At 72.4% G+C, this 57,472-nt stretch carries 47 protein-coding genes, 1 pseudogene and 1 riboswitch (2 of these 49 cut by a window edge); of the genes and pseudogenes, 29 read left to right on the top strand and 19 right to left on the bottom strand.

Annotated features, from left to right (window positions below; all coding sequences use genetic code 11):
• Together OG373_RS11590 and OG373_RS11585 are read left to right on the top strand one after the other, a co-directional pair.
• Positions 1–864: the 3' portion of an ADP-ribosylglycohydrolase family protein gene (locus OG373_RS11590; protein ID WP_397732295.1), read on the top strand. 54 nt of this gene lie to the left of the window's left edge; only the last 864 of its 918 coding nucleotides appear in the window; its start codon lies off the left edge, out of view; it ends in the stop codon at positions 862–864.
• A gap of 209 nt (positions 865–1,073) precedes the next feature.
• A complete protein-coding gene (locus OG373_RS11585) occupies positions 1,074–2,747 on the top strand; it encodes a DUF4153 domain-containing protein (RefSeq protein ID WP_405437983.1) in 1,674 nt (557 codons plus the stop codon).
• A gap of 87 nt (positions 2,748–2,834) precedes the next feature.
• On the opposite strand, the gene OG373_RS11580 is transcribed toward OG373_RS11585, so the two are convergent.
• Positions 2,835–4,388, bottom strand: coding sequence for an MFS transporter (locus tag OG373_RS11580; protein ID WP_405437981.1), 1,554 nt, complete (start codon positions 4,386–4,388; stop codon positions 2,835–2,837).
• A gap of 142 nt (positions 4,389–4,530) precedes the next feature.
• Between OG373_RS11580 and OG373_RS11575 the strand changes: the two genes are divergently transcribed.
• From OG373_RS11575 to OG373_RS11565, 3 genes are all read left to right on the top strand, one after another.
• Positions 4,531–5,133 (top strand): TetR/AcrR family transcriptional regulator, encoded by a 603-nt coding sequence (locus OG373_RS11575; protein ID WP_405437979.1) that lies wholly within the window; start codon positions 4,531–4,533, stop codon positions 5,131–5,133.
• 115 nt (positions 5,134–5,248) lie between these two features.
• A complete protein-coding gene (locus tag OG373_RS11570; RefSeq protein ID WP_405437977.1) occupies positions 5,249–5,959 on the top strand; it encodes a ribonuclease HII in 711 nt (236 codons plus the stop codon).
• Between the two features lie 59 nt (positions 5,960–6,018).
• Positions 6,019–6,663: a hypothetical protein gene (locus tag OG373_RS11565; RefSeq protein WP_405437976.1), complete on the top strand. Its 645-nt coding sequence runs from the start codon at positions 6,019–6,021 to the stop codon at positions 6,661–6,663.
• Positions 6,664–6,907: 244 nt separating this feature from the next.
• On the opposite strand, the gene OG373_RS11560 is transcribed toward OG373_RS11565, so the two are convergent.
• The gene (locus OG373_RS11560) at positions 6,908–7,537 is read right to left on the bottom strand and encodes a hypothetical protein (protein WP_405437974.1); all 630 of its coding nucleotides are present in this window, start codon (positions 7,535–7,537) and stop codon (positions 6,908–6,910) included.
• Positions 7,538–7,751: 214 nt separating this feature from the next.
• Positions 7,752–9,911: a RecQ family ATP-dependent DNA helicase gene (locus tag OG373_RS11555; RefSeq protein WP_405437972.1), complete on the bottom strand. Its 2,160-nt coding sequence runs from the start codon at positions 9,909–9,911 to the stop codon at positions 7,752–7,754.
• A gap of 120 nt (positions 9,912–10,031) precedes the next feature.
• Between OG373_RS11555 and OG373_RS11550 the strand changes: the two genes are divergently transcribed.
• The 7 genes from OG373_RS11550 to OG373_RS11520 all read left to right on the top strand — a co-directional run bounded on the left by OG373_RS11550 (position 10,032) and on the right by OG373_RS11520 (position 20,344).
• Positions 10,032–11,297 carry a DUF4192 domain-containing protein gene (locus tag OG373_RS11550; protein WP_405437970.1) on the top strand — a complete coding sequence of 422 codons (1,266 nt, stop codon included), beginning with the start codon at positions 10,032–10,034 and terminating at the stop codon, positions 11,295–11,297.
• Between the two features lie 209 nt (positions 11,298–11,506).
• Positions 11,507–13,495 (top strand): glycogen debranching N-terminal domain-containing protein, encoded by a 1,989-nt coding sequence (locus OG373_RS11545; RefSeq protein ID WP_405437968.1) that lies wholly within the window; start codon positions 11,507–11,509, stop codon positions 13,493–13,495.
• A gap of 116 nt (positions 13,496–13,611) precedes the next feature.
• Entirely contained in the window at positions 13,612–14,358 is a 747-nt protein-coding gene (locus OG373_RS11540) for an NUDIX domain-containing protein (protein WP_398673788.1), read from the top strand.
• A 137-nt stretch (positions 14,359–14,495) separates the two neighbouring features.
• Positions 14,496–16,277, top strand: coding sequence for an ATP-binding cassette domain-containing protein (locus OG373_RS11535; protein WP_405437966.1), 1,782 nt, complete (start codon positions 14,496–14,498; stop codon positions 16,275–16,277).
• Positions 16,278–16,467: 190 nt separating this feature from the next.
• Positions 16,468–17,358 carry a FadR/GntR family transcriptional regulator gene (locus OG373_RS11530; protein WP_405437964.1) on the top strand — a complete coding sequence of 297 codons (891 nt, stop codon included), beginning with the start codon at positions 16,468–16,470 and terminating at the stop codon, positions 17,356–17,358.
• Positions 17,359–17,731: 373 nt separating this feature from the next.
• Positions 17,732–19,315 carry an RNA polymerase sigma factor gene (locus tag OG373_RS11525; protein WP_405437963.1) on the top strand — a complete coding sequence of 528 codons (1,584 nt, stop codon included), beginning with the start codon at positions 17,732–17,734 and terminating at the stop codon, positions 19,313–19,315.
• 102 nt (positions 19,316–19,417) lie between these two features.
• Complete coding sequence (locus tag OG373_RS11520) at positions 19,418–20,344, top strand: serine protease (RefSeq protein ID WP_405437961.1); 927 nt, start codon at positions 19,418–19,420, stop codon at positions 20,342–20,344.
• Positions 20,345–20,453: 109 nt separating this feature from the next.
• Here OG373_RS11520 and OG373_RS11515 read toward each other — a convergent pair whose 3' ends face one another.
• Complete coding sequence (locus OG373_RS11515; protein ID WP_030016583.1) at positions 20,454–20,687, bottom strand: hypothetical protein; 234 nt, start codon at positions 20,685–20,687, stop codon at positions 20,454–20,456.
• Between the two features lie 448 nt (positions 20,688–21,135).
• Between OG373_RS11515 and OG373_RS11510 the strand changes: the two genes are divergently transcribed.
• From OG373_RS11510 to OG373_RS11500, 3 genes are all read left to right on the top strand, one after another.
• The gene (locus OG373_RS11510) at positions 21,136–23,256 is read left to right on the top strand and encodes a type IIA DNA topoisomerase subunit B (RefSeq protein ID WP_405437959.1); all 2,121 of its coding nucleotides are present in this window, start codon (positions 21,136–21,138) and stop codon (positions 23,254–23,256) included.
• Between the two features lie 175 nt (positions 23,257–23,431).
• Positions 23,432–23,920, top strand: a complete 489-nt coding sequence (locus OG373_RS11505) for a DUF485 domain-containing protein (protein WP_189972820.1) — start codon at positions 23,432–23,434, stop codon at positions 23,918–23,920.
• Entirely contained in the window at positions 23,917–25,509 is a 1,593-nt protein-coding gene (locus OG373_RS11500) for a cation acetate symporter (RefSeq protein ID WP_405437957.1), read from the top strand. The genes OG373_RS11505 and OG373_RS11500 overlap by 4 nt, the downstream gene beginning before the upstream one ends.
• Positions 25,510–25,515: 6 nt before the next feature.
• Here OG373_RS11500 and OG373_RS11495 read toward each other — a convergent pair whose 3' ends face one another.
• The 4 genes and pseudogenes from OG373_RS11495 to OG373_RS11480 form a co-directional block, all read right to left on the bottom strand.
• Positions 25,516–26,226 carry a response regulator gene (locus tag OG373_RS11495; RefSeq protein ID WP_405437955.1) on the bottom strand — a complete coding sequence of 237 codons (711 nt, stop codon included), beginning with the start codon at positions 26,224–26,226 and terminating at the stop codon, positions 25,516–25,518.
• Positions 26,223–27,824 carry an ATP-binding protein gene (locus OG373_RS11490; protein WP_405437954.1) on the bottom strand — a complete coding sequence of 534 codons (1,602 nt, stop codon included), beginning with the start codon at positions 27,822–27,824 and terminating at the stop codon, positions 26,223–26,225. Before OG373_RS11490 ends, OG373_RS11495 begins: the two co-directional genes overlap by 4 nt.
• Positions 27,825–27,911: 87 nt before the next feature.
• Positions 27,912–28,199 (bottom strand): annotated as a pseudogene (locus OG373_RS11485) (cupin domain-containing protein); the annotation flags it as partial.
• Positions 28,200–28,382: 183 nt separating this feature from the next.
• Positions 28,383–29,636: a citrate/2-methylcitrate synthase gene (locus OG373_RS11480; RefSeq protein ID WP_405437952.1), complete on the bottom strand. Its 1,254-nt coding sequence runs from the start codon at positions 29,634–29,636 to the stop codon at positions 28,383–28,385.
• Positions 29,637–29,701: 65 nt separating this feature from the next.
• On the opposite strand from OG373_RS11480, the gene OG373_RS11475 reads away from it, so the two are divergent.
• Together OG373_RS11475 and OG373_RS11470 are read left to right on the top strand one after the other, a co-directional pair.
• Complete coding sequence (locus OG373_RS11475) at positions 29,702–30,868, top strand: citrate synthase (RefSeq protein WP_405437950.1); 1,167 nt, start codon at positions 29,702–29,704, stop codon at positions 30,866–30,868.
• Between the two features lie 24 nt (positions 30,869–30,892).
• Complete coding sequence (locus OG373_RS11470) at positions 30,893–32,014, top strand: CobW family GTP-binding protein (RefSeq protein ID WP_405437948.1); 1,122 nt, start codon at positions 30,893–30,895, stop codon at positions 32,012–32,014.
• 58 nt (positions 32,015–32,072) lie between these two features.
• Here the strand turns inward: OG373_RS11470 and OG373_RS11465 are convergent, their stop codons facing one another.
• Positions 32,073–34,151 (bottom strand): restriction endonuclease, encoded by a 2,079-nt coding sequence (locus tag OG373_RS11465; RefSeq protein WP_405437946.1) that lies wholly within the window; start codon positions 34,149–34,151, stop codon positions 32,073–32,075.
• A 100-nt stretch (positions 34,152–34,251) separates the two neighbouring features.
• Positions 34,252–36,708 carry a DNA topoisomerase (ATP-hydrolyzing) subunit A gene (locus tag OG373_RS11460; RefSeq protein ID WP_405437944.1) on the bottom strand — a complete coding sequence of 819 codons (2,457 nt, stop codon included), beginning with the start codon at positions 36,706–36,708 and terminating at the stop codon, positions 34,252–34,254.
• A gap of 265 nt (positions 36,709–36,973) precedes the next feature.
• Here OG373_RS11460 and OG373_RS11455 point away from each other — a divergent pair, with 265 nt between their 5' ends.
• The 4 genes from OG373_RS11455 (at position 36,974) to OG373_RS11440 (ending at position 41,786) form a co-directional block, all read left to right on the top strand.
• Positions 36,974–38,326 (top strand): M16 family metallopeptidase, encoded by a 1,353-nt coding sequence (locus OG373_RS11455; protein ID WP_405437943.1) that lies wholly within the window; start codon positions 36,974–36,976, stop codon positions 38,324–38,326.
• A gap of 20 nt (positions 38,327–38,346) precedes the next feature.
• Positions 38,347–39,714: a M16 family metallopeptidase gene (locus tag OG373_RS11450; RefSeq protein ID WP_405444026.1), complete on the top strand. Its 1,368-nt coding sequence runs from the start codon at positions 38,347–38,349 to the stop codon at positions 39,712–39,714.
• A 217-nt stretch (positions 39,715–39,931) separates the two neighbouring features.
• A riboswitch (cyclic di-AMP (ydaO/yuaA leader) is annotated at positions 39,932–40,090 on the top strand.
• Positions 40,091–40,102: 12 nt separating this feature from the next.
• Positions 40,103–40,906 carry a M23 family metallopeptidase gene (locus tag OG373_RS11445; RefSeq protein ID WP_052871836.1) on the top strand — a complete coding sequence of 268 codons (804 nt, stop codon included), beginning with the start codon at positions 40,103–40,105 and terminating at the stop codon, positions 40,904–40,906.
• Between the two features lie 202 nt (positions 40,907–41,108).
• Positions 41,109–41,786: a GntR family transcriptional regulator gene (locus OG373_RS11440; protein ID WP_405437942.1), complete on the top strand. Its 678-nt coding sequence runs from the start codon at positions 41,109–41,111 to the stop codon at positions 41,784–41,786.
• A gap of 320 nt (positions 41,787–42,106) precedes the next feature.
• Here the strand turns inward: OG373_RS11440 and OG373_RS11435 are convergent, their stop codons facing one another.
• Positions 42,107–42,388 (bottom strand): HPr family phosphocarrier protein, encoded by a 282-nt coding sequence (locus OG373_RS11435; protein WP_397732243.1) that lies wholly within the window; start codon positions 42,386–42,388, stop codon positions 42,107–42,109.
• 184 nt (positions 42,389–42,572) lie between these two features.
• On the opposite strand from OG373_RS11435, the gene OG373_RS11430 reads away from it, so the two are divergent.
• The 6 genes from OG373_RS11430 (at position 42,573) to OG373_RS11405 (ending at position 49,451) form a co-directional block, all read left to right on the top strand.
• Positions 42,573–45,356, top strand: a complete 2,784-nt coding sequence (locus OG373_RS11430) for a GNAT family N-acetyltransferase (RefSeq protein ID WP_405437940.1) — start codon at positions 42,573–42,575, stop codon at positions 45,354–45,356.
• A 50-nt stretch (positions 45,357–45,406) separates the two neighbouring features.
• Entirely contained in the window at positions 45,407–46,003 is a 597-nt protein-coding gene (locus OG373_RS11425) for a DUF5998 family protein (protein ID WP_073909804.1), read from the top strand.
• The gene (locus tag OG373_RS11420) at positions 46,003–47,205 is read left to right on the top strand and encodes an alkaline phosphatase family protein (RefSeq protein WP_405437938.1); all 1,203 of its coding nucleotides are present in this window, start codon (positions 46,003–46,005) and stop codon (positions 47,203–47,205) included. Before OG373_RS11425 ends, OG373_RS11420 begins: the two co-directional genes overlap by 1 nt.
• A gap of 74 nt (positions 47,206–47,279) precedes the next feature.
• Positions 47,280–47,930 carry a thymidine kinase gene (locus OG373_RS11415; protein WP_397732238.1) on the top strand — a complete coding sequence of 217 codons (651 nt, stop codon included), beginning with the start codon at positions 47,280–47,282 and terminating at the stop codon, positions 47,928–47,930.
• Positions 47,931–48,099: 169 nt separating this feature from the next.
• Complete coding sequence (locus OG373_RS11410; RefSeq protein WP_405437937.1) at positions 48,100–48,930, top strand: hypothetical protein; 831 nt, start codon at positions 48,100–48,102, stop codon at positions 48,928–48,930.
• Complete coding sequence (locus tag OG373_RS11405) at positions 48,927–49,451, top strand: SixA phosphatase family protein (RefSeq protein WP_405437935.1); 525 nt, start codon at positions 48,927–48,929, stop codon at positions 49,449–49,451. The genes OG373_RS11410 and OG373_RS11405 overlap by 4 nt, the downstream gene beginning before the upstream one ends.
• A gap of 48 nt (positions 49,452–49,499) precedes the next feature.
• Here OG373_RS11405 and OG373_RS11400 read toward each other — a convergent pair whose 3' ends face one another.
• From OG373_RS11400 to OG373_RS11390, 3 genes are all read right to left on the bottom strand, one after another.
• Complete coding sequence (locus tag OG373_RS11400) at positions 49,500–49,772, bottom strand: hypothetical protein (protein WP_397732235.1); 273 nt, start codon at positions 49,770–49,772, stop codon at positions 49,500–49,502.
• A gap of 50 nt (positions 49,773–49,822) precedes the next feature.
• Positions 49,823–50,089, bottom strand: a complete 267-nt coding sequence (locus OG373_RS11395; RefSeq protein WP_397732234.1) for a hypothetical protein — start codon at positions 50,087–50,089, stop codon at positions 49,823–49,825.
• Positions 50,090–50,279: 190 nt separating this feature from the next.
• Positions 50,280–50,855, bottom strand: coding sequence for a DUF5994 family protein (locus OG373_RS11390; RefSeq protein WP_405437933.1), 576 nt, complete (start codon positions 50,853–50,855; stop codon positions 50,280–50,282).
• Between the two features lie 293 nt (positions 50,856–51,148).
• Between OG373_RS11390 and OG373_RS11385 the strand changes: the two genes are divergently transcribed.
• Positions 51,149–51,658, top strand: a complete 510-nt coding sequence (locus OG373_RS11385; RefSeq protein ID WP_405437932.1) for a DUF5994 family protein — start codon at positions 51,149–51,151, stop codon at positions 51,656–51,658.
• A 144-nt stretch (positions 51,659–51,802) separates the two neighbouring features.
• Here OG373_RS11385 and OG373_RS11380 read toward each other — a convergent pair whose 3' ends face one another.
• Entirely contained in the window at positions 51,803–52,399 is a 597-nt protein-coding gene (locus tag OG373_RS11380) for a TetR/AcrR family transcriptional regulator (RefSeq protein ID WP_405437931.1), read from the bottom strand.
• 169 nt (positions 52,400–52,568) lie between these two features.
• On the opposite strand from OG373_RS11380, the gene OG373_RS11375 reads away from it, so the two are divergent.
• Entirely contained in the window at positions 52,569–53,528 is a 960-nt protein-coding gene (locus OG373_RS11375) for an alpha/beta hydrolase family protein (protein WP_405437929.1), read from the top strand.
• Between the two features lie 147 nt (positions 53,529–53,675).
• On the opposite strand, the gene OG373_RS11370 is transcribed toward OG373_RS11375, so the two are convergent.
• The 4 genes from OG373_RS11370 to OG373_RS11355 all read right to left on the bottom strand — a co-directional run.
• Positions 53,676–55,085 (bottom strand): oxygenase MpaB family protein, encoded by a 1,410-nt coding sequence (locus OG373_RS11370; protein ID WP_405437927.1) that lies wholly within the window; start codon positions 55,083–55,085, stop codon positions 53,676–53,678.
• A gap of 50 nt (positions 55,086–55,135) precedes the next feature.
• Positions 55,136–55,825 (bottom strand): polyprenyl diphosphate synthase, encoded by a 690-nt coding sequence (gene uppS, locus OG373_RS11365; RefSeq protein WP_405444025.1) that lies wholly within the window; start codon positions 55,823–55,825, stop codon positions 55,136–55,138.
• Positions 55,826–56,159: 334 nt separating this feature from the next.
• A complete protein-coding gene (locus tag OG373_RS11360) occupies positions 56,160–57,167 on the bottom strand; it encodes a pyridoxal-phosphate dependent enzyme (protein WP_397732222.1) in 1,008 nt (335 codons plus the stop codon).
• Positions 57,088–57,472, bottom strand: partial view of a GHMP kinase gene (locus tag OG373_RS11355; protein WP_405437925.1) — the 3' end only. 644 nt of this gene lie beyond the right edge of the window; the window shows 385 of its 1,029 coding nt (coding positions 645–1,029); its start codon lies off the right edge, out of view — the gene reads right to left on this strand; the stop codon is at positions 57,088–57,090. Before OG373_RS11355 ends, OG373_RS11360 begins: the two co-directional genes overlap by 80 nt.

Raw genomic sequence — 57,472 nt, 5'->3', positions numbered from 1 at the left:
CGAGGGTTGGCGCTGGGTGACGCCCTGGGCTCCCAGTACTTCGTCCCCGTGAACTACCCGCTGCTCAAGCGGCGCGAACTGCCCGTCGGCGCCGGCACGTGGCAGTGGACCGACGACACCGAGATGGCCTGCTCGGTGGTGGCCGTGCTCGCCGACCACGGTCGTATCGACCAGGACGCGCTCGCGCTTTCCTTCGCCCACCACCACGACTTCGACCGCGGTTACGGGCCCGCGGTGAACCGGATGCTGCGTCTGGTGCGGGAGGGGCAGGACTGGCGCACGCTGGCCGCCGAGCTCTTCAACGGGCAGGGCTCGTGGGGCAATGGCGCCGCCATGCGCATCGCGCCGCTGGGTGCCTGGTACGCGGACGACCCGGAGCAGGCCACGCACCAGGCGGAGATCTCCGCCTACACCACGCACCAGCACCGCGAGGCCGTGTGCGGGGCGATGGCCGTCGCCGCGGCGGCCGCGCTCGCGGCGAGTACGGACGGCCCGCCGAAGGCCGCGGACCTGCTGGACGGGGTGATCGCGCTGGTGCCGCGCAGCGCCGTGGGCGCCGGGCTGCGGCGCGCGCGGGACATGCTGGACTACGGCGACGCCACCACGGTCGCGGCGGTTCTGGGCTGCGGACGGCGTACGAGCGCGCACGACACCGTGCCGTTCGCCCTGTGGTCGGCGGCCCGGGCGCTGGACGACTACGAGGGGGCGTTCTGGACCACCGCGCAGGTGGGCGGGGACGTCGACACGACCTGCGCGATCGTCGGCGGGGTGCTGGGCGCTCGCGGGGACGACGTGCTGCCGGCCGCGTGGCTGGCGCGTACGGAGGCCCTGCCGGCCTGGCTGCCGGAGATCGCGGCGGGCTGATGCCCGTGGATGCGGTGTCCCCCGAGGAGTTGGTGGTGCCCGCCGAGAGGTGACGCGAGGTGACGCGAGGTGAGATGCCGCGTTCCGATTGTCACGGTCCTGCCACAGCACTCTTTTGATCCTGTTCAAAAGCACTGGGTCCCGGCCTACTCTGTCCGCATCGCCGCCCCACCCTGAACCGCGGGGCGGCCGACAGGGGAGGGAACCCGATGTCAGAGAACACCGGCGGAGCCGGCGAAGCCAGGTCCGCGGCCGGTCCAGGGGCCACGGCAGGGGGTCCGCCCGCGCAGCCGGCCGCGGTCGTCGGCGGACCCGCCGCGGCGGCCGGTCCGCCGCCGGGGATACCCGCCGGCGCAGCGCCAGCGAACCCCTGGCAGGTGCAGCAGCGCTCCGCGTCGCCCTCCTGGAGCACGCTGGTGCGCCCCGCGGCGGCCGCCCCCATCCGGACCGCGACCCTCGTCGCCGTCCTCGCCTCCGGCCTGGCCACCGCGCTGCTGCTCGCCGACGGAATGGGCCCCGGCCTGCTGGTCGCGGTGGTGCCCGCCGTCGTCGCCGCGTACGTCGCCGCCCGCACGGCCCGCCGCAGCGCCCGGCCCTGGAGCCTGGCCTGGGTGATCGGCTGCCTCGCCCTCCTCGTCATACCCGCCCTGCGCGACTCCGCCTGGCCGGCCACGCTGGCGATCCTGTCCGCCGTCCTGCTGGGCGCACTGGCCCTCCACGGCAGCCGCACCTGGCCCGGGGTCCTGCTCAGCCCGCTCGGCTTCGTCAACTCCGCGGTGTCCGGGGTCGGCTGGCTGCTCACCGGGCTGCGCTCACGCAGCGGGGTCAGCAAGGACCGCTGGCTGCCCGTCGCCAAGGCGACCGGGGTGGCCGTCGTTCTGTTGGTGCTCTTCGGCGCGCTGTTCGCCTCCGCCGATGCGGCCTTCGCCGACCTCCTGGGCGACCTGATGCCCGATGCGTCGTTCGAGGACGGGCCCGTCCGGGTCGTGCTCTTCGCCCTCGGTGCGGTCCTCGCGCTCGCGGCGGCCCGCACCGCGGCGGCCCCGCAGCGCTGGGACCGGATCAAGGTGGCCCCGGGCAAGCCCCGTTCCCGCGTCGAATGGGCCCTTCCGCTCATCGTCATGAACGTGCTGTTCGCCGGCTTCAACGCCGTCCAGCTGGCCGTCCTGTTCGGTGGCTACGACAAGGTCCTGGAGAGCACCGGCCTCACCTACGCCGAGTACGCCCGCCAGGGCTTCTGGCAGCTGCTCTGGGCCACCCTGCTCACCCTCGCCGTGATCGCGCTCGCCCTACGCTGGGCCCCGCGCTCCGGACCGGGCGACCGCCGCCTCGTCCGCGTCGTCCTCGGGCTGCTGTGCGCGCTGACCCTGGTCGTCGTCGCCGCCGCGCTGCGCCGGATGGACCTCTACGTGGACGCGTACGGGCTGACCAGGCTGCGCGTGTCGGTGGCCGCGATGGAGCTGTGGCTCGGGCTGGTGATCGTACTGATCATGGCGGCCGGGCTGTTCGGCGGACGCTGGCTGGCCCGCGCGGTCGCGGGCAGTGTCGGCGCAGCCGTCCTCGCCTTCGGCCTGCTGTCCCCGGACGGGATGGTCGCCGAGCGGAACGTGACCCGCTTCGAGGCGGACGCGAAGATCGACCTGGCCTACTTCCAGTCCCTGTCGGCGGACGCCGTCCCGGCCCTGGACCGGCTGCCCGAGCCCCAGCGCTCCTGCGCCCTGCGCGGGATCAACGACGAGATGGCCCGGGCGGGCGACGTGCCCTGGTACGCGATGAGCCTGGGCGAGTACCGGGCCCGGCAGATCCTGCGCGAGCGGCCGGTGACCGTGTCGTACGAGGTCTGCTCGCGGATGGGCGCCTTCGGCAGCCGCGTCGAGTACTAGCGGCTCCCGAGGAAAGCGCGTACGGGTCCGGGTACGGGGCCGGGCGCGGGGTGTTCCCCGCGCCCGGCCCCGTACGACGAGCCGGTATCAGGCGGCCGGACCGGCCTTCGCGGCGGCCCCGGCCAGGGCGTCCAGGTCGCTCTTGCGCACCCGGATCACCAGCAGGGAGGTGGCCAGGGCGAGGCCCGCCATGGCGACGGCCGCGTAGAACGCGGTGGAGATGCCGTGGGTGAGAACCAGGTCACCCCAGGGGTCGGGCAGGAGACCGGTCTCCTTGAAGGCGGCGATCTGACCGGGGTCGGCCTGGGCCATGAAGGCCGGGACCTGCTTCGTGGCCTCGTCGCGGCCGGCCGTGCCGAAGACGGTGACCAGGATGGACAGGCCGAGCGAGCCGCCGACCTGCTGGCTGGCGTTGAGCAGACCGGAGGCGGCGCCCGCCTCCTTCGGTGCCACACCGGAGACGGCCGTGAGCGTGAGCGTCACGAAGTTGAGGCCCATGCCGAAGCCGAACAGGAGCATCGGCCCGAGCACCCCGGAGACGTAGGAGCTGTCGGTCCGGATGAAGGTCAGCCAGGCCAGCCCGGTTCCGGTGAGCGCGGACCCGAGGACCATGAAGGGCTTGGGGCCGAAGCGCGGCAGGAACCGCTGCGAGAGGCCGGCTGCGGTCACGATGGCGACCGTCACGGGGAGGAAGCCGAGTCCGGACTGGATCGGGGAGAAGCCGAGCACGTTCTGCACGAACTGGACGATGAAGAAGAACATGCCGAACATCGCCGCGGCGAGGCCGAGCATGATCACGTACGTACCGGTGCGGTTGCGGTCGGCGAACATGCGCAGCGGGATGATCGGCTCGCGGGCCCGCGACTCGATGACGACGAACAGCGCGAGCAGGACCGCGGCGGCCGCGAACGAGCCGAGGGTGAGCGCGTCGCGCCATCCTTCCTCCGAGGCGCTGATGAACCCGTAGACGAGCGAGGCCATGCCGCCGGTGGAGGTGAGGGCTCCGGCGATGTCGAAGCGGCCGGGGTGGCGCTCGGACTCGCTGATGAAGAGCGGGGTGAGGACTGCGATCAGCACACCGATCGGCACGTTGACGAAGAGGACCCAGCGCCAGTCGAGCCACTCGGTCAGCATGCCGCCGGCCAGCAGGCCGATCGCGCCGCCGCCCGCGGAGACGGCGGCGAACACTCCGAACGCCCGGTTCCGTTCGGGGCCTTCGGGGAAGGTCGTGGTGATCAGGGCGAGGGAGGTCGGCGAGGCGATCGCGCCGCCGACCCCCTGCAGGGCGCGGGCCGCGAGCAGGTGCCAGGGCTCCTGGGCGAAGCCGCCGAGGAGGGAAGCCAGGGTGAAGAGCAGGATGCCGGTCAGGAACACCCGGCGGCGGCCCAGGATGTCGCCCGCCCGGCCACCGAGGAGCAGCAGGCCGCCGAAGGTGAGGGTGTAGGCGCTGAGTACCCATGACAGGTCGGTGGTGGTGAAGTCGAGCGCGCTCTGGATATGCGGGAGCGCGATGTTCACGATCGTCGCGTCGAGGACGACCATGAGCTGGCATGCGGCGATGACGGCGAGCGCCACTCCCGGGCGCCCCTCCCGGCGTGCCGCGCCCGGTATCCGGGGTGTGGCGAGTTGAGAGCTTGTCACTGAGGATCCCCCCCCAAAGTGAAATAGTGAACGCATCCGTTCACTGCGGGACCACGGTAGGAGCCGCGCCTTAGTGAACGCAAGCGTTCACTAAGGCGGAAAATACGTGCGTCGAACGCGTAGGCCGGTCGGAGGTGGGGAGATGGTGGGTTCACGCTGGTCAGCGGCGTCGCCGGGGCGCAGGCGGGGTCCGGAGCTCGAACGGGCGATTCTCGACGCCGCGTTGGAGCAGCTGAGCACGATCGGCTGGAACGCGCTCACCATGGAGGGTGTCGCGGCAGGCGCGCAGACGGGCAAGGCCGCGCTGTACCGCCGCTGGCCGTCGAAGGCGGATCTGGTGGCCGATGCGCTGCGGACCGGTCTGCCGCGGATCGGTGACATTCCCGACTGTGGATCGATTCGTGAGGACCTCTACCTGCTGTGCGTGCGCACGCGGGACGTCATGCACTCGCGCGCCGGGCAGGCCCTGCGATCAGTGCTTCACGAATGCGATCACATGCAGGCGGACCGGTTCCATGGAGTCATCTGGTCCGGTCTGCACGAGCCGGCCCAGCGCCTGATCAGGGAGCTTGTCGGGCGCGGAATCGACCGGGGTGACGTGCGGGCGGACGCGACTGGTCCGTTTGTCGTGGATGTCATTCCGGCCATGCTGATGTACCGCGCCAAGGTGTGCGGAAGCGAATGGGAGGATGCGGACATCGCGGCATTGATCGACGAGGTGATGGTGCCGCTGCTCAGGGCGTGAGACGCGGAGGGGGTGGCGCGGGGGGCGCGGAGAGCGGTTCACGTCCGTTCGCGGGCCGGTCCGACCCGGGCGGGGGTGTGCAGTCGGCTCGGGGCGGCGTAACCTTGCTGGCGCCATGCCGTACGAAGCACCCACTCACACCGTCGAACGCTCCCTCCGTGCAACCACCGGCGCCAAGGTCATCGCCGGGGTCGACGAAGTCGGACGAGGGGCCTGGGCCGGACCCGTCACCGTGTGTGCGGCGATCACCGGCCTGCGCCGGCCGCCCGCCGGGCTCACCGACTCCAAACTGCTCACCCCCAAGCGGCGCGACGCCCTGCTCGATATCCTGGAGGGCTGGGTCACCGCGTACGCACTCGGGCACTCCTCGCCCGAGGAGATCGACGAACTGGGGATGACGGCCGCCCTTCGGCTGGCGGCGGAGCGGGCGCTGGTCGCCCTGCCGGTGCGCCCCGACGCGGTGATACTCGACGGCAAGCACGACTATCTCGGCCCGCCCTGGCGGGTTCGTACGGTGATCAAGGGCGACCAGTCCTGTATCGCCGTCGCCGCGGCCTCGGTCATCGCCAAGGTCCGCCGCGACCGCATGATGGCCGCACTCGGGGAACAGGGCGGTGGGATCGAGGACTTCGCCTTCGGCGCCAACGCCGGATACCCCTCGCCCGTGCACCGGGCCGCGCTGGAGGAGCTGGGCCCCACCCCCTATCACCGGCTCTCGTGGTCGTACCTCGACGCGCTGCCCCGGTGGCGCCACCTCAAGAAGGTGCGCCGCAGCGAGGAGTCGATGGAGCTGGAAAACGGAGGCCAACTCGGCTTCGATTTCTGATCGCACGCATGTGCCACCGGCCGGTACGTTTCGTACCGGTGTTTGATAGACATCAACTCATGCCTCTCACCCCCGCCATCGAGGAGCCTCAGATTCACGAGAGTGCCCAGGGTCCCCGCGTCACGCCGGCCGCGAGCCGCACCGCGCAGACCCCCCGCCCCGTACCTGGTCCGCGTCCCGCCGCCGTACCGCGGCCCGGCCGCCCCGGTCCCGCCCGGCCCGCACCGCCCGCGCAGCGTGCGCCGCAGGCCACCCCCGGACCCGTTCCCGCAGCCCCTGCCGCTGCCCCCACCGCACCGTCCGTCTCCGCGGCGGTGCCGCAGATCCAGCTGATCCCGGCCTCCGCCGAGGGTGCGCTGGACGCGGCCGAAGAGGCCGTCGACCTGCTGCTCGACACCGGGCGCGCGCCCGGCGACATCCTGGTGCTCACCAGTGGCGACCCGCACCCGTGGGCCGCGCACGAGCTGTCCTTCGGCGAGGCCGCGTACTGGGCCCTGCACGACGCCGGGGACGACGTTTTCTACGCGGACGCGGCGCAGGTCCAGCGCGCTGCGGGCCGTCCCGTCGTGGTCTTCGCGGCCAATGGCGGATCGGTCGACGCCGTCGCGGGAGCCCTCCCGGTCGCGCTCACCCGGGCGGGTGCGCTGCTGATCGTGTGCGGCGATGCGCAGCAGATCAACTCCGTGCTGGGTGCGGGCGTCTGACGCCCTGTACCCCGGCACGGGCGAGGGGCGGGGCGGGCCCTGGGCCGGCCCCGCTGTAGCCCGCGCCGGGCCCCGCGACGGAGCCCGGAGCCTGATCCGCCGTACGCCTGTTCCTGGGTGTACGGCCGTGAGGCGTTCCCGCGGGCCGGCTGTACGAGGGGCGGCGGCCACGAGGGCGGCTATGTGAGTGGCTACGAGAGCGGACCACCACCAGGCTCGGCCCACCCGGGTCGGCCTACGTGGATCAGCGCGCGGCGGTCCGCCGCAGGACCTCGACGGAGCCGCCCCCGCTGTGCAGTGCCAGCGGGGAGAACTCGGCCACGGTGTCGCCGAGGTGCTGCGGCCGTGACTCCGAGCTCGGCCGTCGGCCGCCGCGGCCCTCGCCCAGCACCTGCCAGCCCCCGCGGGTCAGCGTGATGTACGCACCGCAGCGCAGGCCGTGCAGGGTGCACGCGTCCCGCAGCCCCCACATCCACGCCCCGTCCTCCTCGGTCCACCGCTCGTCGCCCTCGCGGCAGTAGAGCAGTACGGCCGTCCGCACCGGGGTCCGACGGCGCAGGTCGTGCGGGAGGACCCGGCGCAGCCGGGACAGCAGGGCGTTGCGGTACTCCCAGCCGTCGGCCGAGGCGGACCGCTGCACGAAGGAGGCGCTCGCGACGAGCTGCTCCTCCGGGCCGAGGACGGCGATCACCGCGGTCGAGGGCACCGGGCCGTGCCGGGAGTGCAGTCCGCTGACGACCTCGCGCGGATTGCGCAGCAGCGGGATGCCCGCCGCTGTCCATTCCGCCGGTTCCAGCAGTCTTCCGTGCCGGCTGGTGCCGCCGGTGGCTGGTGCCAGGGACGTGGTCGGGGGCGGCGCGAATCCGAAGGTCACGGTCCTCCCTTCGGGTACACGCCCGCGGACGGGCACGGTGGAGTCAGGGCGCGCCGCAGCGCGGCCCAGGAGGGTGCCGAGGAGCCGAGCGGGAGCACCCCAATTCTCGCGTGGCTTCCGAGCGTGCGGCAACGAGCAATTGACGCCGCCGACCGGAATTCGCCGGTATGCCGTTCATATCCTTGCCCCGCCACGCCGAAGATGACGCATTCGGCTATCCCTGAAGCGCCAGCACCAGCGGGAACACCTCTTTCGCGCCTGCGCGCCGCAGCAGCCGGGCCGCCACCGCGAGGGTCCACCCGCTCTCGGCCCGGTCGTCCACGAGGAGCACCGGGCCCGCGGCCTGCGCCAGCGCCTCGGCCAGTGCCGGGGGCACGGTGAGGGACTGGTGGAGCCCCCGCACCCGCTGCGCGCTGTTCGAGGAGACCGACCCGAACTCCGGTGCCTGATCCGTGTACGCGACCGTGCCGAGCAGCGGCATCCGTCCGACCTCCGCGATCCGCGCGGCCAGCGAACCGATCAGCTGGGGGTGGCTGCGCGAGGGCAGCGCGACCACACCCACCGGCCGGGCCGGGGCGTCCGGCGCCCCCGAGGCCCAGCCACCGGGGCCCCGGGCCCAGTCCGCCAGTACCGCGACCACAGCCTGCGCGACGTCGTCCGGAATCGGCTGGTCCGGAGCCTGCGGGGCGAGCATCGGACGCAGCCGGTTGCCCCAGCCGATGTCGGACAGTCGGCCGAGAGCCCGGCCCGTCGATGCCTGTTCACCGGCGGTGATGCGTCCCTTGAGGTCGACGCCGACCGATGCGAGCCCGGTCGGCCACATCTTGCGCGGCTCCAGCTCCACGCCGGGACGGCCGAGTTCGCCGCGGGCGGTGTCCAGCGCGGTGGTGGAGACCTCCGCGGTGAACCGCGCCCCGGCGCAGTTGTCGCAGCGGCCGCAGGGCGCGGCCTCCTCGTCGTCGAGCTGGCGGCGCAGGAACTCCATCCGGCATCCGGTGGCTGCGGCGTAGTCCCGCATCGCCTGCTGTTCCGTGGCCCGCTGGCGGGCGACCCACGCGTAGCGCTCGGAGTCGTACGCCCAGGGTTCGCCCGTGGAGGTCCAGCCGCCCTTGACGCGGTGCACGGCGCCGTCGACGTCGAGCACCTTGAGCATGGTCTCCAGCCGGGTCCGGCGCAGATCGACGAGCGGCTCCAGGGCGGGCAGCGACAGCGGCCGGCCGGCCTGGGCCAGGACGTCGAGCGTGCGGCGCACCTGCTCCTCGGGCGGGAAGGCCACCGAGGCGAAGTACTGCCAGATCGCCTCGTCCTCCCGGCCGGGAAGCAGCAGGACCTCCGCGTGCTCCACGCCGCGGCCGGCGCGGCCGACCTGCTGGTAGTAGGCGATGGGGGAGGAGGGCGAGCCGAGGTGCACCACGAAGCCGAGGTCGGGCTTGTCGAAGCCCATCCCCAGGGCGGAGGTGGCCACGAGCGCCTTGACCCGGTTCGCCTGGAGGTCGTCCTCGGCCTGCTGGCGGTCGGCGTTCTCCGTCTTGCCGGTGTAGGAGGACACGGTGTGGCCGCGGTGGCGCAGGTACGCGGTGACCTCCTCGGCGGCCGCCACGGTCAGCGTATAGATGATTCCGGAGCCGGGGAGGTCGCCGAGGTGGTCGGCGAGCCAGGCCAGCCGGTGCGCCGCGTCGGGCAGGGTCAGCACCGCCAGGCTCAGGCTCTCCCGGTCCAGCGGGCCGCGCAGGACCAGGGCGTCGGTGCCGGCCCCGGTGCCGAGCTGTTCGGCGACGTCGGCGGTCACTCGGGCGTTGGCGGTGGCGGTGGTGGCGAGCACCGGGACGCCCGGCGGCAGGTCGGCCAGCATGGTGCGCAGCCGGCGGTAGTCGGGCCGGAAGTCGTGCCCCCAGTCGGAGATGCAGTGCGCCTCGTCCACCACGAGCAGGCCGGTGGCGGCGGACAGCTTGGGCAGGACCTGGTCCCGGAAGTCGGGGTTGTTGAGCCGCTCCGGGCTCACCAGCAGGACGTCGACCTCACCGGCCGCGACCTCGGCCTGGATGCCCTCCCATTCCTCGGGATTGGCGGAGTTGATGGTGCGGGCACGGATCCCGGCCCGGGCCGCGGCCTCGACCTGATTGCGCATCAGGGCGAGCAGCGGGGAGACGATCACGGTGGGGCCGGCGCCACTGGCCCGCAGCAGCGAGGTGGCGACGAAGTACACCGCGGACTTGCCCCAGCCGGTGCGCTGCACCACCAGCGCCCGCCGCTTGTGCGCCACCAGGGCCTCGATCGCCCGCCACTGGTCCTCGCGCAGCCTGGCGGCGCCCGTGGGGTCGCCCACGAGACGGGCTAGTACGGAGTCGGCCGAGGACCTCAGGTCTGCGTTCATGCCCCCATGCAACCTGATGCCTCCGACATCGCGCCAATGCCGCTCCGGGCCTGTGGACAGTGCCGCCGAGAGTTATCCACAGGGCTTTCGGGATCGGATCATGCGCGGGACCTTCGTGGCATGACGAACAACCACGAATCACGCATCCCGTCCGACCGGCCCTCCATCAGCCCGGCCGGTGCCGCCACCGGACCCCAGATCACGCTGCGCAGCCCGGCCGAACTGGCCGACGCGCTGCCCTACATGCTCGGCTTCCACCCGACCGACTCCCTCGTGATGGTCGCCGTGCACGGCGAGGGCGGACGCTTCGGCGGCCGGCTCCGCGTCGGCATCCCGAGCACGCCCGCGGAATGGGAGGACACCGCCCGACAGGTCGCCGACTGCCTGATCCGGGGCAGCGAACGGCGCGCCGGCAAGCCCGACGGCATCGTCGTCTACCTCTGCCAGGAGCCGACCGGGGAGGAGACCGGCCGCCGGGTGATGAACCGCCTGCGGCCGCTCGCCCAGCGGATCCGGCTGGCCTGCGGCGCACTGGACGTGCCCGTACTGGAGGCCCTGTGCCTGTCCGCCGGGCTGTTCTGGTCCTACGTCTGTCCCGACGAGCGGTGCTGCCCGACCGAGGGCACCCGGCTCGCCGCCGTCGGCACCTCGGTGCTGGCCGCGACGGCCACCTTCGCCGGGCTCCAGGTCCGGGGCTCCCTCAAGGAGATCGAGGGCAGGCTGGCACCGCTGCGCGGAGCCGTGGCCGACGAGGCGGAACGGGCCCTCGACAGGGCCGCCGCCGCCCTGATGCCGAGGATCCTCGACGGGGCCACCCGAGAGGAGGTCGGTGTCGAGACCATCGCCCTGGCGCGGACCCTGATGCGGCGGATGATCCTGGCCCCGCCCGTCGAGGGCGGGGCCCACGCCGACGACTGGGACGACGCGCTGCTCGGCCACGACGAGGCCGCCTCGCTGATCCTCGGCCTCCAGGACCGCGAGATCCGGGACATCGCGGCCGAGTGGATGGAGGACGAGGAGGCGGCCCCGGCCCTGCGCCTGTGGCGCGCCCTGGCCCGGCGCTGCGTCGGGGCGTACGCGGAGCACGCCGCGGCCCCGCTCACCCTCGCCGGCTGGGTCTGCTGGTCCACGGGGGACGAGCCGACCGCCCGGATCGCCTTCGGCCTGGCCCTGCGGGCGGACGCCGAGTACCGCTTCGCCCAGCTGCTCCACCACGCCTGCAACGAGGGAATCGACCCCGAGGGGCTGCGGCAGTGCCTGCGGGAGGAGCGGCGCCGCCGGGAGCCGCGGCGAGGGCACTCCTCGGCCGGTACCCGCCCTCCCGGCCGACGGGGCCGGACGGCCCCGCGCCGCGGGTCACGCCGGACCGCGGGGAGCGAGCAGTGAACGCCGGCCGGGTCTCGTGCAGCGGCCCGGGGTGGCTGATCCGGTGCGCCCCGGGCCTGCCCCGGCGGCGCAGGCCCCACCCCCGGCACGCCCGGTCGGCGCCCCGAGCCGTGACCCGGGCGGGGTCGGGGGCGTTCAGCTGGGGGGTGGTGGGGGCCCGGCCACGCCGCCGCCCAGCTGAACCGACCGGAGCGCAGACAAGGCGACACATGTCTCACCCCGCACCTACCCGCCCGGCCGGCGTGCCCGCCGCCCGCCGGTCCGAACTGCCGCCCGTGCACGGAGCCGTCATCTGCGTCGCCGCGCCCTGCCTGGTCATCTCCCCGGAACACGGCCAGCTGACCGGGCGGGGGATCGAGGGGATCTACCGATCCGGGCGCCGGCTGCTCTCCCGCTGCGTGCTGCGGGTCGGCGGCCGGGACCCGGTCGCCGTGCAGGGGCGCAGCCTCGGCGCGGACCGGGCGGCCTTCACCGCGACCGTACGCACCGGGGCCGAGCCCGGTCCCGACCCCGACATCGGGGTGGAACGGGTCCGGCACGCGGACGGCACCGAGCGGATCACCCTGCGCAGTTTCACGGCCCGGCCGGTACGCCTGCCCGTGGAAGTGCTGCTCGGTACCGACCTGGCGGAACTCGCCGCGGTGGCCGCCGGCCGGGCCGGGCCGGAGCTGCCCGCAGGGGTGCACGCGGCCGGGCTGCGCTGGAGCACCGGCGAGGCCCAGGCGGTGACCGCCGCCGAGCCGCCGCCGGACGACGCGCTGGCCTCGGCGGGTCTGCTGCGCTGGCAGCTCGAACTGGCCCCGGGCGAATCCCGCACCATCGAGCTGCGGACCACGCAGCACCGGGTGGAGCGGGCCCCCGCCGGACAGGTGGCGAACCCGCTGGCCGACGCCCGGGCCGAGGGCGACGAGCCGAGGGCCGAGGCGTGGTTCCGCACCAGCGTCGAGGATCTGGGCGCCCTGCTCCTGCGGGACCCCGAGGTGCCGGGCGACGCCTTCGCCGCGGCGGGGGCGCCGTGGCGGCTGGGCCTGGCCCCGGCGGAATCGCTCTGGGCCGCCCGGATGGCACTGCCGCTCGGCACCGGTCTCGCGGCGGCCACCCTGCGCATCCTCGCCCGGACCCAGACGGAGGAACGCGGGCCCGACCTCGGGAAGATTCCGGGCCCGCTGCGCGGAGCGGGCGCGCAGCTTCCACCGGGGTGCACCGGCACGGAGGCGACGCTCGCCTTTCCCACGGTGCTGGCCGAGGCCCGGCTCTGGGGCATGCCGGAGGAGGAAGTGGCCCGGCTGTTGCCGGCCGCCGAGCGGTGCCTCGACTGGCTGCGCGGCGCGCTCGGGGAGGACGGCCTCCTGGCCGACCCCGCTCCGGGTCCGCGGCGCTGCGAGACCCAGGCCCACGCCCACCGGGCCGCCGTGCTCGGCGCCGACCTGCTCGCCGCCTGCGGACGGCCCGGCGCGGACGAGTGGCGGGAGCGGGCGGCCGCGCTGCGGGAGCGGTTCCGGGCCGGGTTCTGGATCGACGGTCCGGACGGCGGCCGACCGGCTTCGGCCCTCCACCCCGACGGACGGCCGCTGCCCCGGCTCACGGGGGCCGCCGCCCACCTGCTCGACACCGGACTGATCGGCGGCGGCCGACTCGCCCCGGGGCTCCTGGACCGGACGCGCGCCGAGCAGCTGGCCCGGCTGCTCGGCGCCCCCGCCATGGACTCCGGATGGGGACTGCGGAGCATGGCCGTCAAGGAGCCGGGGCACAATCCGTTCGGCCACCGCTCGGGCGCCGTGCGGGCGTACGAGAGCGCGGTGGCCGTGGCGGGCCTGGCCGGGGCGGGCTTCGAGAAGGAGGCCGCGGGCCTGCTCAGGGGTCTGCTGGACGCGGCGGAGAGCTTCGGGTACCGGCTGCCGGAGATGTTCGCCGCCGAGCAGCGCACCGCGGGCAGTGCCCCGGTGCCGCATCCGGCGGCGTGCCGCCCGGCCGCCGTGGCCGCGGCGGCCGGGGTTCACGCGCTGACGGCTCTCGCCGGAATCCGCCCGGACGCCCCGGCGGGCACGGTTGCCCTCGTCCCTCTGCCCGGTGCACCCCTGGGCGCCCTCAGGCTCTCGGGCCTGCGCGTGGCGGGGGAGCCGTTCGCCGTCCGGATCAGCCGGCTCGGCCTCGGCATGGTGGAGGAGGCGGCCGATGCGCTCCAACTGGGCGGCTGAGCCCGCCCCCCGCGGGCCGCACCGGGGGTCCGGCCCGGGAGCTCCAGCCTCCGGGGCGGTGTCTTCAAGGTCACCAAAGCGCTGTTTATCGTCAGGCAGACGACTATGATCGCCACATGTCGCCCTACGACCCGTCGGCCTATCCGCCCTTTGCCGTCACCGTCGACCTGGTCGTGCTCACCGTGCGGCGCCACGCGCTGTGCGCGCTGGTCGTCCGGAGAGGTGAGCAGCCGTTCCAGGGGCGCTGGGCGCTGCCCGGAGGATTCGTCCGCGGGGACGAGGACCTGGCGGGGGCCGCCGCCAGGGAGCTCTCCGAGGAGACCGGCCTGTGCGCACACGACCCGGCTCTGCCCGGCGCGGGCAACGGCGCGCACCTCGAACAGCTGGCCACCTACGGTGATCCGAAGCGGGATCCGCGGATGCGTGTCGTCAGCGTGGCGCACCTGGTGCTGGCTCCGGACCTGCCTGCGCCCCGGGCCGGGGGCGATGCCAACAGCGCGCGCTGGGCCCCGGTCGACGAGGTACTGGCCGACACGGACGAGGACTCCGCAGGACTCGCCTTCGACCACGCCAGGATCCTCGCCGACGGTGTCGAGCGGGCTCGCTCGAAGATCGAGTACTCCTCGCTGGCCACCGCTTTCTGCCCGCCGGAGTTCACCGTCGGCGAGCTGCGCCGGGTCTACGAGGCGGTGTGGGGGGTCTCCCTCGACCCGCGCAACTTCCACCGCAAGGTCACCGGAACCCCCGGGTTCCTGGTGCCGGCCGGAGGGACGACGACGCGTCAGGGCGGGCGTCCGGCACAGCTGTTCCGCGCGGGCGGGGCCACCCTGCTCAACCCGCCGATGCTGCGTCCGGAAGTCTGACGCCGCACCGCACGCGGCAGCGGCGGCAGTATGGGCAGTCCATCGGACCGGTTGCACCAAAAATCGGACATATCGCGTTATCTTGCTTGCGGTACCCACCCTGCCGCTGAGCGGTCTCACCCCCCGCGAGAGAAGCGATGCTCCAGGCCATCGGACTCACCAGCAAGACCCGCCCCGACGCCCCGCCCCTCGTGGACGACCTCACCTTCGAGGCCCGCCCTGGGCATGTGACCGCCCTGCTCGGCGAGCCGGGATCGGGCAAGACCACCGCCCTGCGGCTCATGCTCGAACTCGAACCGGGCCGCGGCGTCACCTACTTCCGCGGCCGCGCGCTGCACCGGATCCCGCATCCCGGCCGTGAGGTCGGAGTGCTCCTCGGCGACGTCCCCGGCAACCCCGCGCGGACCGTCCGCAACCAGCTGCGGATGCTCTGCGCCGCAGCCGGGGTGCCGGCCTCGCGGGCCGACACCATGCTGGAGGTCGTCGGCATCGGGGGACTGCGGGACCAGCGGCTCGGCTCCCTCTCCCTCGGCATGGAGCGCCGCGTCGCACTGGCCTCGGCACTGCTCGCCGATCCGTGCACGTTGCTGCTCGACGAGCCCGGCGCCGGACTCTCCCCCCGCGAACGGGGCTGGCTGCACGGGCTGCTGCGCGGCCACGCCTCCCTCGGCGGAGCGGTGCTCTTCACCACCGACGACGCCAAGGAGGCCGCCCGCAGCGCCGACCGTGTCGTCAGCATCGAGGCGGGCCGGCTCGTCGCCGACCAGGACGCGGCCGAGTTCGCCCGGACCCGGCTGCGGCCACGGGTCGCCGTGCGCACCCCGCACGCGGCCCGACTGGCCGACGTGCTGGGCCGGGAGGCCCGGGCCGCCCGGCGCGCGGTGGAGATCGTCGCGGAGAGCGGCAGCCGCCTGTCGGTGTACGGCAGCAACTGCGCCGAGGTCGGCGAGGCGGCGTTCCGGCACGGCGTGCTGGTCCACCAGCTCGCCGACGAGACGGGCGACGCCGGTGCCCCGACGGCACCGGTCCCGGCCGCCCGCACTGAGGCCGGGGCATCGCCGGAGACCGGCGATGCCCCGGCCGAGACCCCCTGCGAGCACCCCCGGCAGCTCCGTTCCGGGCGCCCGGCCTCGGCCGTGCGCCGCGTGGCCGGACCGCTGCGGCCCCTGCGCTACGAGCTGCTCCGGGTCTTCGGGACCGCCACCCCCGTCCTCACTGCCGCTGCGGTGCTCGCCGCCTCGGTGCTCACCGCCCTGGTGCTGGCGCGGCTCGGGCAGACCCCGCAGAACCGGCTGCTCGCCGCCTGGCCCGAGCTGCTGCCGCTGCCGCCCGCCGCCCTGGGCGCGGGACTGCTCGGCGCGCTGGCCTTCGGCGAGGAGTACCGCTACCCCGCACTCGCCGCCGACCGCGGCACGGTGCCCCGCCGGATGGGGCTGCTCACCGCCAAGCTGGGCGTCTGCGCCACCCTCGCTCTGCTGCTGGGCGCCCTGACCGTGGTCGCCGATGCCGCCGCGCTCGCGCTGGTCTTCGGCAGCGGCCCGCTGCGCACCCCGGTGGAGTGGCTCTCCCCGGCCGCGAGTTGGGCCGGGCTGCTCATCGGCTGCGCCTGGGCCGGCGTGCTGGCCTCCGGTGTCTTCCGGTCCGCCACTGCCGGACTGGCCGCGGTGCTCGCCGTACCGGTGATGGTGGTTCCGCTGGTGCGCAAGGCGCTGGAGGGTACGTCCGCGTACCCCTCGACCGGGCTCGGGCCCCGGTTGCGCGGCCTGACCTGGGGTCAGTGGCCGCCGGAGGTCGATCGCCTGCTGGTGGGCGCCCTCCGGGTGATGGCCCAACCCGTGGGGACCGCACTCGTGTTGTCGCTGATGGTCCTGTTGTGCGCCTATGGGTTCACCGGACTGCGCAGCCGGGTCCGTTGGTGATCGTTCCGGTTCGGGAGAAGTCCCGGACGGACCGTTGCGGTCCGTGTCATGTCAATCGGACCGCAACTCCCCGCAAAAGGCCCGATTCTTTACGATAAGTCGTCAATTGCGTAGGTGGTACCGATCACCCTTTCGTGTGCTTTTCACCAAAGACCTCAAGGGTCATGGAGGCACGGCCGACAAAGGATTCGTGAGTACCCTTGCGCACACCATGATGACCGCCGCCCGCCATGCTGCCGACTCCGGCCTCGCCGGCCCGGGCGAACTCGACCGCTACCCCTACGCGGAGACCCCCGGGTCCGACCGCGTCGGCGTACCCCACTGGGACGGTGCCGACGTCGAGTTGAGCCGCGTGGGCCGCCGCGCGGCAGGCAGCCGCGGACGCGGACTGCACGGCCAACTCGTCCAGCAGCTCGGCCAGATGATCGTTTCCGGAGATCTCGGCGCGGACCGCCCGCTGGTCCCCGAGGAGATCGGCCAGCGGTTCGAGGTCTCCCGCACGGTCGTCCGCGAATCGCTGCGGGTCCTGGAGGCCAAGGGCCTCGTCAGCGCCCGCCCCAACGTCGGCACCCGGGTCCGCCCCGTCGCCGACTGGAACCTGCTCGACCCCGACATCATCGAATGGCGCGCCTTCGGCCCCCAGCGCGACGACCAGCGCCGCGAGCTCGGTGAGCTCCGCTGGACCATCGAGCCGCTCGCGGCCCGCCTCGCCGCCGGCCACGGCCGCCCCGACATCCAGCAGCGCCTCGCCGACATGGTCGAGATCATGGGCCACGCCCTGGGTCAGGGGGACGCGATCACCTTCGCGCGCGCCGACCACGAGTTCCACGCGCTCCTCATCCAGGTCGCCGGGAACCGCATGCTGGAGCACCTCTCCAGCATCGTTTCCGCCGCCCTCCAGGTCTCCGGCAGCCCGATCACCGCCTGCGACCGCCCGAGCGAGACCTGCGTCGCGCACCACGCGCGGATGGTCGAGGCACTCGCCGCGGGTGACGCGACCGGCGCCGAGAACGCCATGCGGCAGCTCCTGACGGTTCATCCGGAGGTCGAGCGCGTGGTCCCCGCCCCGCGCGAGCACTGACGGGCGGACGCGCGGGGGCGCGGGGGTGCAGGACGTGTCGCCGGGCCCGGTCGGGTCCGGCGACACCTGTGTGAGGCCCTCTTTCGCGGCGGTTCCGCCTCCGCGGGGCATCGGGTGCGACGCTATGACCGGCACGGGTGCACACGGGGTGTGACTCGGGCCACGAAGATTGGGCGTAACGCTCTGCGAGGTCACGCGATGACTTAAGAGGTGATGGCCGACGGAGGGAAGACAGCAGCCCTTGGGGGTGCTGTGCAGCTCCCCGGCCCCTGCCCGCGCCGCCGGCCCATCCCCGGTCGGTGGTCGTCGGCTCCGGTCCAGCACCACCAGGCCCGGGGTCGGAAGCCGTTCCCATCGTTCCGAGAGGTTGTTCGTGTCGGCCAGCACATCCCGTACGCTCCCGCCGGAGATCGCCGATTCCGAGTCTGTGATGGCGCTCATCGAGCGGGGCAAGGCCGAGGGGCAGATCGCCGGCGATGACGTGCGTCGGGCCTTCGAGGCTGACCAGATTCCTGCGACCCAGTGGAAGAATGTTCTGCGCAGCCTCAACCAGATCCTCGAGGAAGAGGGTGTGACGCTGATGGTCAGTGCCGCGGAGTCGCCCAAGCGCACCACCCGCAAGAGCGTCGCAGCCAAGAGCCCGGCCAAGCGGACGGCCACCGAGACCGTCAAGAAGACCGCGGCCAGGACGACGGCAGCGCAGCCCGCGGCCACCGCGGCCCCGGCAGCCGCAGCGGCGGACCCGGAGACCGTGGACGCGATCGCGGGGGAGCCCGGAACGGAGCCCGCCGCCAAGAAGACGGCGGCGAAGAAGACGGCGGCCAAGAAGGCCGCGCCCGCCAAGAAGACGGCGGCGAAGAAGACGGCGGCGAAGAAGACCGCCGCCAAGAAGGACGCGGACGAGGGCGCCGAGGACGAGTCCTCGGACGAGGGTCCCGACGCCGCCAAGGCCGAGTCCGAGGAAGAGGAGGAGGGCGGGGAGAACAAGGGCTTCGTCATCTCCGACGACGAGGACGACGCCCCCGCCCAGCAGGTCGTGGTCGCCGGCGCCACCGCCGACCCGGTCAAGGACTACCTCAAGCAGATCGGCAAGGTCCCCCTCCTCAACGCCGAGCAGGAGGTCGAGCTCGCCAAGCGCATCGAGGCGGGTCTCTTCGCCGAGGACAAGCTCGCGAACTCGGACAAGCTGGCGCCCAAGCTCAAGCGCGAGCTGGAGATCATCGCCGAGGACGGCCGCCGCGCGAAGAACCACCTGCTGGAGGCCAACCTCCGCCTCGTGGTCTCCCTCGCCAAGCGCTACACCGGCCGCGGCATGCTCTTCCTGGACCTGATCCAGGAGGGCAACCTGGGTCTGATCCGCGCGGTCGAGAAGTTCGACTACACCAAGGGCTACAAGTTCTCGACCTATGCCACGTGGTGGATCCGGCAGGCGATCACGCGCGCCATGGCCGACCAGGCACGCACCATCCGCATCCCGGTGCACATGGTCGAGGTCATCAACAAGCTCGCCCGTGTGCAGCGCCAGATGCTCCAGGACCTGGGCCGCGAGCCCACCCCGGAGGAGCTGGCCAAGGAACTCGACATGACCCCCGAGAAGGTCATCGAGGTCCAGAAGTACGGCCGCGAGCCGATCTCCCTGCACACGCCGCTCGGCGAGGACGGCGACAGCGAGTTCGGTGACCTCATCGAGGACTCCGAGGCGGTCGTCCCGGCCGACGCGGTGAGCTTCACGCTGCTGCAGGAGCAGCTGCACTCGGTGCTCGACACCCTGAGCGAGCGCGAGGCGGGCGTGGTCTCGATGCGCTTCGGCCTCACGGACGGCCAGCCCAAGACCCTCGACGAGATCGGCAAGGTCTACGGGGTCACCCGTGAGCGGATCCGCCAGATCGAGTCGAAGACGATGTCGAAGCTCCGGCACCCGTCCCGCTCCCAGGTGCTGCGCGACTACCTGGACTGACCGGCCGGCTTTCCACGGTGCGACGGTGGCCGCGCGGGTGCGCTCGGCCACCGGGCATCCCACTCTGGGTGGAGTCATGCACACTCGGAGTCAGGAGGCCTCATGCGTCGTCCCTTTGCCCGTGCTCTGGCGGGAGCGCTGACCCTGGCGGCGGGAGCGGCCGCGGCGCCGTTCGCCCAGGTGCCGCAGGCGGCCGCGGACAGTGTGGTGATCGGCGGGAAGCCGGTGAAGGTGGCCGACAGCCCCTGGGTCGTCGCCCTCGCCAGCCGTGACCGGTTCGGGGGTACGCGGGGCGGGCAGTTCTGCGGAGGTGTCGTCGTGGCCCCGACGAGGGTGCTGACCGCGGCGCACTGCCTGGGCGCCCAGGTGCTGGGTGGCCCGGTCGAATCCGTGGCGGACTTCCGGGTGATCGCCGGACGTACGGAGCTCAGGGCGGCCGACGGCAGGGAGATCGCGGTGCGCGGGGCGCGGGTGAACCCGGCCTACGACCCCGTGAGCAATGCCGGGGACCTCGCCGTCCTGGAGCTGGCCGAGTCCGTCCCGGCGCACCACGTGCTGCCCATGGCGGGGACCGGGCACGAGGCGTACGGGGCGGGAACCGAGGCGGCCGTGTACGGCTGGGGCGACACGAGCGGCTTCGGTGACTACGCGTACGCACTGCGGGCCGCCGCGGTGACCGTACTCGCGGACGAGGTCTGCGTGCGCGCCTACCCCGGGGACGCGGACGGGCAGTACCGCGCGGAGTCCATGGTGTGCGCCGGGGACAGCGACGGAGGCAAGGACGCCTGCCAGGGCGACAGCGGCGGGCCGCTGGTGGCGCAGGGGCGGCTCATCGGCCTGGTTTCGTGGGGGCGGGGCTGCGGCCGCGCCGACAGTCCCGGGGTCTACACCCGTATCGCCCCACTGGTCGACTTCGTGCTGGCCCCGGAGACGGCCTCGCAGCCCGGGAAGGTGCAGGAGGTCCGGTGGGGGTCCCACAGGGCCTCCGGGCCGGACGCAGGGCCCGTACAGGGGCATCGCGCGCGGTAGCCGAGGGCTGCGGACGTGAGGACGGGCGGCACCCCTGGGTCTCAGGGGTGCCGCCCGTCGACCGGCCTAGCCGGTCCTGGCTCGTCGGATGCGAGGTTCAGGCCTTGTGTCAGCGGTCCTCGGGTTCGGCATTGGCAGCCGGAGCGGACGTGAGCCGCTCGGTCTCATCCTGTATTTCCGCGGCGATCTTCTTGAGTTCCGGCTCGAACTTGCGACCGTGGTGGGCGCAGAAGAGCAGTTCACCGCCGCTCAGCAGGACGACGCGCAGATATGCCTGGGCGCCGCAACGGTCGCATCGGTCAGCGGCCGTCAGCGGGGTCGCGGGTGTCAGAACAGTAGTCACGTCGCCTCTTCTCTAGCTCGACGAGCTGTCGTACCAGGGTCAACATCCAACCAGGCCGAAAACGTTCCCGCTCGCGGCTTTTCCTCGAAACTTCCTTCCGAAGCTGGCCGGCTGTTGCCGGTTGGCGGCGAAGGAGCCGTATTGCGTTGCTTTACGGTTTCGCGTTGTCAGTCGTGCGCTTGTTGCAGTTCCATCCTCCCCCGGCGAGAGTGCCAGGTTGTTCATGAGGACGTGCCCGAACCCTAAATGGTTCATGCGCGGAAGGGAACGTGATGTTTCCTTCACCCGCGTGGGGGATCGAACATCCGTGCGGATCTGGTCTAGGCTGAAGAATGCGCGAGGGTGGCGTTGCATCGGCTCTACCTGGCCTCGGTACCCTTCGAGCGGCACCCGAGCCACCCCTGCGCCCCACCGGGCCAGAAAAGAAATTCAGCGAGGAGCGAACTGCGTGACCGCCGACACGTCCGTGCCTTCCAGCGCGCTGCTGTCCGGAGCAGACCGGGACGGTTCCAACTACACCGCGCGGCACCTGCTCGTCCTCGAGGGGCTGGAGGCCGTCCGCAAGCGTCCCGGCATGTACATCGGCTCGACCGACAGCCGGGGCCTCATGCACTGCCTCTGGGAGATCATCGACAATTCGGTCGATGAGGCCCTGGGCGGCTACTGCGACCACATCGAGGTGATCCTCCACGAGGACGCCTCCGTCGAGGTCCGGGACAACGGCCGAGGCATCCCCGTGGACGTCGAGCCCAAGACCGGCCTGTCCGGCATCGAGGTCGTCATGACCAAGCTGCACGCCGGCGGCAAGTTCGGCGGTGGCTCGTACGCGGCCTCCGGCGGCCTGCACGGCGTCGGCGCCTCCGTGGTCAACGCCCTCTCCGCCCGCCTCGACGTCGAGGTCGACCGCAACAGCTCGACCCACGCCATCAGCTTCCGCCGCGGCGTCCCGGGAATGTTCACCGAGCAGGGCCCCGAGAGCCCCTTCGACCCGGCCAACGGCCTGCGCAAGGTCAAGCGGGTCGCCAAGGGCAGGACCGGCACCCGGGTCCGCTACTGGGCCGACCGCCAGATCTTCCTCAAGGACGCCCGGCTCAACCTGGAGACGCTCTACCAGCGCGCCCGCCAGACCGCCTTCCTCGTCCCCGGCCTGACCCTGGTCGTCCGCGACGAGCGCGGCATCGACGGGGCCGGCAAGACCGAGGAGACCTTCCGCTTCGACGGCGGCATCAGCGAATTCTGCGAGTACCTCGCCCAGGACAAGGCCGCCTGCGACGTCCTGCGCCTGACCGGCACGGGCACCTTCAAGGAGACCGTCCCGGTCCTCGACGACCGCGGCCACATGACCCCCACCGAGGTCACCCGCGAGCTCGGCGTGGACATCGCCCTGCGCTGGGGGACGGGGTACGAGACCAACGTCAAGTCCTTCGTGAACATCATCGCCACCCCCAAGGGCGGCACCCACGTCTCCGGCTTCGAGCGCTCGGTCGCCAAGACCGTCAACGAGGCCCTGCGCTCGGCCAAGCTGCTGCGCGTCGCCGAGGACGACGTGGTCAAGGACGACGCGATGGAGGGCATGACGGCCGTCGTCACCGTCCGCCTCGCCGAGCCGCAGTTCGAGGGCCAGACCAAGGAGGTGCTCGGCACCTCCGCGGCCACCCGGATCGTCGCCGCCGTGGTCGCCAAGGAGCTCAAGGCCTTCCTGACCTCCACCAAGCGCGACGACAAGCAGCAGGCCCGCGCGGTGATGGAGAAGATCGTCGCGGCCGCCCGGACCCGGATCGCGGCCCGTCAGCACAAGGAGGCGCAGCGTCGCAAGACCGCGCTGGAGACCTCCTCGCTCCCCGCCAAGCTGGCCGACTGCCGCAGCGACGACGTCGACCGCAGCGAGCTCTTCATCGTCGAGGGCGACTCCGCCCTCGGCACCGCGAAGCTCGCCCGGAACTCCGAGTTCCAGGCGCTCCTGCCCATCCGCGGCAAGATCCTCAACGTCCAGAAGTCCTCGATCTCGGACATGCTGAAGAACGCCGAGTGCGGGGCGATCATCCAGGTCATAGGAGCCGGCTCGGGCCGGACCTTCGACATCGACGCCGCGCGGTACGGCAAGATCGTGCTGCTCGTGGACGCCGATGTCGACGGCGCGCACATCCGCTGCCTGCTGCTCACGCTCTTCCAGCGGTACATGCGTCCGATGGTCGAGGCCGGCCGGGTCTTCGCGGCCGTACCGCCGCTGCACCGGATCGAGCTGGTCCAGCCGAAGAAGGGCCAGGACAAGTACGTCTACACGTACTCGGACAACGAGCTGCGCCAGACCCTGCTGGAGTACCAGCGCAAGAACATCCGGTACAAGGACTCGATCCAGCGCTACAAGGGCCTCGGCGAGATGGACGCGGACCAGCTGGCGGAGACCACCATGGACCCCCGCTTCCGCACCCTGCGCCGGATCAACATCGGCGACCTGGACTCGGCCGAGCAGGTCTTCGACCTGCTCATGGGCAATGAGGTGGCCCCCCGCAAGGAGTTCATCACCAGCTCCGCGGCGACCCTGGACCGCTCGCGCATCGACGCCTGATCCGGGTGCTGCCGGACCGCGGCAGGCACTGACACCGAAGGCGCCACGGCACACCGGCGCTCTTCGCTCCCTCACCTGTTGGAGTGAAGAGCGCCGGTACACCAGTCCGGAAAGGGCCGATTCCGCACATCCTTGTGGGCACGCAGCCAATGCGGCAGCGGACAAGGAGAGTTCGGTGGACAAGCACGAAGGTCGTGATACCGGAACGATCCGGTTGGACGACCCCTGGTACGACGCGCTGGCCGTCGGGTGGGGCGAGGGTGAGGAAACGTCCCAGCCGGCCCCGGCCCCCGGCGGTGGGCGCCCCGCGCCCGGCGCATCCGACATCTACCTCGAAGTGCAGCGCAGCGCGGCCTTCCAGGAGGTCCGCAGCCGCTACCGCAGGTTCGTCGTCCCCGCCACCACCGGGTTCTTCCTCTGGTACGTCGCCTACGTGGTCGCCGCCACCGCGGCGCCCGGCCTGATGGCCCGGCCGGTGGTGGGCGCGGTCAACGTGGCGATGCTGGCGGGCCTCGGCCAGTTCCTCAGCACCTTCCTGCTGACCTGGGCGTACGCCCGGCACGCGCGGCTGCGCCGGGACCGGGCCGCGCTCGACCTGCGCTGGACCGTCTTCGAGCAGGAACGCGGCCAGGAGCGGACCCGGGCGAGGAGGGCGGGCCGGTGACCACCGAGCACCAGACCCTGGCGCTGATCCTGTTCAGCATCTTCATCGCGGTGACCCTCGGCATCACCACCTGGGTCAGCCGGAACCGGCACGGGTCGGCCGAGGAGTTCTATGCGGGCGGGCGGTTGTTCTCCCCCATGGAGAACGGTTTCGCCATCGCGGGCGACTACATGTCCGCCGCCTCCTTCCTCGGCATCTCCGGTCTCATCGCGCTCTTCGGCTACGACGGGCTGCTCTACTCGGTGGGCTTCCTCGTGGCCTGGCTCGTCGTGCTGTTCCTCGTCGCCGAACTGGTCCGCAACTGCGGGCGCTTCACCCTCGCCGACGTGGTCGCCGCCCGGATGAGCGAGCGTCCGGTCCGGATCGCGGCCGGCACCTCCTCGGTCGTCGTCTCCGTGCTCTACCTCATCGCGCAGATGGTCGGCGCGGGCAGTCTCGTCGGCCTGCTGCTCGGGAGTTCCGGCCCCGTCGCACGGACCCTGACCGTGGTGGGGGTCGGGGCGCTGATGGTGGTCTACGTGTCCTTCGGCGGGATGCGGGCCACCACCTGGATCCAGATCGTGAAGGCCGTGCTGCTGATGGGCGGGGCGATCACGCTGACCGTGCTCGTGCTGCTGCGCTTCCACGGGAACTTCGACCAGCTGCTCACCAGCGCCGCCGACCGCAGCGGTCACGGCCGGGCGTTCCTGGGCCCCGGCCTCAAGTACGGCGGGGACTGGACCGCCCGCATCGACTTCATGAGCCTCGGTCTCGCGCTGGTTCTCGGGACGGCCGGGTTGCCGCACATCCTGTCGCGCTTCTACACCGTGCCCACCGCGCGGGCGGCCCGCCGCTCGGTGGTGTGGGCGATCGCGCTGATCGGCGGCTTCTACCTGATGACCATCGTGCTCGGCTTCGGGGCGGCCGCCCTGGTGGGTCCGGACGCGGTACGGGCCTCCAACGCCTCCGGGAACACGGCCGTTCCGCTGCTGGCCGCCCACCTCGGCGGGGGCGCGGGCTCCACCGGGGGCGCGGTGCTGTTCGCCTTCGTCGCCGCCATCGCCTTCGCCACCATCCTGGCGGTGGTCGCCGGTATCACCCTGGCCTCCTCGGCCTCCGTGGCACACGACCTGTACGCCTCCCTCAAGCGCCGGCACGCCAGGCAGCGCAGCGAGGTCGCGGTGGCCAGGGTCGCCGCCGTCGGCATCGGGGCGGTCGCGATCGCCCTCGGGCTGCTCGCCCAGAACCTGAACGTGGCGTTCCTGGTGGGGCTGGCCTTCGCGGTGGCGGCCTCCGCCAATCTGCCGGTCCTGCTGTACTCGCTCTTCTGGCGCGGCTTCACCACCCGCGGAGCCGTCTGGTCGGTGTACGGCGGCCTGATTCCGGCGGTGCTGCTCGTGCTGGTCTCGCCGGTGGTGTCGGGCAGCCCGGAGGCGCTCTTCCCCGGGGTGGACTTCCAGTACTTCCCGCTCCAGAACCCGGGGATCGTCTCGATCCCGCTGGGCTTCCTGTCGGGCTGGCTGGGCACGGTCACCTCGCACGAGGAACCGGACGAGGCGAAGCACGCGGAGACGGAGGTCCGTTCCCTGACGGGCGCCGGAGCCGTCTGAGCGTGGTCAGGCCGGCCCCTCCGACGGCAGCCAGGTGTAGCGGTGCTCGGGGCGGCCGGTCTCGCCGTAGCGCAGGGCGAGGCTGACCCGGGCGGTGCGTTCGAGGAGCTTGACGTAGCGCTGGGCGGTCTGGCGGCTGATGCCGGCGCGGTCGGCGATCTGCTGGGTGGACAAGGGCCCTTCGGCGGACAGCAGGACCTGGCGGACCAGTTCCGCGGTGGTCGCGGAGTGTCCCTTGGGAAGCTCGTTCGCGGACCCCGCGGCGGCGAGCGCGCCGAAGATCCGGTCCACCTCGGCCTGCTCGGCCTCACCGCCGGTGTCCAGGGCGCGGCGCAGGGACGCGTAGGCCTCCAGCCGGGTCCGCAGCCCGGCGAAGGTGAAGGGCTTGACCAGGTACTGCAGGGCGCCGAGCCGCATCGCGGCCTGCACGGTGGCGAGGTCGCGGGCGGCGGTCACCATGATCACGTCGGTGCGGTGGCCGAGTTGGCGCAGGCGCCGGACCAGGTCCAGGCCGTTCTCGTCGGGCAGGTAGTGGTCCAGGAGGACGAGGTCCACCGGATGCGTGGCGAGGAACTCCAGGGCCTCGGACGCGGAATGGGCCTGCGCCGTCACCCGGAAACCGGGAACCTTCGCCACGTACGCCGCGTTGATCCGGGCAACACGCGTGTCATCGTCGACGACCAGTACGACATGAACCCTGCTCGGGGTCTCGCTCATCGCAGGGCCTCCGGGAGTACGACGGAGAACTCCGCCCCTCCGTCCGCTGCTTCACCGGCCCGGGCGCTGCCGCCCTGCCGCTCCGCGAGGCGGCGTACGAGGGCGAGGCCCAGCCCGCGCTCGCGGTGGGCCCTGGGCTGCTTGGTCGACCAGCCCTCCGTGAAGATCTCCTCGCGGCGCGCGGCAGGCACCCCGGGGCCGCTGTCGCGCACCCGCAGCACGGCGGTACGGCCCTCGGCGCGCAGCTCCACCTCGACCAGGGGTGACGCCGAACCGGCGGCCGCGTCGAGGGCGTTGTCCACGAGGTTGCCGAGGATCGTCACGAGACCGCCCGGGTCCACCAGACGGTCGGGGAGGAGGGTGGTCCCCGCCAGCCGCAGGGCGACGCCGCGCTCGGCCGCGACGGTCGCCTTGCCCACCAGAAGGGCGGCCAGCAGCGGATCGTGGACCTTCTCGGTGACCTGTTCGGCGGTCGTGCGGTGCACACCGGCGACCTCGGTCACGAACTCCACCGCCTCCTCGTGCAGGCCCAGCTCCAGCAGGCCGAGGAGGGTGTGGAGGCGGTTGGCGTGCTCGTGGTCCTGGGCGCGCAGGGCATCGATCAGACCCCGGGTGGAGTCGAGCTCGCGGCCCAGGTGCTCCAGCTCGGTGCGGTCGCGCAGGGTGGCGACGGCGCCGCCGTCCTCGGTGGGCATGCGGTTGGCCACCAGCACCCTGGGGCCCTGGACGGTGAGCAGGTCCCGCCCGGTGACGCGGCCCGACAGCACGTCCGCGGTGCGGCCCGCACCGAGTACGTCGTCCAGCGGGCGCCCGGCGCAGTGGTCGGCGGCGTCCGGGGCGAGACCCAGCAGGCGGGCTGCCTCGTCGTTGACCAGCCGGACCCGGCCGTCCGGGGCGAGGGCGATCACGCCCTCGCGGATGGAGTGCAGCATGGCCTCGCGCTCGGCGAGCAGGCCGGCGATGTCGGAGAAGGCGAGATCGCGGGTCTGCCGCTGGATCCTGCGGGAGAGCAGGTAGGCGGCGAGGGCGCCCGCCGCGAGGGCGCCGCCCGCGTAGGCGAGCAGACCGGGGATCGCGCCGAGCAGCCGGTCGCGGACGCTGTCGTAGGCGATGCCGACCGAGACGGCGCCGACGATCTCGCCGTCGGCCGCGAGGAGCGGGACCTTGCCGCGGGCGGAGCGGCCCAGGGTGCCGTCGTCGATCTCCATCACCTCGCGTCCCGCCAGTGCGTCGCTCGGGTCGGTGGAAACGGGCAGCCCGATCCGGTCGGCGGTCGGGTGCGAGCGGCGGATGCCGTCCAGGTCGAGCACCACCACGTACTCGGCTCCAGTGGCCCGGCGGATCCGCTCGGCCGAGGCCTGTACGGGGCTGTCGGCCGAGGGGCCGGAGCCCAGCAGCCCGGCGGCCAGCGAAGGGTCGGCCGCGGCGCTCTGCGCGATGGCCAGGGCGCGCCGCATCGCCTGGTCGTCGAGCTGGGCGCTCAGGGGCGCCAGGAACAGTCCGGTCGCCAGGACCACGACCCCGGCGGCGATGGCCAGCTGGGTCAGCAGGATCTGGGAGACGGCCCGTCTGGGCAGCCCGAGGCGCCGAGCGCTCATGAGGGGGAACCGCATGGGCAGCAACGGTAGGTCGGCCCCGGCGGAAGCGGAATGCTTACGCCCGGCTTGTCGGGTTCGCCACTCCCGTCATGCCCGGGCCGTGTTCCAGGGCTCACTGCGGGTGAAGTGGGTGTCGTAGAGCTCCTGGACGTCGAGCAGGGATTCCGGCGGCACCTTCCCGTACGCGATCCGCTCCAGGTGGCGGAAGTACTCGAACCGCTCGATGCCCGGCGTGGTGACGATGAGGATGTCGGCGTTCTCGCCGGGCGCGGCGGCGAAGGCGTGATCGAGGCCGGGCGGCACGATCACAAGATCCCCGCGTTCCGCTGTCACCACGCGGTCGCCCGACAGGAGCTGCGCGGTGCCGTCGAGCAGGGTGACGCGCCGGGCCCGTCGCCCGCACCCTCGGTGAACCGGCCCTGCTGCTGGGCCCGGAGGAGGCGGCCGCGGCCACTTCGCGCGCGCCACGGCCATCGCCGAGCAGTGGCGCAGCCCGCCGGGACGGCCCGCCGGGCAGGCCGCGGCCCGGAGCCCCCGGCCTGCCCGGCAGGACATTCCTCAGGCCTCCGGTGCCCGCTCGGGCATCGGCTGCGGCGGGCGGGGTCCGCAGTACTGCCCGCTCGGCCGCATCCGCAGCGGCCGCTCCTGGTACTCCTCCAGGGCGTGTGCGATCCAGCCGGCCGTACGGGCCACCGCGAAGATCGTCTCCCCGGCCTCGGCCGGCATCCCGCACGACACCGTCAGCACCGCCAGGGCCAGGTCGACGTTGGCGTGCAGCCCGCCCTGCCGGGCCATCACCGCGGCCACCTCGCGCGCCGCTCCCAGCGCCGGACCGGCCTGCTCCAGTTCCTCCAGCCGGGCGAACAGCGCCCGCGCGCGCGGGTCCTCGCCCCGGTACAGCCGGTGGCCCAGCCCCGGGACCCGGCGCCCCGCCCGCAGGTACTCCGCCACCACCGGCGCGGCCCCGCCCTGTTCCAGCACCTCCACCAGCATCCGGTGCGCGAGCCGCCCGGCCGCGCCGTGCAGCGGGCCCTCCAGGGCGCCGAGCCCGGCGGACACCGCCGCGTACGGATGGGCCCGCGCCGACGCGGCGACCCGTACGGCCAGGGTCGAGGCCGCCAGATCGTGGTCGACCAGCAGCGCGAGCGCCAGGTCCAGCACGGCCAGCGCGTCGGGATCGGGCTCCTGTGCCGTCAGCCGCGACCACAGCTGCCGGGCGATCCGGCCGTCCCCGGCCCACCGGTCCGGGCCCGCCTCGGGCAACGCGCCGACCAGCGTGGGGACCAGGGCGCGCGCGGAGCCGAGTACCGCCTCCTCGGACAGGTCGAAGCGCAGCGGATCCGCCACGGCCGCGGCGGCGACCGCCACCCGCAACCGGTCGATGGGGCCGCCGTGTTCCGGCAGCGCGGCCACCGCCCGCCGGGCGGCCGCCAGGGCCTGCGGGGGAGCGGTGAACCGGGCGCCGGGCGCTACGGCGCCCGTCCAGAGCCACTCGGCGACCTCCTCGTAGCGGTAGCGGGAGGCCAGCTCGACGGCGTCCACGCCGCGGAAGTAGTACCGGTCGGGCTCGATGAGGGTGAGCGCGGTCCGGACGGCGAGTTCCCCGGCGGGGGCGGCCGCCTCGCGCCGGCTCCGCCGGGCCAGCGCCTCCACCTCGGCGGCGTCGAAGCTGCTGCCCCGCCCGGTCGGATCGCGGCGGCTGGTGAGCTGGCCGCGGCTCACGTACGCGTACACCGTCGCCGGTTTCACCCCGAGTGCGCGCGCCGCCTCCTGTGTGCCGAGCCTGCGCCCGCCGTCCGTCTGGTCGCTCATGACCCACACCCTACAGATGGACAGTGATGTTGATTCAATCAATATTGACAGAGATTGAATCCATCATGGATGGTCGATCCATGGACACCACTCTGGAAGTACCCCGCGGTCTCGCGGGAGTCGTGGTCACCGAAACCGGGCTGGGCGACGTCCGGGGCCGGGAGGGCTTCTACCACTACCGCCAGTACTCGGCCGTCGAGCTCGCCGCCGGGCGCGGCTTCGAGGACGTATGGCACCTGATGTTCCGCGGCGCGCTCCCGATGGACGCCGCCGAGCGCGCCGCCTTCACGGCCGAGATCGCACCCCTGCGCCGACTGCCCGAGCAGGTACGGGACGCCCTGCCGGACCTCGCCCGGGCCACCCGGCTCTCCGGCCCCCTCGCCGGGCTGCGCACCGCGCTCTCGCTGCTCGGCGCCTCCGCCGGCTTTCGCCCGGTCTACGACCTCGACCCCGACCGCCGGGCCGCCGACGCACTGGCCGCCTGCGCCGCCGTACCGACCCTGCTGACCGCCCTGCACCGGCTGGGACAGGGCCTGGAGCCGGTGGAGCCGCGCGACGACCTCCCGTACGCCGCCAACTACCTCTACATGCTGACCGGCCGGGAACCCGATCAGGCCCGGGCCCGCGCGGTCGAGCAGTACCTGATCTCCACCGTCGACCACGGCTTCAACGCCTCGACCTTCACCGCCCGTGTGATCGCCTCCACCGGCGCCGATGTCGCGGCCTGCCTGACCGGGGCGATCGGTGCGCTCTCCGGACCCCTGCACGGGGGCGCCCCCAGCCGCGCCCTGGACACCCTCGACGCCATCGGCACCGTGGACCGGATCGGGCCGTGGATCCGCGAGCGGGTCCTGGCGGGCGACCGGATCATGGGCTTCGGCCACCCCGTCTACCGCACCGAGTACCCCCGCTCACGCATGCTGCGCGAGATCGCCCTTCGGTTCGGCGGTCCCCTCGTGGACTTCGCCGTCGAGGTCGAGCGCCAGGTGGAGGAGATACTCGCCGAACTGAAGCCGGGCCGGGAACTGCACACCAACGTGGAGTTCTACGCGGGGGTGGTCATGGAACTGTGCGGGCTCCCGCGCGAGATGTTCACGCCCACCTTCTGTGCGGCACGGGTGGTCGGCTGGAGCGCCAACATCCTGGAACAGGCAGCCGACTCGAAGATCATCCGTCCGGCCGCCCGGTACACCGGCCCCACCCCGCCCCAGCCGGTGCCGCTCCTGCCCTGAGGGATCCTGGCTACGATCGACCGGGTGAACAGCAGGCAGCCCATTCCCGTCGTCGTCCTCGCCGGTTTCCTCGGATCCGGCAAGACCACCGTGCTGAACCACCTCCTCGCCGGTCGCGGAGGCACCCGGATCGGGGTCGTCGTCAACGACTTCGGATCGATCGAGGTCGACGCGATGTCGGTGGCCGGCCAGGTCGGGGACTCGATGGTCTCCCTCGGCGGCGGCTGCCTGTGCTGCGCCGTCGACGGCAGCGAACTCGACGCCTACCTGGAGAAGCTCTCCGCACCCGTCCACCGGATCGACGTGATCGTCATCGAGGCGAGCGGGCTGGCCGAGCCCCAGGAGATGATCCGGATGCTGATGGCCAGCGAGAACCCGGCCATCCGGTACGGCGGCATGGTGGAGGTCGTGGACGCCGCCGAGTTCGACGCGACCCGGGCCAGGCACCCCGAGACCGACCGCCACCTCGCCGTCGCCGACCTGGTGGTGCTCAACAAGACCGACCGGGTGGACGCGGCCGAGCGGGCCCGGATCGAGAAGGAACTCGCCGCGCTCTGCGCCCCGGGCACCCCGGTCGTGGGCGCCGACCACGGGCGGATCGACCCGGAACTCCTCTTCGACCGGCGGCCCTGGACCGAGACCCGCGGCCAGCTCTCCTTCGAGGACCTGCTCGTGGAGGCGGACGGCCCCGGCCACGATCACGACCGCTGCGGCCACGCGCATGCCGCGTACGAGAGCACGGAGTTCACCTCCGAGCAGGCCCTGTCCCCGCGCCGGTTCATCGACTTTCTCGACCGGCGCCCGGCCGGGCTCTACCGGATCAAGGGCTTCGTCTACTTCGGCGTCCCCGGGCACGAGGAACGCTACGAGGTCCACGCGGTCGGCCGCTTCCTCCGCTTCGCCCCGCGGCCCTGGGGGCGCGGCGAGGCGCGCCTGACCCAGCTCGTCCTGATCGGCGCGGGAACCGACGGTCCGGGTCTGCTGCGCGACCTGGAGGCCTGCCGCGAACCGGCCCCGCAGGAGGCGCGCCCCGAGAGCATGTGGGGCGTACTGCGGTACGTCGCCCGGCCCGCGGAGTCCGGGGCGGAGTCCGAGTCCGGGACCGGCGCGGAGTCCGAGTCCGGGAGCGGCGCGAACGGGGACTGAGGGAGCCGGCGGCGCCCCTGCTCCGCGAGCAACCCGGCGACGAACGACCGGACAGGGCTCAGGCGACCTCGACCCCGTACTCGCCCAGCAGGGACTCCAGACCGCCGCGGTAGCCCTTGCCGCCGATCACGAAGTCCCAGTCGCCGTTGGAGCGGCGCCGGAACGAGCCGAGGACCAGGGCCGTCTCGCCGGCGCGCCCGTCGGAGACGTCGAGCCGGCCCAGTTCCTCCCCGCCGGCCGACAGCAGGCGGATATGGGCGTCGGTGAACCCGGCGAGGTCGGCGTGGGGATCGACCTCCGGATCGATCGCGGCCACCAGGACCAGGCGGTCGGCCTGCGACGGCAGGGCGTCGAAGGAGACCTCCAGCGCCGCCTTGTCGGGCCTCGCGTGCTCACGGGAGCGGACCGAACCGTCCGGGGTGCGCGGGTTGTTGAAGAAGACGAAGTGGTCCTCGCTCAGCACCCGGCTGCCCGTGCAGACCAGGGCGCACACGTCCAGGGCGACCGACCCCGACCAGGACATGCCGAGCACGTTGTGGTCCGCCGGGGGAGCCGGCTCGGGCTCCGGCGTCCGCCGGGCGGGCGCCGCGGCGCTGCCGCCGCCGAGGCGGCCCCGAAGACCGTACTGGTGGAGCAGTTCGACCAGGTCCGCCCCGGGAACCAACTCCAGCGGCTTGCCGTTGGCAAAGGTGTACGACCCGGGCCCGAAGGACGCGGTGGTGACCAGTACCCCCTTGTTCGCCCCCTTGTCCTGGACCGTGCCGTACAGATCACGCACGGCCGTGGGCGGCACCGTGTTCCGGTAGCGCTTGACCTGCACCACGATCCGCCCGCCCCGGATCGGCGCCGGGTCCACCGCCTCCACGTCCACCCCGCCGTCGCCCGACCGCTGCGTGGTCACCGCCTCCATGCCCATCGCCCGGAACAGCTCGGCGACCAGGTTCTCGAAGGCGATCGGGTCCATCACGAAGAGATCCGGCTCGTCCTCGTCCGCGTCGCCCCCGTGCCCGCCGTGGCTGACGACACCCCCGCCGACCTCGTCGGGCCGGCGCCCGGGGCGCACCGCCGTCAGCTGGTCGGGCCGCGCCGACAACTGCCCGCCCAGCCCCGAGACCAGACAGTCCACCGCGCTGACCTGCTCCAGCCGCAGCCCGGAGAAGGCGCTGCGCTCCGCCGGCACCGTGGCGAGCACGAACCGCGCCTCCTGCCCCGTCACCGGATCGTGGCAGTCCACGAAGCCGTTGACCACGACCGAGTCCAGTACGCCGAACTCGTCCGCCGCGTACAGCTCGCGCACCACCAGCAGCACGCACTGGGCCAGCAGGTCCCGGTACAGGGCCCGCCGTTCCGTGACCGGGCGCGGCTTCACCTTGTCCTGGTCCGTGCTCGGCAGGTACTGCACGGCCCGGGCCTCCGGTACGACCGCGTACCCGGGCAGCTCCCAGTCCAGCACCAGCTGGCGCGCGGCGGGGTCGTAGGCGGCGGCCACCTGCCGGGGCAGTGCCTCGGGCCAGGCCGTCGAGGCGTACAGGGCTGCCGAGAAGTACTCCACCGCCGCCTCGGCATCGCCCGCGCGCAGCGCGTCGGCCAGCTCGGTGAGCCCGCCGTTGTGTGCCCGCACCCCGGCGAGCTGCTCCGCCGCCCACCGGTCGTACTGCTGCCGGTACGCGGCCAGTTGCTGCTGCCGCTGTGCCTCCGCGGCGTTCGCGGCCTGCCAGGCCTGCGTGTACCGGGCGTGGGCCTCGCGCTCCGCCTGCGCCCGGTGGTTCGAGCCGAGGGTCCAGCCGCTGCTCTGCCGCTGGAAGTCCTCGATGCGGGGCATCGGCACCGGCTGGGCCAGGGCCCCGGGGTTGAAGGGCTCCAGCCGGTCGGGCCGGGCCAGGTCGGATATCCGGAACGCCGGTGCCCGGCAGCCCGCGGCCAACAGGCCCTTGAGGGCGGTGACCTCGGCGTCGAGCTGTGCGGTGCGCCTCAGGGCCTCGGCCTCGCGGTACTGCCGGTGGCTCCGGTTCGCGTCCCGTTCGTAGGCCCGCTGCCGGCGCTCGGCCTCCCGCTGCTGGATCAGCTGCGTCTGCTGCTGACGGCGCTGGGCCTCCGCCCAGTTCCCGATCAGTCCGCTGCCCGCTCGACGGCTCATCAGTTGTGTTCTCCCCCCACCGCGTCCACGGGGAAAACACTAGTCGGCATTCGGGTGGTACGTCCCCCCGGTCGCACCACCCGAATGCCCTCGTACGTCCCTACAGCGCGGCTCCCGCCAGCGCCGCGACGGTCGCCGGCAGCGCCGCTCCCGAGCCGTCCCGGCGCGGGTCCATGGCGGGCAGTTCGGCCGGGGTGCCGTTCGCCGTCGCCGCGCGGGCGGGGGAGCCGCCCGCCCACGCCAGCACCAGGACGTCCTCGCCCTTCAGGAACCGCTGGCAGCGCACGCCGCCGGTGGCCCGGCCCTTGCGCGGGTACTGGTCGAAGGGGGTCAGCTTCCCGGACGTCACCGAGTCGTCCAGGGTGCCCTGCGAGCCCGCCACCGTGAAGACCACGGCGTCCCGCGCCGGGTCCACCGCCGAGAAGTGGATCACCTTGGCGCCGTCGGCGAGCTTGATGCCGGCCATACCGCCCGCCGGGCGGCCCTGCGGGCGCACCTGGCTCGCCGGGTAGCGCAGCAGCTGGGCGTCGTCGGTGATGAAGACCAGGTCCTCCTCGCCCGTGCGCAGTTCGACCGCGCCGACGATCCGGTCGCCCTCCTTGAGGGTGATGACCTCCAGCTCGTCCTTGTTCGCCGGGTAGTCCGGCACGACGCGCTTGACCACGCCCTGCTCGGTTCCCAGCGCCAGACCCTGCGAGGACTCGTCCAGCGAGGTCAGGCAGATCACCTTCTCGTCCGGCTCCAGTCCGGAGAGGAACTCCGAGACCGGGGCGCCGCCCGCCAGGTTCGGCGCGGCATGGGTGTCCGGCAGTTGCGGCAGGTCGATCACCGACAGCCGCAGCAGCCGCCCGTACGAGGTGACCGCGCCGACATCGGCCCGGGCCGTCGCCGCGACCTGCGAGACGATCAGGTCGTGCTTGGCGCGGGCGCCGCCCTCCTCCTCGGGCAGCGCGTCGCCGTTCGCCGTACGTGCCAGCAGGCCCGTCGAGGACAGCAGCACCCGGCACGGGTCGTCCGCGACCTCCAGCGGAACCGCCGCCACCGCGGTGCCCGCGGACTCCAGCAGCACCGTACGGCGCTCGGTGCCGAACTTCTTCGCGACCGCAGCCAGTTCCGCGGAGACCAGCTTGCGCAGCTCGCTGTCCGACTCCAGGATCCCGGTCAGCTCGTCGATCTCGCCGGTCAGCCGGTCGCGCTCGGACTCCAGCTCCAGGCGGTCGAACTTGGTGAGCCGGCGCAGCGGGGTGTCCAGGATGTACTGGGTCTGGATCTCGCTCAGCGAGAACCGCTCGATCAGCCTGGCCTTGGCCTGGGCCGAGTTCTCGCTGTCCCGGATGAGCCGGATGACCTCGTCGATGTCGATGAGGGCCACCAGCAGGCCCTCGACGAGGTGCAGCCGGTCGCGGCGCTTGGTGCGGCGGAACTCGCTGCGCCGCCGGACGACCTCGAAGCGGTGGTCGAGATAGACCTCCAGCAGCTCCTTGAGGCCCAGGGTCAGCGGCTGCCCGTCGACCAGCGCCACATTGTTGATGCCGAAGGACTCCTCCATCGGCGTCAGCTTGTAGAGCTGCTCCAGGACGGCCTCCGGGTGGAAGCCGTTCTTGATCTCGATGACCAGGCGCAGGCCGTGCGCGCGGTCGGTGAGGTCCTTGACGTCGGCGATGCCCTGGAGCTTCTTCGAGCCGACCAGGTCCTTGATCTTCGCGATCACCTTCTCGGGGCCGACCGTGAAGGGCAGTTCGGTGACGACCAGGCCCTTGCGGCGCGCCGTCACGTCCTCCACGGCGACCGTCGCGCGGATCTTGAAGGTGCCGCGCCCGCTCTCGTAGGCGTCCTTGATGCCCGAGAGGCCGACGATCCGGCCGCCCGTGGGCAGGTCGGGACCCGGCACGAAGCGCATCAGCGCCTCCAGGTCCGCCTGCGGGTGGCGGATCAGGTGGCGGGCGGCCGCGATGACCTCGCCGAGGTTGTGCGGGGGCATGTTGGTGGCCATGCCGACCGCGATCCCGGACGCGCCGTTGACCAGCAGGTTCGGGTACGCGGCGGGCAGCGCGACCGGCTCCCGCTCCTGGCCGTCGTAGTTGGCGGTGAAGTCGACGGTGTCCTCGTCGATCGACTCCGTCATCAGCGACGTGGCGTCGGCCATCTTGCACTCGGTGTAACGCATGGCGGCCGGCGGGTCGTCGTTGCCGAGCGAACCGAAGTTGCCGTGGCCGTCGACCAGCGGCAGCCGCATCGAGAAGGGCTGGGCCATGCGCACGAGGGCGTCGTAGATCGACGCGTCGCCGTGCGGGTGGAGCTTGCCCATGACCTCGCCGACGACACGGGCGCACTTCACGTAGCCGCGGTCGGGGCGCAGGCCCATCTCGTTCATCTGGTAGACGATGCGCCGGTGGACCGGCTTCATGCCGTCCCGGGCGTCGGGCAGGGCGCGGGAGTAGATCACCGAGTACGCGTACTCGAGGAAGGAGCCCTGCATTTCGTCGACGACGTCGATGTCGAGGATCTTCTCCTCGAAATCCTCCGGCGGCGGGGTCTTCGTGCTGCGGCGGGCCATCGCTGCGCGGCTCCTTAACCAAAATGGGGTGTGCTGGGTGTCTGGCGGGGTGTCTGGTTCGGTCTGGCGGTCTTGTGGTGTCCGGCGAGGGTACGACGCGGACCATTGTGGCCCGACGCACCGACAACGCCGACTCCGACCCCGGAGGTCCCCCGGACGGAGTGCGGGGGAGTGACCCGGGAACTTATCCGGCGGCCGACGCGCTTGCATACAGTGGCAGGTCGATAAGAAATCTCTGCATCGCGATCGAAGGGACCACATGCCCATGGGTCACACGGCCACAGCCCAGGCCGGCTCCGGCGGCCTGACAGCGACCGAGCACCGGCTGGCCAACGGCCTGCGCGTGGTGCTCTCCGAGGACCACCTGACCCCGGTCGCCGCGGTCTGCCTCTGGTACGACGTCGGCTCGCGCCACGAAGTCAAGGGACGTACCGGCCTGGCTCACCTCTTCGAGCACCTGATGTTCCAGGGGTCGGCGAGCGTACCGGGCAACGGCCACTTCGAACTGGTCCAGGGCGCCGGCGGTTCCCTCAACGGCACCACCAGCTTCGAGCGCACCAACTACTTCGAGACGATGCCGACCCACCAGCTGGAGCTCGCGCTCTGGCTGGAGGCGGACCGGATGGGGTCCCTGCTGGCCGCCCTGGACGACGAGTCCATGGAGAACCAGCGCGACGTCGTCAAGAACGAGCGCCGCCAGCGGTACGACAACGTTCCCTACGGCACGGCCTTCGAGCGGCTCACCGCCCTGGCCTACCCCGAGGGCCACCCGTACCACCACACCCCGATCGGCTCCATGGCCGACCTGGACGCCGCCTCCCTGGAGGACGCGCGCACCTTCTTCCGTACGTACTACGCGCCCAACAACGCGGTGCTCTCCGTCGTCGGGGACATCGATCCCGAGCAGACGCTCGCCTGGGTGGAGAAGTACTTCGGCACCATCCCGGCGCACGACGGCAAGCAGCCGCCGCGCGACGGCTCGCTGCCCGACGTCATCGGGGAGCAGCTGCGTGAGGAGATCGTCGAGGAGGTCCCGGCGCGTGCGCTGATGGCCGCCTACCGGCTGCCGCACGACGGCACCCGCGAGTGCGACGCCGCCGACGTGGCGCTGACCATCCTGGGCGGCGGCGAGTCCTCGCTGCTGCACAACCGGCTGGTACGCCGCGACCAGAGCGCCGTCGCGGCCGGCTTCGGCATGCTGCGCCTGGCCGGGGCGCCCTCCCTGGGCTGGCTGGACGTCAAGACCTCCAGCGGGGTCGAGATCCCCGCCATCGAGGCGGCCGTGGACGAGGAGCTCGCGCGGTTCGCCGCCGAGGGCCCGACGGCCGAGGAGATGGAGCGCGCCCAGGCGCAGCTGGAGCGGGAGTGGCTGGACCGGCTGAGCACGGTGGCCGGGCGCGCCGACGAACTGTGCCGCTTCGCGGTGCTGTTCGGCGACCCGCAGCTGGCGCTGACCGCCGTCCAGCGCGTTCTGGACGTCACCGCCGAGGAGGTGCAGGCCGTGGCCGCGGCCCGACTGCGCCCGGACAACCGCGCGGTGCTCGTCTACGAGCCGATCGCGGCCGACGAGTCCGACCAGCACGACGAGTCCGACGAGAACGAGGGGGCGGAGCAGTGAGCGACACCGCAGCCGTCACGATGACCTTCCACCCGCAGCCGCAGGCCGGCGAGCCGCAGCCGTGGGCCTTCCCGGCCCCCGACCGAGGGCAGCTGTCCAACGGGCTGACCCTGCTGCGCTGCCACCGGCCGGGCCAGCAGGTCGTCGCGGTCGAGGTCAACCTCGCCGCCCCGCTCGACGCCGAGCCCGCGGGCCTGGACGGCGTGGCGACCATCATGGCGCGCGCGTTCTCCGAGGGCACCGACAAGCACTCCGCCGAGGAGTTCGCGGCCGAGCTGGAGCGCTGCGGCGCCACCCTCGACGCGCACGCCGACCACCCGGGCCTGCGGGTCTCGCTGGAGGTCCCGGCCTCCCGGCTGCCCAAGGCGCTCGGCCTGCTGGCCGAGGCGCTGCGCGCCCCGGCGTTCGCCGACGCCGAGGTCGACCGGCTGGTGCGCAACCGGCTCGACGAGATCCCGCACGAGCTGGCCAACCCGCAGCGCCGCGCCGCCAAGCAGCTCTCCAAGGAGCTCTTCCCGGCCACCCTGCGGATGTCCCGGCCGCGCCAGGGCACCGAGGAGACGGTCGCCCGGATCGACTCCGCCGCCGTACGCGCCTTCTACGAGGCCCACGTACGCCCCGCCACGGCCACCGCGGTGGTCGTCGGGGACCTGACCGGCATCGACCTGGACGCCGTGCTGGCGGACACCCTGGGCACCTGGACGGGCAACACCGCCGCGGCCCTCCCGGTGCCGCCGGTGACCGCCGACGACACCGGCCGCGTGGTCATCGTGGACCGGCCCGGAGCGGTCCAGACGCAGCTGCTGATCGGCCGGATCGGGGCGGACCGCCACGACCGGGTGTGGGCGGCCCAGGTGCTCGGCACGTACTGCCTGGGCGGCACCCTCACCTCGCGCCTGGACAAGGTGCTGCGCGAGGAGAAGGGGTACACCTACGGGGTGCGCGCCTTCGGCCAGGTGCTGCGCTCCACCGCGGACGGCAAGGGCGCCTCGATGCTCGCCATCAGCGGCTCGGTGGACACCCCGAACACCGGCCCCGCGCTGGAGGACCTCTGGAAGGTGCTGCGCACCCTCGCCGAGGGCGGTCTGACCGATGCCGAACGTGATGTCGCGGTCCAGAACTTGGTGGGCGTGGCCCCGCTGAAGTTCGAGACGGCGGCGTCGGTCGCGGGCACCCTCGCCGACCAGGTCGAGCAGGAACTGCCGGACGACTACCAGGCGCAGTTGTATGCCCAGCTGGCCGAAACCGGCACGGTGGAGGCGACTTCGGCGGTGGTGAAGGCCTTCCCGGCGGACCGGCTGGTCACCGTCCTGGTGGGCGACGCGGCGCTGATCGAGGAGCCCGTGCGGGCCCTCGGAATCGGTGAGGTCACGGTCGTCTCCAACTGACGCTCGGGCGACGGCCCCTTGAGGGCCGGCTGAAGGATTCAGCAAGGGGTTCTGGTGACTTGTTCACCAGAACCCCTTTTGTCCGTTTAGTGGTGAGGTTGCTTGTATGCGGTGTGGCGTACGCAACAAAAAGCCGTGTCTGTTTGGCGATTGACTGATGATCCGCCTAGCGTCGGCCGTGCTGTCCGTCAGTTGTGCCCGCCGCACCCGCGGCACCGGGCAGCGATCGCCGAGTCCCCGTCAGGCGCGAGCCTGGGGAGCCGGGGACCCACATAGTCCCTGGGGTGAATCGGACCCCCTCGCAAGAGGAGGCCCGTAGGAGACCTTCCTGCTCCGAACCCGTCAGCTAACCCGGTAGGCGAGAAGGAAGGAAAGGATCAAACCCTTCATGGCGTTTGGCAGTCGTCCCGCTGGTTCCGGTAAGCACCGTGGTTCCAGCCGTCTGAGCAAGAAGACCGCCGGTTACGCCGGTATCGCCGCGATCGCCACCACGGGTGTCGTCGGCTCCCTCGCCGCCCCGGCCTTCGCCGCGGACAACCACAGCAGCAACATCGGCATGGACAACGGCCTGGGTGCCGTCGTCGTCGCCGACGAGCTCGCGGGCGACATCTCCGAGCAGGCCGACGCCCAGCACCGCGCCGCCGAGCACGCCGCCGCCAAGGCTCAGGCCGAGGCGGACGCGAAGCAGAAGGCCGCGGAGGCCAAGCGCCTCGCCGAGGCCAAGGCGAAGGCCGAGCGCGAGGCCGCCGAGCGCGCCGCCCGCGAGGAGGAGCGCAAGCGCCTCAACACCTTCGTCGCCCCGGTGGACGGCTCGTACGTCAGCACGCAGTACCACGCGGGCGGCGGCATGTGGTCCTCCGGCAGTCACACGGGCATCGACTTCCACGCCGCCTCCGGCACCTCGGTCCACGCCGTCGGCGTCGGCACCGTCGTCGAGGCCGGCTGGGGTGGCGCGTACGGCAACAACGTCGTCATCAAGCACAACGACGGTACGTACACCCAGTACGGGCACATGACCTCGCTGAACGTCTCGGTCGGCCAGCAGGTCACCCCCGGCCAGCAGATCGGCCTGTCGGGCTCCACCGGCAACTCCAGCGGCCCGCACCTGCACTTCGAGGCCCGCACGGGCTCGCAGTACGGCTCGGACATCGACCCGATCGCGTACCTGCGCTCGCACGGCGTCGAACTCTGAGGCTGCGCCGCACCGCATCGGCTCCACCCTCCGCTTCACCGAGGACCCCGGCTCCCCGAGCCGGGGTCTTTGTGTTGCGCCCTTGTGCAAATGTTTCGCATTTTCGGCTGCTCTCGGAAATTATCGTGTGTTGCAATAGAGTCGCAGCACGCGCATGTGCGTGCAATGAGACTGGCAGTCGGAAATAGGCGGAGGTTCGGTCTTGCGTATTCCTGCGCACGCGGTATGCACAGCAATCCGCGACGACATCGTCTCCGGGGCGTTCGAGCCGGGCGCCCGGCTGACCGAGGAGGTACTGGCCCGCCGGTACGGGGTCTCGCGCGTCCCGGTCCGCGAGGCCCTGCGGACCCTGGAGTCCGAGGGCTTCGTGACCACGAGACGCCATGCGGGGGCCTGCGTGGCCGAGCCGACCGAGCAGGAGGCCGCGGACCTGCTGGAGCTGCGGATGCTGCTGGAGCCCCTGGCGGCCGCCAGGGCGGCCCGGCGGCGCACCGACGCGCACCTCAAGGTGCTGCGGGGGCTGGTCAGGCTGGGGCAGGAGCGGGCCAGACGGGGACAGGGGGAGGATCTGCGGTCCCTGGGCGGCTGGTTCCACGAGACGCTCGCACAGTCCTCCGGCAGCCCCGGGCTGATCGCGCTGCTCACGCAGATGCGGCACAAGATCGCCTGGATGTACGTGGTGGAGGCGCCGGCCCGGCCGGTGGACTCCTGGGCGGAGCACGGCGCGATCGTGGACGCGGTGGCGCGCGGGGACGCCGACCGGGCGCGGGCGCTGACCGCGGTCCACGCCGACCGGGCGGCGGGGGCGCACCGGCTGCGGCTCCGCGCGGCGGTGAGGACTTCGCAACCTGCCGTAAACATGTCGGGCGGCCGGCATTAACAGGAGCCGTATACAAAGGATGGAATCGCGCGAATTCGCTGTGCGGTGGCCGGTCGGATTGTGCGCCGGGCCCATTTGTCGTGCCGAATTCCCGCGGAGCTGAATTCGGCGTGCGCCGGGATTTCGGCCGGCTTCTTTCCGGTCGAGCGGGATTTCTCCGGGTCCGCTTCGGGGCGGGGCCTCGATCCGGGAGTGGCCGGACAGGGGCTGTTGCCGGGGCAGGGGCCCGGCCGGTCGACAGGGCCCCGGGCCGGATACGACGAAGCCGCGGTCCCGGGAGCGGGGGCCGCGGCTTCGTGCGTGAGGTCGAACCCGAAGGGTCAGACGGTCTCGGGGAGCTCCTCGAGACCCTCGGCGACCAGCTTCGCGAGGCGGTCGAGTGCGGCCTCCGCACCCTCGGCCTCGGAGGCGAGGACGATCTCCTCGCCGCCCTGGGCACCCAGGCCCAGAACCGCCAGCATGGAGCCGGCGTTGACGGGGTCGCCGCCGGACTTCGCGATGGTCACCGGGACGCCGGAAGCGGTCGTCGCACGGACGAAGATCGAGGCGGGACGAGCGTGCAGGCCCTCGGCCCAACCGACGTTGACGCGGCGCTCTGCCATGGTGATGCCCTTCAGGTTCTTACGGTTGTCTAGACCAGTCTCTCACGACGTCCGGAATGCTCGGACCGGCCCTCGGCCTGAATTTTTCGCCGCTCGACCTTCCCCAGCTTGCACTGGTTTGTCCGGTCCTGCCTAATGCGCCGCGCGAGCGCTGCACCGCCCTGTCCGGCCGTAAGGTAGGCCCATGACCATCGAGTCGGACCCCTCGTACCCGGCCCACTGGGAAGCCGATGTCGTCCTGCGCGACGGCGGTACCGCCCGGATCAGGCCCATCACCACCGAGGACGCGGGCCGGCTCGTCAGCTTCTACGAACAGGTCTCGGACGAGTCGAAGTACTACCGCTTCTTCGCTCCCTACCCCCGGCTCTCCGACCGCGACGTGCACCGCTTCACGCACCACGACTACGTGGACCGGGTCGGGCTCGCCGCGACCATCGGCGGGGAGTTCATCGGCACCGTCCGCTACGACCGCATCGGCCCCGACGGCCGGCCCGCCTCCGGGCCCGCCGACGAGGCGGAGGTCGCCTTCCTCGTCCAGGACGCCCACCAGGGCCGCGGGGTCGCCTCCACCCTCCTCGAACACATCGGCGCGGTGGCCCGCGAGCGCGGCATCCGGCGGTTCGCCGCCGAGGTGCTGCCCGCCAACAACAAGATGATCAAGGTGTTCACGGACGCCGGGTACCAGCAGAAGCGCAGCTTCGAGGACGGCTCCGTCCACCTCACGCTCGACCTCGAACCCACCGCCGAGTCCCTCGCCGTGCAGCGCGCCCGCGAACAGCGCGCCGAGGCCCACTCGGTGCAGCGGCTGCTCGCCCCCGGCTCGGTGGCCGTCGTCGGAGTCAGCCGGTCCGGCGCCGGCGTCGGCGCGGCCGCGGTGCGCAACCTCCGCGACAGCGGCTTCCGCGGCCATCTCTACGCCGTCAACGAAGCCGTCACCCGCGACCTGCTCGACGGCGTACGCGCCTACCCCACGATCGGGGCCGTCGGCGCCCCGGTGGACCTCGCGGTGATCGCGGTCCCGGCCGACCGGGTCCCCGAAGCGGTGGCCGCCTGCGGCGAGCACGGGGTGCAGGGGCTCGTCGTCCTGTCCGCCGGCTACGGGGAGAGCGGCCCGGCCGGGCTCGCCCGCCAGCGCGAACTGGTGCGGCAGGTGCGCTCGTACGGGATGCGGCTGATCGGCCCGAACGCCTACGGGGTGATCAACACCGCGCCGGACGTGGAACTCAACGCCTCCCTCACCCCGGCGCCGATGCCCACGCGCGGCCGGATCGGCCTGTTCACCCAGTCCGGGGCGATCGGGATCGCTCTGCTCTCCGGCCTGCTCCGGCGCGGCGAGGGACTGTCCTCCTTCGTCTCCGCGGGCAACCGGGCCGACGTCTCCGGCAACGACATCCTCCAGTACTGGTACGACGACGGGGCGACCGACGTCGCCCTGCTCTACCTCGAAACCCTCGGCAACCCGCGGAAGTTCACCCGCCTCGCCCGCCGGACGGCGGCCGTCAAGCCGGTGGTCGTCGCCAAGGGCGGCCGCCACAGCCCGGCCGGGCACGTCGTCCCCGGTACCAGGCTCCCGGAGGCCACCGTCTCCGCGCTGCTGCGGCAGGCCGGCGTGATCCGCGTCGACACGGTCACCGAGTTGGTGGACGTCGGCCTCCTGCTGGCCGCGCAGCCGCTGCCCGCCGGGCCCCGGATCGCCATCCTCGGCAACTCCGAGTCCCTCGGGATCCTCACCTACGACGCCTGCCTCACCCAGGGCCTGCAGCCGCTGCCTCCGCTGGACCTGACGACGGCCGCCTCGCCGGCGGACTTCCGCGCCGCCCTGACCGACGCGCTCCGCTCCGAGGACTGCGACGCGGTCGTGGTCACCGCCATCCCCTGGGTGAGCGAGGAGGCTCCCGCGGACGACCTGGCCGGTGCGCTCCGCGACGCCGTGGCCGGGCACCCCGGCAAGCCGGTGGCGGTCGTGCACGTCGAGCTGGAGGAGCTCGTCGAGGCCCTGTCCGCGGTGCGGGGCCTGCCGCACCCCGCCCCCACCCCGGCCGGGGGCCCCGCCCCGGATCCGCGGTCCCCGGCGGGCCTGTCCACCGCGGCGGGGGCCAGCATCCCCAGCTACCCCGCCGCCGAGCGGGCGGTCAAGGCCGTCGCCGAAGCCGTCCGGTACGGCCAGTGGCGCCGGGCCACCGCCGACGACGACGGGCGGGTCCCCGAGTACGAGGACATCGACGAGGCCGGAGCCGCGGCCCAGCTGGCCGGACTGCTCGCGGACGTCGACGCCGGGGCCGTACACACCCTGACCGACTGGGACGCCCGTGAGCTGCTCGCGCGGTACGGGATCCGGGTCCTGCCCACCCTGCCGGCGCCGAGCGCCGACGCGGCGGTCCGGGCCGCCGGGGTGCTGGGCTACCCGGTGGCGCTCAAGACCACCGCCCCGCACCTGCGCCACCGCGCGGACCTGGGCGGCGTACGGCTCGACCTCACGAACGAGGCCGAACTGAGGCGCTCGTACGAGGAGCTCACCGACGCGCTGGGCAAGCCGGCCGAGCTCCAGCCCGTGGTGCAGCCCATGGTGCCGCGCGGGGTCGACACCGTCGTCCGGTCCGTCATCGACCCCGCCGCGGGCGCCGTCCTCTCCTTCGGGCTCGCCGGCGTCGCCTCCGAGCTGCTCGGCGACACCGCGCACCGGCTGGTCCCGGCCACCGACCGGGACGCCGCCGGACTGATCCGGTCCATCCGGACCGCACCCCTCCTCTTCGGCTGGCGCGGCAGCGACCCCGTGGACACGCCCGCCCTGGAGGACCTGCTCCTGCGGCTGTCGCGCCTGGTGGACGACCACCCCGAGGTGATCGGCGTCTCCCTGGAGCCCGTCGTGGTCGCCACCGAGGGGCTGTCCGTGCTCAGCGCCACCGTCCGCGTCGCCCACCCGCCCGCCCGCGGCGATCTCGGCCCGCGGACCCTCCCCAGTTACTGACCGGGTACGGCGCGGCCTGAGGGCCCCGTACGGGCCTTAGGATGGACCTCATGGCGAAATCCGGTACGACGACCCAGGGGCTGCGCACGGCGATCGAGCGCAGCGGCTACTACCCGGCCCTCGTGGCCGAGGCCGTGGAGGCCGCGGTGGGCGGCGAGCCGATTTCGTCGTACCTGGTCCACCAGGAGACGACCTTCGACTCCAACGAGGTGCGCCGCCACGTCACCGTGCTGGTCCTGACCGGCAACCGCTTCATCGTCAGCCACACCGACGAGCAGGCCGCCGACGCCGGGTCCCCCTCCCCGTACGCGACGACCTCCACCGAGTCGGTCAAGCTGTCCAGCATCTCCTCCGTGGTGCTCAGCCGTGTCGTCGCCAACCCGGAGTCCTACACTCCCGGCACCCTGCCCCGTGAGGTCGTCCTGACCATCGGCTGGGGCGCGGTCTCGCGGATCGACCTGGAGCCGGCCGCCTGCGGCGACCCGAACTGCGACTCCGACCACGGCTACACCGGCAACTCCACCGCCGACGACCTCAGCCTGCGGGTCAGCGAGGCCGGCGACGGCCCGGAGGCGGTGCGCCAGACCCTGGTCTTCGCACAGGCGCTCTCCGAGGCCACCGCGGCCACGTCCACCCCCGCCCGCTGATGGCGTACTCCGCGGCACAGGAGTGGCCCGAGCCGGAGCTGCTGGACCTGGCCGGCGCCCCCGTCCCGGAGTACGGCACCGGGTCGCTGGCCGACCTGCTGCCCACGCTCGTGGCGGGCCAGGGCGTCCCCGGCTTCACCGCCGCGATCACCGAGCTGACCCCGGCCGACCGGAACTGCGTGTTCCTGGTCGACGGCATGGGCTGGGAGCAGATCAAGGCCCACCCGGACGAGGCCCCGTACCTCACCTCCCTGCTCGGCACCTCGCGCGGCGGCACCGGCCGCCCGATCACCGCGGGCTTCCCGGCGACCACCGCCACCTCGCTGGCCTCCGTGGGCACCGGTCTGCCGCCGGCCCGCCACGGCCTGCCCGGCTACGCCGTCCGCAACCCGGCCACCGGCGCACTGATGAACCAGCTGCGCTGGCACCCGTGGACCCAGCCGAAGCCCTGGCAGCCGTACCCGACCGTCTTCCAGCAGGCGGACAAGGCGGGGGTGGCGACCGCCCAGGTCTCCTCGCCCGCGTTCCAGACCACCCCGCTCACCAAGATCGCGCTGAGCGGCGGCACCTTCCTCGGCCGGATGACCGGCGAGGAGCGGATGGACCTGGCGGCCGAACGCCTCGCGGCCGGTGACCGCTCGCTCGTCTACACGTACTACAGCGAGCTCGACGGCGCCGGCCACCGCCACGGAGTGGACTCCGACGCCTGGCGCGGCCAGCTGATGTACGTGGACCGGCTCGTCCAGCGGCTCGCCGAGCAGCTGCCGCCGCGCACCTCCCTGTACGTGACCGCGGACCACGGCATGGTCGACGTCCCCTTCGACGAGGACTCCCGGATCGACTTCGACGAGGACTGGGAGCTGAGCGCGGGCGTGGCCCTGCTGGGCGGCGAGGGCCGGGCCCGGCACGTGTACGCAGTGCCGGGTGCGCAGGCGGACGTACTGACCGTGTGGCGCGAGGTGCTCGGCGACCGGTTCTGGGTCGCGAGCCGCGAAGAGGCCCTGGAACTGGGCTGGTTCGGCGTGCCGGGGGAGTGCGACGAGCGGGTGCTCGGCCGCATCGGCGACGTGGTGGCGGCCGCCCAGGCCGATGCCGCGATCACCGCCTCGCGCAACGAGCCGAACGAGTCCGCCCTCGCCGGAATGCACGGCTCCATGACGGCGGCGGAGCAGCTCGTCCCGCTGCTCGAGATCCGCACCTGACCCGCTCCGGCGCACTGCCCCCGACCCCGCACCGCCCACCACCTGCCCACGACCCGAAAGGTCCCGTACTTCCCATGCCCGAGCTGGTGTTCTTCTCCGGAACGATGGACTGCGGAAAGAGCACCCTGGCGCTCCAGATCGCGCACAACCGTGACGCGCGGGGACTCCAGGGCGTGATCTTCACCCGTGACGACCGAGCGGGCGAGGGCAAGCTGTCCTCGCGACTCGGCCTGGTGACGGAGGCGGTCGAGGCGCCGGAGGGCATGGACCTGTACGCCTACCTGGTCGCGCAGTTGTCCAAGGGCGGCAGGGCGGACTACGTGATCGTGGACGAGGCGCAGTTCCTCGCCCCGGAGCAGATCGACCAGCTGGCCCGGATCGTGGACGACCTCGGGTTGGACGTCTTCGCCTTCGGTATCACCACGGACTTCCGTACGAAGCTCTTCCCCGGCTCGCAGCGCCTGATCGAGCTGGCGGACCGGCTCGAACAGCTCCAGGTCGAGGCCCTGTGCTGGTGCGGCGCCCGGGCCACGCACAACGCCCGTACGGTGGGCGGGGCGATGGTCGTCGAGGGCGCCCAGGTCGTCGTCGGAGACGTGAACCGGCCTGCGGAGGAGATCGGCTACGAGGTCCTCTGCCGCCGCCACCACCGCAGGCGCATGACCTCGGCCGCGGCCCAGGCGGGCGCCCTCTCCCCGGACGTCCTCCCGGTCAACCACGCCTGACCACACACCTCGGTCCTGGTTGTGCCCCCTGGGCGCCTGCCTGCCGACCGGCTTCCCGGGCCGAACCGGCGCGGGTCCCGCGATCGTGCGACGGGCGGTATTCCACAACGTCGGCGTCGTGGTCAGGTCCTCCCCGGTGCCGGAGGCTTCCACGACTAGCCTGCACATCATGCTGCGTATCGCCGACACCCGCACCGGCCGCTCCGTGGAGATTCCTTCCGCGCACCGCCACCTGCTGCGCATCTGCGTCCACCTGCCGGTCAACGACGCCGAGATCGGGGCGGTGCACCTACGGACGCCCCTGGTCGGCGACGTGCTGGCGCGCACCGCGGAGCTGCATGGCCTGGAGTCCCAGACGGTCCTCATCACACCGGAACTGCCGGATGAGCAAGCCCAGGCGCTCGATCGCGCCATGTCCGATCTCGGCATGCACCCGCCCGCCACCGTCGGTGGACATGAGCAGAACGCGACGCTTGTCACCGCTGCCGATGTGCACCTGCTCGCTCACGGCACCCCCGGACAGGACGGCGTCGGCGGGGTCTGGATCGATGTGGGCCAGGTCGGCCCAGCACCCCGGGCCGGAGGCGTCCCAGGCCGTGACGACCTCCTCGCCCCGGACCTCCTGGACGCATTCGTCCCAGCGGGGACCGATCCGCTGGCTGTGCGGCTGCTGTTGCTCGGCCACGCCCACAGCGCGCCGGTCACGGTCACCAGCGCCGCGCTCGACGAGGCCCGGCGGACGCTGGGGCGTTGGCGGCAGCAGGTGGCCGACTGGGCGCAGGAGCCGTCCAGGCCGATCCCTGCCGACGTGCTGCAACAGGCTCATGCAGCGCTTGCCGATGATCTCGGCGTCCCCGCTGTCCTGGACATGCTGGTCGGGCTGGCGACGCGTGCCGACGTGCCGGCCGGCGCCAAGTTCGAGACGTTCGCCTTCCTCGACCGCGTCCTCGGGCTGGACCTCGCGCGCAAGGTCGGCCACCAGCACCAGGCGACGCCATGACGTCGGGTGACTCCCGGAGCCTGGTCGTCCTGCGGCACGCCAAGTCCGCCTGGCCAGAAGTGCCCGACTCCGAGCGGCCGCTCGCCCCGCGCGGCCGCCGCGACGCACCGGAAGCCGGCCGTTGGCTGCGCGAGGCCGACTGCGTTCCCGACCTCGTCGTGTGCTCGTCCGCCCGCCGCACCCGCCAGACCTGGGACCTCGTCGCGGCCGAGCTCGGCGCCATCACACGCGTGATCCACGACGCACGCATCTACCGTGCGACTGCCTGGGAGTTGCTCGGTGTCGTACGGGAGATCCCCGCGCGGGTGCGGACGCTGATGCTGATCGGGCACAACCCCGGCGTGCAGGAGCTGGTTGTGCTGCTTGCCGGTGAGGCGGACGGCTACGCGCTGGAGCAGACCCGTACGAAGTTCCCGACATCCGCGATCGCGGTCCTGCGCGTGCCCGGGCCTTGGTCGTCCCTCGAACCGGGTGCCGCCCGACTGACCGACACGGTCGTGCCGCGCGGCACGAAACCCTGACGGACGGCACCAATTGACTCGTCCCCGACCGGTGCTGAAGGAGCGGGCTCAGCCGCCTTCCTCTTCCTCGGCCTCCATGCGCCGGATTCCCTCGTGGGTGAGGGTGGCCATCGCGGGGGTGTTGCCGGGTTCCCAGTCGACGGTGATCAGTCCTTCGCCCGCCAGGTAGGTGCACGCGGCGGCCAGGTCCTGTTCTGGCACGTGGAGGTCGCGTCGCAGCTGTGCTCCGGTGATGCCGAGGAGGCGGTTGCCCTCGACGGCTTCGTACAGGACCCGGAGCACCTGTTCGCGGTAGGTCTTGCGTTCGCGCAGTGTGGCCATGACCGCGTCCTTTCGTGTGTCGGGTGGGCTCCGGGGCCGGTCGGGGCTTCTCAGGTCTCGTCGGAGTGGGCGCCGCTGCCGGCGGGGGTCCTACTGGCGGCCAGCCACGAGCGGGCGGGGCCGGCGGGTGTCGCCGTGTCCACGGTGAGGTGGAGGCGGGTGTTGCCGTCGAGGGCGGGGTAGCTTCGCTGTTCCGAGCCCGCGAAACAGCGGCGAAGCGCCTCAGCGACCGCTCGGGCGGCTTCGGGAGTGTGCGCGATGATCCGTACCTCTGCGTGCCCGAGCGATGGCAGTGTCTGGGTCTCGATGTACTTCACGTAGGCGTGTTCCCTCTCGGAATGGGTGAGGGGCCGGCGTGTCGGGGCGCCGAGGCGCCCCGACCACTGCCCCCGGTCGGAGGAAGGTCATTTCCTCACCGGTCGGCACTCGTGTGGTGGGCTCGACGACCGGTGTCGTCCGGCAGGCCCGGGAGGCCTCGGCAGGGGGTCACTGAACCGGTGGGCCAGCTCACCTCCGGCCGTTTCCGGGCAGCGGCAGGGCGGTTCGGCTCATCGAGTTCCCGAAGGGGGACATGCAGGCCCCGCCTTCGTCCTCCCAGCCGGCTTCCTGGCGCTGGGCGTCGCGGGTGCCGCGCCCGATGGCGGCTTCGTTGGCCATCAGGACGCCTGCAGTGAGGACGCTGCCCGGGATCGCGGCGGCGGCCATCAGCCGGGCTGCGGCCGCGGGCTCGGTCTCGGGCGGGATCACCAGGAGGTCCCAGCGGCCGACGGTATAGGAGAGCAGGATCAGCTTGTCGGGGTCCTGTTCGGTGAACCAGCCCACGTGCATCGTCCGCCCGGCCACGGCAACCGTGTGCGGTACGACGGGCCATCGGGCGGGGTTCACGGTGACACGTGTGACGCGTCCCCAGGTCTCGTCCAGAGCGGCGGCGAGAGCGGGGAGCTCGGTTTCGAGGTCACGTGAGTATGGCCACCAGGCGCCGTCCAGCCGGCCGGCGAGCGTGGTCTTCGGGGTGAGGGACAAGCGTGCCGGGAGCTTGGCGGCGAGGTCGCGGGGCCCGGTCCGGTCGAGGTTCGTGGTCATGATGCGGACCTGCCCCCGGACTGCCCGTCGGCAGTCCGGATTTTAGGCGATCGCCGGAAATGACATCCGCGTGGAAGCGGGTGCGCGAAGTACTTCCGGTGCTTTCACTGTACGCCCGTTCGATGGGCTATGGCCGGTGTGACCAGGTATTTTCCGGCCGAGGCGCTGTGGAGAGCGGTGGTGCGGTCGGCGGGAGTACCGTGAAACGACGGCGGGCTCGCGTACGTCGCAGGTCGGCAGCGGTGCCGACTTGCGTCGAGGCACGGCCGCACCCCGTAGACGGGCGGACCCACATGGCTGACTCCGACATCCCCCGCACGCCCCCACTGCTCCTGCCGGATGCGATCCACCAGGCGCTCAAACCTGGCACGGCGCTGTTGCGGCTGGAGACCACGCAGTCCCGGGAGGGGCTCCTGGACGGTGCGTGGTGGCCGCGCACACGCGACATCGAGACCGAGCTGCCCGCGCTGATCACCGCGTTGACCGAGCACCTCGGGCCCATCACCCGGGTCGGCGTCGACGCATCCGCCTGGAACGTCCTCCCCACCCGCCTGGTCATCGACGACCAGATCGTGCACTTGGACTCCGACCCGGTCGGCGACGACACCGTCCTCATCACCCGCGGCCACAACGACCACTTCGCCCTGCTGGTGGTCCCCCCGGACACCACCGCCGACGCCGCCCGCGAAGCGATGGCCCGCGCCGTCCGCGCCGACAACATCACCCAGGCTGCTCAGATCCTCATCGCCACCACACCCGATGCAACGGACGCGAGCCCTGGACCGGCAGCGACATCCAGCTGAAGGCGCACTGAGACACACTGAATACCGCGCTCCAGGGCGTGATCTTCACCCGTGACGACCGCGCGGGCGAGGGCGAGCCGGCTGCCGAAAAGTGGACGTTCGGATCGCGTGGCAGTGTGCGGGTCGCGATGTTGCTCGTCGGGATCAGGTCGCCTGGGGTCGCTGGAGTCCTTGGAGGAGGAGGGCGATCAGGCGTCGGGGGTCGTAGCGGGGGTCGTTGTCGCGTCCGATGCAGAGGTTGCCGATGCCGCGCATCAGCTCGTAGGGCTGCGTGCCGGGCCTGATGTCGCCGGCTTCGACCGCGGCGTCGAGCAGTTGGGCGCAGACGGGCAGCAGGCGGTCGAGGAAGTAGGCGTGCAGCGCGGCGAAGCGGTCGCTGTCGGACTGAAGAGCGTCGGCGAGGCCGTGCTTGGTGACCAGGAAGTCGACGAAGAGGTCGATCCATTGGTGCAGTGCGTCGAGCGGGGAATCGGCGTCGGCCAGCAGGTTCGGGCCGGCTTCGGCGCATGCCTCGATCTGGTGCTGGTACACGGCGGTGACGAGGTCTGCCCGGGTCGGGAAGTGGCGGTAGATCGTGGCCATCCCGACGCCCGCCCGGGCCGCGATCCGGCGGATCGGCGCGTCGACGCCGGAGGTGACGAACACCTCGGCCGCGGCAGTGAGCACCGTCTCCCGGTTGCGCTGAGCGTCGGCCCGCTTGCTTCGGGACGGCGAATCCCCTGCAGGACCTTCGGCGGCCATCACGGTCTCCTTCGACATCGATTGACAAAACGGAGCGGCGCTCCGGATACTAAATGGAGCAGCGTTCCGTTTCAGCTTAGCCGAAACGGGACACCCCTGTCCGCCTTGTCCGCCCGTCGACGGCAGGAGGCCGGCGGGCGGCAGGCTCCACCGAAAGGGAACCCGCACCGTGAACACATCCACCACCGCCGACGCCTTGGGCGCGCCCGTCCCGGTCCTGTCCCTCAGCCCCGTAGTCCTGTCCGTGCCTGGACGTCCCGTGGATCTCCAGGTGCGCGTCTCCGCACCCTCCACCGGCACCAACCTCCCCGTCATCCTCCTCTCCCACGGCCACGGCCCCTCGAACCACCTCTCCTCGCTCAACGGCTACGCGCCGCTCGCCAACTTCTGGGCGGCACACGGATTCGTCGTCGTCCAGCCCACCCACCTCACCTCCAGGACACTGACCGACCTGGTCGCAGACGCCCCCGGAGCACCCGACTTCTGGCGCTCCCGCGCCGAGGACATGACCCACGTCCTCGACCGGCTCGAGGTGATCGAGAACGCCGTGCCGCAGCTCGCCGGGCGGATCGACCCCACCAAGGTCGCCCTGGCCGGACACTCGCTCGGCGGCTTCACCGCCGCCCTCCTGCTGGGCGCCGGACTCACCGACCCCGACACGGGGAACCTGGTACACCTCCTCGAGCCGCGCATCAAGGCAGGTGTACTGCTCGCCCCGCCCGGCAGGGGCGGCGATGTCTTCAACGGACCCATGGCCGAGCACTGGCCGGTCATCGGGGCCGTCGACTTCTCCACCATGACCGCACCCGCGCTGGTCGTCACCGGCGACAAGGACGACCCCCGGCACTTCACAGACATGGGCCCGGACTGGCACGCCGACCCCTACACCCTCGCCCCCGGCCCCAAAACCCACCTCACCCTGTTCGGCGCGGAGCACGGACTCGGCGGGATCGCCGGATACGACGCCGCCGAGACCACCGACGAAAACCCCGAGCGGGTCGCCGCCCTCGCCCGGCTCACCGCGGCATATCTCCGCACCCGGCTCCACCCCGGCGACAACGCCTGGCAGACCACCTACGAGGCGCTGACGACCGGACCCGACCCGGCAGGACGAGTCGAATCCAAGTAGGCCTCTGGGCAGCGAGCCGCAATCGGCTGCCTCGGCACTGCCCGGACGCCTGCACTGTTCGAATCGCAGCCGTCTTCCCCGGACGTCCTCCCGTCAACCACGCCTGAGGAGTACCCGTCGCCGGTGGTGGCGCCGCCCGTGCGTTCTTCAGGCTTCCGCCAGCAGGGGGTCGTAGGCGCTGGAACGCTGACGGCCCGACATGAAGGACACGAAGTCCTTGACGAAGGCGCCGCGGGAGTACGTGGCACCGGTGTCCGTCATGGAGCGCCCGAATCCGGTGCGGAACAGAGCTCGGTATTCCTGTTCGTCGATGGACTGGTCGCCGTCGGCGTCAGCGGCGTCGAAGAGCACCTCGGCGACCTTGATCAGTGCGGGCCCGGCGAGGGAGGGCACGGCCGCTGCGTACTCGTTCTTGCTGATGCGGCCGTCCCCATCGGCGTCGAGTGCCGCCTGCAACTCCCGCCACCAGTCGGCGAAGGCGTTGTAGAGCCGGGTCTCCTCGGGCTCGTCCAGGTCGAGGCGGCCGGACAGCTCCCGGGCCATTGCGGCGAGGTCGGGCCAGTCCAGGTAGCCGTCGCCGGTCTGGTCAAGCACGTCGTGAAAGAACTCCTCGGCGCTGCGCAGGGGCCCGGCCGACGGGACGGGGCCCGGTTCCGGGGGAAGCGGAGTGATCAGCCTGAGCAGGGCGCCGGCCCGCTTGATGCCGTCACGGACCGCGTTGATCGTTTTCGCACGGGGGTCGTCGCTGTCGGGAGTGAGGGAGAGCAGGTCGACCAGCTCATCCGTCTGGACCCAGCCGGCGGGCAGGAAGCGTGCCAGGCCCATGGCCAGGTACGCACTCTGCGTCAGCGTCTGGGCGCCGGGGATGTCGGGCAGCCCGGCCCGGCGGCGGAAGGGCTCCGGGAGGGAGGCCACGGTGATGGCGCCGATGACGGGGCCGGCGAGAGTCCGGCCGGCTGCCCAGAGGGTGGGCAGATCACCCAGTACCGCGGGCGCGGGAAGGTGGTCGAAGAGCTTGTAGAGGATGATGCGCAGCGCCTCGGTGTTCTCCAGCTCCTCCGCGACCATCCGGTCGAAGTAGGGCCAGAACTCCCGCAGGGTCGGCGGCAGGTGACCGGCCCGGTCTCCCATCAGGGAGAGGAAGGCCTGGTGCTCGGCGTACAGACGCTCCATGGTGGCCTGTTCCAGGGGCTGGCCGCTGAGCCGGCACATGGTGACGATGCTTTCGAACAGGGTCGCCACCACCCAGGCCCGGACCCCGGGATCCATCGCGTCGTAGGGCCGCTCGTGTGCGTCGGCGCCGTTGATCCGGCCATGGAGCCGGTTCAAGCGCGCCGCTTCCCGCTCCCGCACCCGGTCATCGGCGCCGAACATGCGCTGCAGGCTCAGGAAGGTGTTCCGCAGGCGCCGCCACGGGTGCGTCACGAAGGTGGAGTTGTCGATCAGTGCCGCGCCGATCTGCGGGTGAGCGGCCTCCAGTACCGTCGCCCGGATGAGGGCGAGTGCCCAGCGAGGGTCGTTCGAGAAGCGGTGGAACTCGGAATCCGGCCCGAACACAGAGGCCTCATCGCGGTGCGCATCGCCCGGCGCACCGGGGTTTAAGGAGGTCACGGTCGACGGTCTCCGTTCGCGTTCGGTGCGACGCCGCCGAACCGGCGGTCGCGCTGCTTGTAGGTGTGTACGCATTCGGCGAAGTGCGTCGCGCGGAAGTCGGGCCACAGGACCGGCGGGAACATCCACTCCGCGTAGGCGACCTGCCAGAGCATGAAGTTGGAGATGCGCTGCTCGCCGGACGTGCGGATGACGAGGTCCACATCGGGTGTGTCCGGGAAGGGAAGATGAGCGGCGAAGACCTGCTCGTCCAGGGCCTCGGCCGGTACCCCGGCGCGGATGAGTGACCGGGCCGCCTCGACGATGTCGCTGCGCCCGCCGTGATCGAACGCCACCGTCAGGGTCATGCCGCGGTTGGCGCCGGTCAGCGTCATCAGATCAGCGAAGTCCTGGGCCAGCGGGGCCGGAATCCTGGCATCCGAAACGCCCAGGAACCTGCAGCGGATACCGCGTGCGTGCAGGAGCGGAGCGTGTTTGCGCACCACACGGCGCACCAGGTGCATCAGGAAATCCACCTCACCGCTCGGTCGGCTCCAGTTCTCGGTGGAGAAGGCGTACAGGCTCAGCCACTCCACCCCGGCCGCCCGGGCCGCTTCGATGACGTCGATCACCGTCGCCTCGGCCGCGGTGTGACCGGACGTGCGCGGCAGCGACCTCTGCGCCGCCCACCGGCCGTTGCCGTCCATCACGCAGGCGACATGCCGTGGCACGCGTCCGTCGCGTCCGTCGCGGCCCTCGCCCGCCGGGCGGCGGGGGCCGAACGGGATCGGTGACGAGGGCGAACCGCCGTGCGCCTGCTCAACCTTCACGGCCATCCCTCTCGTTGTCACAGCGCGATCCCCGGCCCGGCGGTCGACATGCTGCAGAATGCCGGGCTCGCACTGCGGGCGTACGCGACTTTTCAGGTGTTCACGCCTACGAGCGATCGCATCCAGGCCGCGACCGGAGCCCGGATATCAGCCACCGTCACCCGCGCGGCCCGGGGACGGCGAGGGACACATGGCCGATGGGTGATCAGGATCAGTCGAGCGGCTCCGTTCCCGCGGCCCTGTTCCAGCGCATCCGGGACCAGGGGAGCGCGAGTTCGGCCCGGGCGGTGACCGGGAGCGGGGACAGGGAGTCGACGGCGACCGCCTCGCGGTGGCGGGCGTACACGGTGTCCACGTAGCGGTGGCCGGTGTCCGCGGCGATGAACAGGACCGTGCGTTCCGGCGCCCGGGACCGTTCCCAGCGGGCCGCGAGGTAGCCGGCCCCGGTGGACAGGCCGGCGAACACCGCGTGCCGTCGGAGCAGATCGACGCTGCCGGCCAGGGCGGCGTCGAAGGAGATCCAGTGGAGCGTGTCGTACGACGCGTGGCTGACGTTCCCGAAGGGGATGGAGCTGCCGATCCCGGCGATGATGATCTCGGGGTCGGCGACGTGCTCGGCGCCGAAGGTGACGCTGCCGAAGGGCTGCACACCGACCAGTTCGACGTCGGGGGAGTCCTCCCGGAGGTAGCGGGCGAGGGCTCCGGTGGAGGCGCCCGACCCGACCCCGCCGACGACGGTGAGGCCGTCCCCGCCCGTCGATTCGCGGACCAGGTCGGACACGGCGCGGTAGCCCAGGTAGTGGATGTCGTCGTGGTACTGCCGCATCCAGTGGTACTCGGGATGCTCGGCGAGGATCTCGTGGATGCGCTCGACCCGCCGTTTCTGGTCCAGTTTCAGGTCGCTGGAGGGTTCCATCCGCTCCAGGGTCGCCCCGAGCACGGCGAGTTGGGTGCACAGCGTGTGGTCGACGGTCGTCGAGCCGACGATGTGACAGCGCATGCCGTGGCGGTGACAGGCCAGGGCGAGGGCGTACGCGTAGATCCCGCTGGAGCTGTCCAGCAGTGTGTCTCCGCGCCGCACCGCCCCGGTGTCGAGCAGATGGCGGACCGCGGCCAGGGCGGATACGACCTTCATGGTCTCAAAGCGCAGGCACAGGAGCCGGTCGTCGAGGCGTATCAGGTCCGGTCGGCCGATGGCCTCCGCGATGTGCTGGTCCACTCGGGAACTCCCTGGTCGTCTGAAGTGGCGTCGGAAAGGTCGTGAAGGTGCGGGTCGCGGCGATGCCGTTGCTCTCCAGGGCCCGTACACAGCTCCGGACCCGGCGGCGCAGCCCATCGGCCGCCGGGTCGAGCAGCAGACCGGCCACCGCGCCGCTGTGCGCGATCTGGACCCCCACCGCCCCGAGCCGCCGGCCGATATCGGTGAGCGTGTCGAACTCTGCGTGCTGCAGGAGCTGTTGGCCCCGGCGTGCGCTCGCACTCGCGACCCGGCCCAGCAGGGCCGCGTCCCCCGTGGCCACGGCT

Source organism: Streptomyces avidinii, from assembly GCF_045161815.1.
Lineage (GTDB): Bacteria > Actinomycetota > Actinomycetes > Streptomycetales > Streptomycetaceae > Streptomyces > Streptomyces avidinii.
The sequence above is the reverse complement of the archived record's forward strand: the minus strand, read 5'-3'. Positions and strand labels throughout refer to the sequence as shown.

Excerpts from the sequence above, each read along its gene's own strand:
- OG373_RS11575 (WP_405437979.1), top strand. The coding sequence starts at position 4,531 with ATGGTGGGTTCACGCTGGTCAGCGGCGTCGCCGGGGCGCAGGCGGGGT.
- OG373_RS11535 (WP_405437966.1), top strand. The coding sequence starts at position 14,496 with ATGCTCCAGGCCATCGGACTCACCAGCAAGACCCGCCCCGACGCCCCG.
- OG373_RS11475 (WP_405437950.1), top strand. The coding sequence starts at position 29,702 with ATGGATGGTCGATCCATGGACACCACTCTGGAAGTACCCCGCGGTCTC.
- OG373_RS11555 (WP_405437972.1), bottom strand. The coding sequence starts at position 9,911 with ATGAACGCAGACCTGAGGTCCTCGGCCGACTCCGTACTAGCCCGTCTC.
- OG373_RS11455 (WP_405437943.1), top strand. The coding sequence starts at position 36,974 with ATGGGTCACACGGCCACAGCCCAGGCCGGCTCCGGCGGCCTGACAGCG.
- OG373_RS11465 (WP_405437946.1), bottom strand. The coding sequence starts at position 34,151 with ATGAGCCGTCGAGCGGGCAGCGGACTGATCGGGAACTGGGCGGAGGCC.
- OG373_RS11460 (WP_405437944.1), bottom strand. The coding sequence starts at position 36,708 with ATGGCCCGCCGCAGCACGAAGACCCCGCCGCCGGAGGATTTCGAGGAG.
- OG373_RS11565 (WP_405437976.1), top strand. The coding sequence starts at position 6,019 with ATGCCTCTCACCCCCGCCATCGAGGAGCCTCAGATTCACGAGAGTGCC.
- OG373_RS11540 (WP_398673788.1), top strand. The coding sequence starts at position 13,612 with ATGTCGCCCTACGACCCGTCGGCCTATCCGCCCTTTGCCGTCACCGTC.
- OG373_RS11385 (WP_405437932.1), top strand. The coding sequence starts at position 51,149 with ATGGCTGACTCCGACATCCCCCGCACGCCCCCACTGCTCCTGCCGGAT.
- OG373_RS11550 (WP_405437970.1), top strand. The coding sequence starts at position 10,032 with ATGACGAACAACCACGAATCACGCATCCCGTCCGACCGGCCCTCCATC.
- OG373_RS11410 (WP_405437937.1), top strand. The coding sequence starts at position 48,100 with ATGCTGCGTATCGCCGACACCCGCACCGGCCGCTCCGTGGAGATTCCT.
- OG373_RS11520 (WP_405437961.1), top strand. The coding sequence starts at position 19,418 with ATGCGTCGTCCCTTTGCCCGTGCTCTGGCGGGAGCGCTGACCCTGGCG.
- OG373_RS11570 (WP_405437977.1), top strand. The coding sequence starts at position 5,249 with ATGCCGTACGAAGCACCCACTCACACCGTCGAACGCTCCCTCCGTGCA.
- OG373_RS11435 (WP_397732243.1), bottom strand. The coding sequence starts at position 42,388 with ATGGCAGAGCGCCGCGTCAACGTCGGTTGGGCCGAGGGCCTGCACGCT.
- OG373_RS11380 (WP_405437931.1), bottom strand. The coding sequence starts at position 52,399 with ATGGCCGCCGAAGGTCCTGCAGGGGATTCGCCGTCCCGAAGCAAGCGG.
- OG373_RS11495 (WP_405437955.1), bottom strand. The coding sequence starts at position 26,226 with ATGAGCGAGACCCCGAGCAGGGTTCATGTCGTACTGGTCGTCGACGAT.
- OG373_RS11545 (WP_405437968.1), top strand. The coding sequence starts at position 11,507 with ATGTCTCACCCCGCACCTACCCGCCCGGCCGGCGTGCCCGCCGCCCGC.
- OG373_RS11450 (WP_405444026.1), top strand. The coding sequence starts at position 38,347 with ATGACCTTCCACCCGCAGCCGCAGGCCGGCGAGCCGCAGCCGTGGGCC.
- OG373_RS11390 (WP_405437933.1), bottom strand. The coding sequence starts at position 50,855 with ATGACCACGAACCTCGACCGGACCGGGCCCCGCGACCTCGCCGCCAAG.
- OG373_RS11585 (WP_405437983.1), top strand. The coding sequence starts at position 1,074 with ATGTCAGAGAACACCGGCGGAGCCGGCGAAGCCAGGTCCGCGGCCGGT.
- OG373_RS11445 (WP_052871836.1), top strand. The coding sequence starts at position 40,103 with ATGGCGTTTGGCAGTCGTCCCGCTGGTTCCGGTAAGCACCGTGGTTCC.
- OG373_RS11430 (WP_405437940.1), top strand. The coding sequence starts at position 42,573 with ATGACCATCGAGTCGGACCCCTCGTACCCGGCCCACTGGGAAGCCGAT.
- OG373_RS11425 (WP_073909804.1), top strand. The coding sequence starts at position 45,407 with ATGGCGAAATCCGGTACGACGACCCAGGGGCTGCGCACGGCGATCGAG.
- OG373_RS11480 (WP_405437952.1), bottom strand. The coding sequence starts at position 29,636 with ATGAGCGACCAGACGGACGGCGGGCGCAGGCTCGGCACACAGGAGGCG.
- uppS (WP_405444025.1), bottom strand. The coding sequence starts at position 55,825 with ATGGACGGCAACGGCCGGTGGGCGGCGCAGAGGTCGCTGCCGCGCACG.
- OG373_RS11405 (WP_405437935.1), top strand. The coding sequence starts at position 48,927 with ATGACGTCGGGTGACTCCCGGAGCCTGGTCGTCCTGCGGCACGCCAAG.
- OG373_RS11490 (WP_405437954.1), bottom strand. The coding sequence starts at position 27,824 with ATGAGCGCTCGGCGCCTCGGGCTGCCCAGACGGGCCGTCTCCCAGATC.
- OG373_RS11415 (WP_397732238.1), top strand. The coding sequence starts at position 47,280 with ATGCCCGAGCTGGTGTTCTTCTCCGGAACGATGGACTGCGGAAAGAGC.
- OG373_RS11420 (WP_405437938.1), top strand. The coding sequence starts at position 46,003 with ATGGCGTACTCCGCGGCACAGGAGTGGCCCGAGCCGGAGCTGCTGGAC.
- OG373_RS11400 (WP_397732235.1), bottom strand. The coding sequence starts at position 49,772 with ATGGCCACACTGCGCGAACGCAAGACCTACCGCGAACAGGTGCTCCGG.